Source organism: Streptomyces sp. CNZ287 (assembly GCF_007827615.1).
The window spans coordinates 115343-171974 of the sequence record NZ_VISV01000019.1 but is presented as its reverse complement, the minus strand read 5'-3'; the positions used below and the strand labels follow the sequence as shown (position 1 = coordinate 171974).

Annotated in this window: 41 protein-coding genes, 1 tRNA gene and 3 pseudogenes (1 of these 45 only partly in view); 17 read left to right on the top strand and 28 right to left on the bottom strand. The window is 74.1% G+C overall.

The genetic code is table 11. The features are described 5' to 3' along the window. The 5 genes and pseudogenes from FB457_RS35735 to FB457_RS28435 all read right to left on the bottom strand — a co-directional run. Positions 1–188, bottom strand: a pseudogene (locus tag FB457_RS35735) (methylmalonyl-CoA carboxyltransferase); the annotation flags it as partial. 11 nt (positions 189–199) lie between these two features. After that, on the bottom strand, positions 200–394 hold the full coding sequence (locus FB457_RS28450) for an acyl-CoA carboxylase subunit epsilon (protein WP_047019010.1): 195 nt from the start codon (positions 392–394) through the stop codon (positions 200–202). Positions 395–548: 154 nt separating this feature from the next. Continuing rightward, positions 549–1295 (bottom strand): ScbR family autoregulator-binding transcription factor, encoded by a 747-nt coding sequence (locus FB457_RS28445; RefSeq protein WP_078898532.1) that lies wholly within the window; start codon positions 1293–1295, stop codon positions 549–551. Between the two features lie 513 nt (positions 1296–1808). After that, positions 1809–2572 (bottom strand): annotated as a pseudogene (locus tag FB457_RS28440) (PQQ-binding-like beta-propeller repeat protein); the annotation flags it as partial. 83 nt (positions 2573–2655) lie between these two features. After that, positions 2656–3228 carry a GNAT family N-acetyltransferase gene (locus FB457_RS28435; RefSeq protein ID WP_047019009.1) on the bottom strand — a complete coding sequence of 191 codons (573 nt, stop codon included), beginning with the start codon at positions 3226–3228 and terminating at the stop codon, positions 2656–2658. 267 nt (positions 3229–3495) lie between these two features. Here FB457_RS28435 and FB457_RS28430 point away from each other — a divergent pair, with 267 nt between their 5' ends. Continuing rightward, positions 3496–4317: a peptidoglycan recognition protein family protein gene (locus FB457_RS28430; RefSeq protein ID WP_486589158.1), complete on the top strand. Its 822-nt coding sequence runs from the start codon at positions 3496–3498 to the stop codon at positions 4315–4317. 30 nt (positions 4318–4347) lie between these two features. On the opposite strand, the gene FB457_RS28425 is transcribed toward FB457_RS28430, so the two are convergent. Further along, positions 4348–5220, bottom strand: coding sequence for a universal stress protein (locus tag FB457_RS28425; RefSeq protein ID WP_047019007.1), 873 nt, complete (start codon positions 5218–5220; stop codon positions 4348–4350). A gap of 331 nt (positions 5221–5551) precedes the next feature. Between FB457_RS28425 and FB457_RS28420 the strand changes: the two genes are divergently transcribed. Both FB457_RS28420 and FB457_RS28415 read left to right on the top strand, forming a co-directional pair. After that, a complete protein-coding gene (locus tag FB457_RS28420; protein ID WP_145783706.1) occupies positions 5552–6307 on the top strand; it encodes a CBS domain-containing protein in 756 nt (251 codons plus the stop codon). Continuing rightward, positions 6304–7011 (top strand): response regulator, encoded by a 708-nt coding sequence (locus tag FB457_RS28415; protein WP_145783704.1) that lies wholly within the window; start codon positions 6304–6306, stop codon positions 7009–7011. Before FB457_RS28420 ends, FB457_RS28415 begins: the two co-directional genes overlap by 4 nt. Before the next feature lie 65 nt (positions 7012–7076). Here the strand turns inward: FB457_RS28415 and FB457_RS28410 are convergent, their stop codons facing one another. Then, positions 7077–8264, bottom strand: coding sequence for a GAF domain-containing sensor histidine kinase (locus FB457_RS28410; protein WP_253911500.1), 1188 nt, complete (start codon positions 8262–8264; stop codon positions 7077–7079). 291 nt (positions 8265–8555) lie between these two features. On the opposite strand from FB457_RS28410, the gene FB457_RS28405 reads away from it, so the two are divergent. After that, positions 8556–9428 carry a universal stress protein gene (locus tag FB457_RS28405; RefSeq protein WP_047019003.1) on the top strand — a complete coding sequence of 291 codons (873 nt, stop codon included), beginning with the start codon at positions 8556–8558 and terminating at the stop codon, positions 9426–9428. 23 nt (positions 9429–9451) lie between these two features. Then, a complete protein-coding gene (locus tag FB457_RS28400; protein ID WP_047019002.1) occupies positions 9452–10126 on the top strand; it encodes a CBS domain-containing protein in 675 nt (224 codons plus the stop codon). A gap of 57 nt (positions 10127–10183) precedes the next feature. Here the strand turns inward: FB457_RS28400 and FB457_RS28395 are convergent, their stop codons facing one another. From FB457_RS28395 to FB457_RS28330, 15 genes are all read right to left on the bottom strand, one after another. Beyond that, positions 10184–12589: a glycoside hydrolase family 65 protein gene (locus FB457_RS28395; RefSeq protein WP_047019001.1), complete on the bottom strand. Its 2406-nt coding sequence runs from the start codon at positions 12587–12589 to the stop codon at positions 10184–10186. Further along, on the bottom strand, positions 12586–13380 hold the full coding sequence (locus FB457_RS28390) for an HAD family hydrolase (RefSeq protein WP_047019000.1): 795 nt from the start codon (positions 13378–13380) through the stop codon (positions 12586–12588). Before FB457_RS28390 ends, FB457_RS28395 begins: the two co-directional genes overlap by 4 nt. A 190-nt stretch (positions 13381–13570) precedes the next feature. Beyond that, the gene (locus FB457_RS28385) at positions 13571–16249 is read right to left on the bottom strand and encodes an HAD-IC family P-type ATPase (protein WP_145783703.1); all 2679 of its coding nucleotides are present in this window, start codon (positions 16247–16249) and stop codon (positions 13571–13573) included. A 267-nt stretch (positions 16250–16516) separates the two neighbouring features. Beyond that, on the bottom strand, positions 16517–17446 hold the full coding sequence (locus FB457_RS28380; RefSeq protein ID WP_186462057.1) for a DUF1918 domain-containing protein: 930 nt from the start codon (positions 17444–17446) through the stop codon (positions 16517–16519). Between the two features lie 41 nt (positions 17447–17487). Next, entirely contained in the window at positions 17488–17946 is a 459-nt protein-coding gene (locus tag FB457_RS28375; RefSeq protein ID WP_047018999.1) for an Hsp20/alpha crystallin family protein, read from the bottom strand. Between the two features lie 12 nt (positions 17947–17958). Continuing rightward, complete coding sequence (locus FB457_RS28370) at positions 17959–18255, bottom strand: DUF1876 domain-containing protein (RefSeq protein WP_047018998.1); 297 nt, start codon at positions 18253–18255, stop codon at positions 17959–17961. A gap of 362 nt (positions 18256–18617) precedes the next feature. Beyond that, the gene (locus FB457_RS28365; protein WP_145783700.1) at positions 18618–20675 is read right to left on the bottom strand and encodes a protein kinase domain-containing protein; all 2058 of its coding nucleotides are present in this window, start codon (positions 20673–20675) and stop codon (positions 18618–18620) included. Continuing rightward, a complete protein-coding gene (locus tag FB457_RS28360; protein ID WP_145783698.1) occupies positions 20672–22918 on the bottom strand; it encodes a protein kinase domain-containing protein in 2247 nt (748 codons plus the stop codon). The genes FB457_RS28365 and FB457_RS28360 overlap by 4 nt, the downstream gene beginning before the upstream one ends. Before the next feature lie 24 nt (positions 22919–22942). Then, positions 22943–23341 (bottom strand): hypothetical protein, encoded by a 399-nt coding sequence (locus FB457_RS28355; RefSeq protein WP_145783696.1) that lies wholly within the window; start codon positions 23339–23341, stop codon positions 22943–22945. Positions 23342–23344: 3 nt separating this feature from the next. Beyond that, a complete protein-coding gene (locus FB457_RS28350; protein ID WP_186462056.1) occupies positions 23345–25894 on the bottom strand; it encodes an Hsp70 family protein in 2550 nt (849 codons plus the stop codon). Next, positions 25891–26472 carry a nucleotide exchange factor GrpE gene (locus FB457_RS35445; RefSeq protein WP_186462055.1) on the bottom strand — a complete coding sequence of 194 codons (582 nt, stop codon included), beginning with the start codon at positions 26470–26472 and terminating at the stop codon, positions 25891–25893. Before FB457_RS35445 ends, FB457_RS28350 begins: the two co-directional genes overlap by 4 nt. Beyond that, positions 26456–26764 carry a hypothetical protein gene (locus FB457_RS28345; protein ID WP_145783694.1) on the bottom strand — a complete coding sequence of 103 codons (309 nt, stop codon included), beginning with the start codon at positions 26762–26764 and terminating at the stop codon, positions 26456–26458. Before FB457_RS28345 ends, FB457_RS35445 begins: the two co-directional genes overlap by 17 nt. Continuing rightward, complete coding sequence (locus tag FB457_RS28340; RefSeq protein WP_047018994.1) at positions 26757–28019, bottom strand: hypothetical protein; 1263 nt, start codon at positions 28017–28019, stop codon at positions 26757–26759. The genes FB457_RS28345 and FB457_RS28340 overlap by 8 nt, the downstream gene beginning before the upstream one ends. Continuing rightward, positions 28016–29233 (bottom strand): serine/threonine-protein kinase, encoded by a 1218-nt coding sequence (locus tag FB457_RS28335; protein ID WP_047018993.1) that lies wholly within the window; start codon positions 29231–29233, stop codon positions 28016–28018. The genes FB457_RS28340 and FB457_RS28335 overlap by 4 nt, the downstream gene beginning before the upstream one ends. After that, a complete protein-coding gene (locus tag FB457_RS28330) occupies positions 29226–31190 on the bottom strand; it encodes an AAA family ATPase (RefSeq protein ID WP_145783692.1) in 1965 nt (654 codons plus the stop codon). Before FB457_RS28330 ends, FB457_RS28335 begins: the two co-directional genes overlap by 8 nt. 152 nt (positions 31191–31342) lie before the next feature. On the opposite strand from FB457_RS28330, the gene FB457_RS28325 reads away from it, so the two are divergent. The 6 genes from FB457_RS28325 to FB457_RS28300 all read left to right on the top strand — a co-directional run bounded on the left by FB457_RS28325 (position 31343) and on the right by FB457_RS28300 (position 39942). Next, complete coding sequence (locus FB457_RS28325; protein ID WP_145783691.1) at positions 31343–32806, top strand: Hsp70 family protein; 1464 nt, start codon at positions 31343–31345, stop codon at positions 32804–32806. Positions 32807–32858: 52 nt separating this feature from the next. Then, positions 32859–33407 (top strand): hypothetical protein, encoded by a 549-nt coding sequence (locus FB457_RS28320; RefSeq protein ID WP_253911499.1) that lies wholly within the window; start codon positions 32859–32861, stop codon positions 33405–33407. A gap of 41 nt (positions 33408–33448) precedes the next feature. After that, a complete protein-coding gene (locus FB457_RS28315) occupies positions 33449–35941 on the top strand; it encodes an Hsp70 family protein (RefSeq protein ID WP_145783690.1) in 2493 nt (830 codons plus the stop codon). After that, the gene (locus tag FB457_RS28310; RefSeq protein WP_145783689.1) at positions 35938–36927 is read left to right on the top strand and encodes a tetratricopeptide repeat protein; all 990 of its coding nucleotides are present in this window, start codon (positions 35938–35940) and stop codon (positions 36925–36927) included. The genes FB457_RS28315 and FB457_RS28310 overlap by 4 nt, the downstream gene beginning before the upstream one ends. 43 nt (positions 36928–36970) lie before the next feature. Next, a complete protein-coding gene (locus FB457_RS28305) occupies positions 36971–38779 on the top strand; it encodes a hypothetical protein (protein ID WP_145783687.1) in 1809 nt (602 codons plus the stop codon). A gap of 113 nt (positions 38780–38892) precedes the next feature. Then, the gene (locus FB457_RS28300; RefSeq protein ID WP_486589157.1) at positions 38893–39942 is read left to right on the top strand and encodes a hypothetical protein; all 1050 of its coding nucleotides are present in this window, start codon (positions 38893–38895) and stop codon (positions 39940–39942) included. Between the two features lie 170 nt (positions 39943–40112). On the opposite strand, the pseudogene FB457_RS28295 reads toward FB457_RS28300, so the two are convergent. Next, positions 40113–40790: pseudogene (locus tag FB457_RS28295) on the bottom strand (response regulator); the annotation flags it as partial. Continuing rightward, entirely contained in the window at positions 40787–45085 is a 4299-nt protein-coding gene (locus tag FB457_RS28290; RefSeq protein WP_145783686.1) for a HAMP domain-containing protein, read from the bottom strand. The gene FB457_RS28290 and the pseudogene FB457_RS28295, both read right to left, overlap by 4 nt. A gap of 134 nt (positions 45086–45219) precedes the next feature. Between FB457_RS28290 and FB457_RS28285 the strand changes: the two genes are divergently transcribed. After that, positions 45220–47031, top strand: a complete 1812-nt coding sequence (locus FB457_RS28285; protein WP_145783685.1) for a SpoIIE family protein phosphatase — start codon at positions 45220–45222, stop codon at positions 47029–47031. 40 nt (positions 47032–47071) lie between these two features. On the opposite strand, the gene FB457_RS28280 is transcribed toward FB457_RS28285, so the two are convergent. Next, positions 47072–48469 carry an FAD-binding protein gene (locus tag FB457_RS28280; protein WP_145783684.1) on the bottom strand — a complete coding sequence of 466 codons (1398 nt, stop codon included), beginning with the start codon at positions 48467–48469 and terminating at the stop codon, positions 47072–47074. Positions 48470–48515: 46 nt separating this feature from the next. Here FB457_RS28280 and pdxR point away from each other — a divergent pair, with 46 nt between their 5' ends. Further along, positions 48516–49976 carry a MocR-like pyridoxine biosynthesis transcription factor PdxR gene (pdxR, locus tag FB457_RS28275; protein WP_047018986.1) on the top strand — a complete coding sequence of 487 codons (1461 nt, stop codon included), beginning with the start codon at positions 48516–48518 and terminating at the stop codon, positions 49974–49976. Between the two features lie 377 nt (positions 49977–50353). Then, positions 50354–50983, top strand: a complete 630-nt coding sequence (locus FB457_RS28270; RefSeq protein ID WP_486589156.1) for an MFS transporter — start codon at positions 50354–50356, stop codon at positions 50981–50983. Here the strand turns inward: FB457_RS28270 and selB are convergent. From selB to FB457_RS28255, 3 genes are all read right to left on the bottom strand, one after another. After that, positions 50980–52779 (bottom strand): selenocysteine-specific translation elongation factor, encoded by a 1800-nt coding sequence (selB, locus tag FB457_RS28265; RefSeq protein ID WP_486589155.1) that lies wholly within the window; start codon positions 52777–52779, stop codon positions 50980–50982. The genes FB457_RS28270 and selB overlap by 4 nt on opposite strands. Beyond that, the gene (gene selA / locus FB457_RS28260) at positions 52776–54086 is read right to left on the bottom strand and encodes an L-seryl-tRNA(Sec) selenium transferase (RefSeq protein ID WP_047018984.1); all 1311 of its coding nucleotides are present in this window, start codon (positions 54084–54086) and stop codon (positions 52776–52778) included. The genes selB and selA overlap by 4 nt, the downstream gene beginning before the upstream one ends. Before the next feature lie 42 nt (positions 54087–54128). Continuing rightward, a tRNA-Sec gene (locus tag FB457_RS28255) sits at positions 54129–54224 on the bottom strand. Positions 54225–54301: 77 nt separating this feature from the next. On the opposite strand from FB457_RS28255, the gene selD reads away from it, so the two are divergent. The 3 genes from selD to FB457_RS28240 form a co-directional block, all read left to right on the top strand. After that, positions 54302–55306, top strand: a complete 1005-nt coding sequence (selD, locus tag FB457_RS28250; RefSeq protein WP_047018983.1) for a selenide, water dikinase SelD — start codon at positions 54302–54304, stop codon at positions 55304–55306. A 155-nt stretch (positions 55307–55461) separates the two neighbouring features. Next, a complete protein-coding gene (locus FB457_RS28245) occupies positions 55462–56166 on the top strand; it encodes a hypothetical protein (protein WP_047018982.1) in 705 nt (234 codons plus the stop codon). Further along, positions 56163–56632, top strand: the 5' portion of a protein-coding gene (locus FB457_RS28240; RefSeq protein ID WP_145783683.1) for a MauE/DoxX family redox-associated membrane protein. The gene runs 115 nt beyond the window's last position; the window shows 470 of its 585 coding nt (coding positions 1–470); its start codon is at positions 56163–56165; the stop codon falls past the right edge of the window. Before FB457_RS28245 ends, FB457_RS28240 begins: the two co-directional genes overlap by 4 nt.

Genomic DNA, 56632 nt, shown 5'->3' with positions numbered 1-56632 from the left:
TCGTCCAGCAACAGATCGATCCGCTCCCGCGCAGTCAGCTTCCCCTTGGCCCTCTGCGCAGCGGTCGCCCGCTCACTCGGCCCCGCATGAGCCTGGGCACGGATCCGGCGGTACTGCTGCATCCGTTCGCAGGCGACTCCGGTCTCGGTGCGGAGTCGCGCCGGCACCGGTTCCTGGACGGTCGTCATCAGATGTCCCCTCACTGCCAACTGTGCGGAGCGCGATAGGCGGCGGCGCGCTCCCACCGGCGCCGGCCGGCCGCGGAGTGCGGCACGTACTCGCCGGAGATCCCGGCCCCGGTGCGCAGTCTCGACAGCAGGGCGACCGTGAGCGCGGCGAGTTCCGCCGCGTCCGCCGAGCCCCGCTCGACCTTCACCGCGTCCCGGTCACGCACGGGCCACCTCCTCGAGGTCCTCCCGCCACGTTCGGTGCCCCCGGTGCAGCACGGGTGGGCTCCGGCTCGACGCCGCCTCGTACGCCCCGGGCCTCCAACAGGACGCGAGCGCCGGTCCAGCGGACCGCCCCAACGCCGCCGCGCCGCCGTGCGCTCACGCGCCGGCGGCGAGGCTGTCGCCCGGCTCCCCGGCGTTTCCGCGTCCCCGGAGCCGCTGCACGGCCCCGATGTCGCCCGCCGCCTCCCGCGCGGCCAGCTCCGCGTAGCGGCGGTCCATCTCGGCGACGACCTCCCCCGCCCGCTCGGCGCGGTAGTCGAGCTTCCCGAGGACGTCCGGGACGGCGATGAACGGCAGCAGATGGGCGAAGAGCAGCGACACCTTCTCCTCCAGGTCGTCGCCGTTCGACAGCGTGGCCGAATAGACCTGCACTCCGGTCCAGCAGGCGGAGACGACCCAGGCGGTTTCGGCAGGCGTGATGTGGGGAAGCAATTCGCCTTCCTCCTTGGCCTGTTCCAGGAGGCGGCGCGTCTCCGCCAGCCACGCGGGGATCACGCCGCCGCCGAACAGCCGCTGCATCTCCTGACCGAGGGAGAGCCAGGCCCGCGCGCTGATGACCGGATCCCGGCGTACGCGATAGGCGAGCGCCAGGCCCGTATCGATGACTTCCTGGGTGCGGTACTCCCTGGCCGGTGTGTCTATGTCGTTCAACTGCTCGGCCAGCACGCCCTCGGCGAGCGCACGCTTGGACGGAAAGTGAAAGTACAGGGCGCCTTTCGTGACGCCGGCCCTGGCCAATATCTCGCTGACGGTCGCCGCTTCGTACCCACGCTCTCCGAAGACGGACGCAGCCGCAGTGAGGATCTGAGCCCGGGTGCGGATCGCTCGCTCCTGGCGCGCCACGAGGACCTCCTGGGGGGGGTCGTTGCCCCGGACAGGTCCGGGACCGGGGACGACGCCGCCGGAACCGGGGATTCGCGCCCACGCCCCCAGAACGCACATCCACGATTGCCGCGAGCCCGCCGCCCGTTGCGGGAAGAGTTCCGATCATCCCACACGGACCGGTCACAAACGTGGCCGCTCGCCGTCAACTGACCGGGACCGGCCCGTGCACCGGTCGCGCGGGCGGCACCGCGCGCCGCACTCCCCCGGTCGGGACGGAGCAAAGTGCGGGCAAATTCCTGCCCAAACTCAGGGCCGTAATCGCTTGCGCATGTCACGTACCGCACCCATCCACTCGGGCGGCGCCATTGCGGGCGTATTCAAGCCACGGGCGCCGCCCTCCGGCCGGGCCCGGCCCGCCGCGCACCAATTCGCCCGGGCCGATTCGGCAAGTCGCCGCCGGCGCACGGCTCATGGCGGGCCGGACCCGAATGCTTTCCGGGCCGGGCCCGCCTCAGGCGGCGCCCGCCCGCGTCACAGCAGCCGGCGGGTCTCGCCCCGGACCCGGTAGAAACCGCCGGCCGCCGCGTGCAGGGCGTCCACGGCGTAGCGCGCGCCGGGCTCTCGTATCGCGCGCGGGAACTGGACGTTCCAGGACGGGTGGTAGCCCTCGGACACCACGTGCACCCGCACGCGGCCGCCGGCCCGCACGCACTCCACGACGACGGCACCGGCGGGGGCGTGGGCGACGGTGTCCACCGCGGCCACCGCGGTGGCCGGTGTGGACGTCGGCAGCGCCGTGTCGAGCTTGACGTCCCGGGCCGTCGGCACCGTGCCCTGCTCCGCCGCGGAGACGGCCGCCTCGCTCGCGTCCACGCACACCAGCGAGCCGTCCGTGGTCACCGGGTACAGCCGTTCGTCGCGGTACTGCATCGACAGCGCGGAGCCGCCGCCGGTGCCGAGCTTCCAGAGCCGGGCGCCGTCCCGGTCGAAGCAGTAGACGGAGGACTGCGAGTCCCCCGCGAAGACGAACCGCCCGCCGGGCGGGGTGGCGCACGAGTACACCGCGCTGTCGCACCGGTACGTGGCCTCGATCGTGCAGCGGCGGTCTTCGACAGCCGCTGCACGACGTGGTGCGCGGTGCCCGCGTACACGGCGTCGTCCTCCTGCCGGCCGAAGAGGACGCCGCCCCGGGTGGGCGTGTGCCACAACTCGCCGCTGCCGTCGGGCGCGTAGGCGGTGACGCCCTGGTGGTGGCCGTGGTAGACCGCCCGCTCGTCGGCGCGGACCAGCCAGGCGCCGCCGCGAACCAGCGGCCCACAGAGTCCAGGGGGGCCGTTCCGCGTTGCCCGGCCACGGGGGCGAGTTCCCAGACGCCCTCTCAGCCGGCCGGGACCTGCGTGGCCGACGGGTGCCAGTCTCGTCTGATCAGGCCGTACACCCACGAGTCGGAGACCTCGCCGTTCACGACGCAGTCCTCCCGCAGCGTCCCCTCGCGGACGAATCCGGCCTTCTCCAGTACACGGGCCGATGCCGCGTTGCGCGTATCGGCCTCGGCCTGGACGCGGTTCAGGTCCAGGGTGTCGAACGCCCACCGCAGCACCGCGTGTGCCGCTTCCGTCGCGTAGCCGTGGCCCCACATCGCCGGGTCGAGGATGTAGCCCAGCGACGCGCTGCGGTGGTCCGGGTCGAATGCCGTCAGACCGCACCAGCCGACGAAGGCACCGTCGGACGCGCGGTCGATGGCCACCCGCGCCCCGGTGCCTTCCTCCGCCATCGTCCGGCACCTCGCGAGGAAGACCCCGGCACGGGCGCGTTCGGTCCACGGCGGGGAGTCCCAGTACCGCATCGCGTGGGTGCTGCTGTGCAGTGTGAAGAGGGGGTCCGCGTCGGCGCCGGTGAAGGGGCGCAGGCGCAGCCGGGCGGTGTGCAGCGTGGGAGTGGCCAGGGTCATGCGAACCATCTTGCGTCCTCAGGGGGCGGCCACGGCAGCGAATATCCGCGGGCGACCGGCGCGCCGGGGTCGCGGCCGTCGACTCCGTGTGGCCATGGCGGCTGCCAGCCGCATGGCGCGGGAGCCTCCGTACAGAGCAGTCCAGCGGGCGCGCCGGGCGGGGAGCCGCCAGGCTGGGAAGATATGAGAGGCGTGTGCGGTTCCCACAGGCCCCGGCGCCCCCTGCGCTGGGCGGTCACCGGCGCCGGGGCCGTGATCGCGGCCGTCGTGACCGTGCTGGCACTCTCCGGGACCCCGCCCTTCGCCGCCTCCCCGGATCCCGGCGAGCGGTCGCCGAAGGCCGCGGCCGATCCGTACGCCCCCGCCAAGGCGCTGCGGCCCGCCATCGTCGGCCGCAAGCAGTGGGGCGCCGATCGGCGGCTCCTCGACCAGAAGCCGCGCTACGCGGACTCCGTGCACGCCGTCGTCATCCACCACACCGGCCACCTCAACGACTACGACTGCGCGGAGAGCCCTCACTACGTACGCGACATGTACGAGGCACACGCCGTCGGCAAGGGCTGGGGAGACCTCGGCTACAACTTCCTCGTCGACCGATGCGGCACGGTCTTCGAGGGCCGCCTGGGCGGCGTGGGCCGCGCGGTGGTCGGGGCGCACACCCTCGGCCTCAACAGGGGCACCACCGGAATCGCCGTGATCGGCACGTTCCCGGAGGGCGTGCCCGTACCGAAACCGCTGCGGGAGTCCCTCGCGGTGCTCATCGCCTGGAAGCTCGGTCTCACCGGGATCGCCCCCACCGCCCGCACCCAGGTCGTCTCCACCAACAGCAGCACCCGGTTCACCGAGGAAGGCTCCGTCTCGGTGCCGGCCGTCCTCGGCCACATCGACGCGTACGAGACGAACTGCCCGGGGGAGGCGCTCGTACGGCTGCTGCCCACCCTCAGAAAGGAGGCCGCCCAGGTGCAGAGCAAGGCGAAAGTGCTGGTCAAGAAGGACGCAGGACGGGCCGGAACCAAGAAGGCGAAGGACCGGGCCCGGCGGGCTCCCGGCAGCGACGCCCGCCCCGCGGGCACCGTCCCAGACGCCTGACCAGCCGCCGTTCTCCTGGCCGCCGTGTCGTCAGTGCCTCTCGGGGACCACGGCGACAGGGCACGTGGAGCTGTGCAGGAGCGCGTGCGTCACACGCCCCAACTGGAGCCCCGCGTGCCCACGCCGGCGCGGGGCGCCGAGTACGACCAGCCCCGCTTCCGCGGAGGCGCCCATGAGCACGTGGTGAGCCGGGCCCTCGGCAAGCCGGCGCTGTACCCCGACATCCGGGTGAGTGCGTCGCGGCTCGTCCAGGACATCGGAGACGACTGCCGAGGCCTTCTCTTCGTAGAGCGCCACCGAGCCGTGTCCGAGATGGCCTCCCGGCTCGAACACGGGGCACCGCCAGGCCCGTACCGCCAGCAGCGGGCTGTGCCGTGCGGCCGCCTCGCGGAAGGCGAACTCGGTGGCGGCCTGCCCTTCGGCCAGCTCGCTCACGCCCAGGACGACGGGACGGGAGCGGTCGTCCCACGTCTCCTCGTCGCCGCGCACCACGATGACGGGACAGGTGGCACGGGCGGCCACCGCGAGGCTCACCGAGCCGAGCAGCAGCGATGCGGCGCCGCCCCGGCCGCGGGAGCCCGTCACGACGGCGAACGCCTGGTGGCTCTCCTCCGTGAGCGCGGTGTCCGGCTCGTCGGACAGCACCCGGCTGGTCACCTTCAGGTCCGGCTGACGCCTCCTCGCCCGCTCCTCACCGGACCCCGCGATGTCATCGGCGAGGATCTCGAAGGGCGGGCGCTCGCCCCCTCTGATATCGGGGACCATCGATTCGTACCTCTCCCAGAGTGAGGCGAACACGACGCGCAGCGGGACGCCGTGCCGCGCCGCCTCGTCGGCCGCCAGGTCGATGGCGCGCAGGCTGTGGAGTGAGCCGTCGGTGCCGACGACCACGGGATGTTCCATCACCCTCACGTCCTCTCTTCGAGGTCGCCTGCCGGTGCCGGCCGGCGCCGCGGTGTTCCTCCCCAGCGTCCGCCGCGGCGGGGTGGCCGGTGGAGGGGCCACTCGTCCCGACTGCGAACCGAGGGTCCCGGCCGCCGGGCCTCCGGACCGGTGCCGCGGGCCACGGCGCCCTGGGGGATCGACGGCGCAGATGCCGCCCGAACGGGCCCGGCCTGCTCGCCGTCCGGGTGAGAGTCCGGCGTGCACGAGCAGGTTCCCCGGCCGGAGTGGTAGCTCGAACTTACTCACCGGCGCGTGGCCCGTACCCCGTTCCGGCCCCGGAAGGATCGCCATGAACCATTCGCCGTACCTCGTCAGTGACGTCATGACGCATACCGTCGTCGCGGTCGGGCCTGAGGCTTCGTTCAAGGAGATCGCCGAGGCGATGCGGAAGTGGCGGGTCAGCGCGCTGCCCGTGCTGGAGGGCGACGGCCGGGTCACCGGAGTGGTGTCGGAGGCCGATCTGCTGCCCAAGGAGGAGTACCGGGACAGCGCGCTGTCCGTGGCCGACCGGGACCGGCGGCCGGACGGCATCGTGAAGGCCGGTGCGGTGGTCGCGCGTGACCTCATGACGACGCCCGCCGTCTCCGTACGGGCCGACGCCACCCTCGCGGAAGCCGCGCGGGCCATGGCGCGGCGGCGCTTGAAGCGGCTTCCGGTCGTGGACGGTGAGGGGCACCTGACCGGCATCGTCAGCCGCGGCGACCTGCTGAAGGTCTTCCTCCGGCCCGATGAGGACATCGCGGAGGACGTGCAAAGGCAGGTCCTCGACCCGCTGTTCCCTCTCGGCGGGGCCACCGTGCACGCACGGGTCGACAAGGGTGTCGTGACACTCTCCGGCTGGTTCCGCAACACCTCGCTCGTGCCGCTTGCGGCGCGGATGGCGCGGGCGGTCGAAGGGGTCGTGGACGTCGGGTTCCGGCTGGAGCGACCCGGCGGCGCGCCCTCCGGGGACGGGCAGCAGGGCCGGCGGGGGGCGGTCTCCCCGGGGCACGAGGGAGACGGCCCCGGAGACGCGACCGCGCCACCGCCCGCGGAGCCGAGGTGACCGGATCGGACGGGTTCGCCGCCTCGGCCGCGGCGCCGATCCGGGTCTTCCTGCTGGACGATCACGACGTGGTGCGGCGCGGGCTACGGGATCTGCTGGAGGACGAACCCGACATCCGGGTGGCGGGAGAAGCGTCGACGGCCGAGGAGGCCGTGGCCCGCGGCCCCGCGCTCCGGCCCGACGTGGCGGTCCTCGACGTCAGGCTCCCGGACGGCGACGGCATCACGGTCTGCCGGGAACTGCGCTCCCGGATGCCGGACCTCCCCTGCCTGATGCTCACCTCCTTCGACGACGACGAGGCGCTGCTGGACGCGATTCTCGCGGGGGCCGCGGGCTACGTACTCAAGCAGATCAAGGACTCCGACCTGGTCGCGGCCGTGCGCACGGTCGCCTCGGGGCAGTCGATGCTGGATCCGGCCACGACGAGCCGGCTGCTGGACAACCTCCGGGGCGGGCCCGAGGAGTCCGGGGAGGAGGGCCCGCTTTCCGGCCTCTCGCCCCGGGAGCGGGAGATCCTCGGCCTGATCGGCGAAGGACTCACCAACCGCGAGATCGGCGAGCGGCTCTATCTCTCGGAGAAGACGGTCAAGAACAACATCTCCCGGCTGCTGGGCAAGCTCGGCGTGGAGCGCCGCATCCAGGCCGCCGTGATCGCCTCGGAGGAGGGCGTACGGCCGGGCGGCGACGGCGCCCGGGACCGCTGACCGGGGCCCGGGGTCCGGGGTCCGGGGTCCGGGGTCCGGGGTCCGGGGTCCGGGGTGCCGGCCGGTCATCGGCGGGTGAGGGGCACCGACCACGTCACGCACGTGCCGCCCTCGCGCGGAGCGGTGACCGAGAACCGTCCGCCGAGCTTCTCCGCGCGATCGGCGAGGTTCGCGAGTCCGCTGCGCCGGCCGCCGCGCGGCATGCCCACCCCGTCATCCTGTACGGACAGCGTGGTCGTGCCGTCGGTCACGGTGAGGACCACCTCGGCGGCGCTCGCGCGGGCGTGCCGGCCGACGTTGGTGAGCGCCTCCCCCAGCACCGCCCGTACGGCGTCGGCGACGTCCGCGGGGACGTCCGTGTCGATGAGGCCCTCCAGGCGGAGGGAGGGGGTGAACCCGAGCACCGGCACGGCGTCCTCCACGGCCCGGACGACCTGGGCCCGCAGGCCGCCTCCCGCCGCCCCCCGCCCGGTGCGGAGGCCGAAGATCGTCGAGCGGATGATCCGCGTGGTCTCGTCCAGTTCGTCCACGGCGCGCAGCAGGCGGGCCCGGGCCTCCTCGTGCTCGACGAAGCGCAGCGCGCTCTGCACCGAGATCCCGGTCGCGAACAACCGCTGGATCGCGAGGTCGTGCAGGTCCCGCGCGATGCGGTCACGGTCCTTCAGCAGGGCGACTTGTTCGGCGTCGCGCCGACGATCGGCGAGTTCCATGGCGATCGCGGCCTGCCCCGCGAAGGCGAGCAGCGGACCGGTCTCCACGTCGGTGAACACGTCGAGCGGATCGCTGCGTGCGAGCAGGAGCACGCCCCTGACACCCTCCTCGGCGACCATCGGGACGGCCACCGCCGGTCCCGGTCTCCGTGCACCGGGCGACCCCGCGGTGATCCGGGGATCACGGGAGAGGTCGGCGCTCGTGAGGGGTTTACCGGCCTCGGCGGCAGCTCCGGCGAACGAACCGCGGCAGGGCAGGAGCACCCCCTGGTACGTCTCCGCTTCCTTGCCGGAGGCCAGCGCCACCCGCAGCCGTCCTGAGCCGCCCTCGGCCAGGGCGAGGACTCCGAGGTCCGTCTCCAGAATGCGGCGGGCCCGCTCGACGATCATCTCCAGGACGGCGGGTTCCTCCAGCCCGGAGAGCAGTCCCGCGGTGATGTCCGCGGTGGCCTCAAGCCACCGTTCGGTGAACCGCGACGGTTCCCGTCGGCGTACCAGCTCGCCCGGCCGATGCCTGTACGGGCTCACGCTCTGTTCACTCAAGGGCCCTCCGTGACACGTCACTCGTGCCCTTTTCTCAGATTAGCGCCAACTTTCGCCGCCTGCTTCCGGAGCACGAATGTCACTACGGGTAATATTCACCGATTCGGCCACCCTCGCCGGGAAGAGCCGGTGTGCCCGATGGTCCCGGTGATGAACCCGTACGGCTCTCGTGGGCCACACCGCCGCCGCGGCAGGCTGAAGGGGCGGCGTGACCAATGCCGCGGAGTTCTTCCGTGACCGGGCTGCACTCGTGACCATGCCGTCCGGTCGGTTCCCCCCGGGGAGGCAGCAATGACAACGCGGCACGTGGTGGTCGGCGTGGACGGCTCGGATCCGAGCATGGCGGCGGTCCGGTGGGCGGCTGCGGAAGCAGCCGCGCGCCGGATCTCTCTGCGTATCGTCCACGCCGAGGCGGCGTCGACGAGTAGCCCGCAGGCCGCCCCGGGCGGCTCACTGCACGAGGAGTGGGTCCGGGACCGGATCGCCACCGCCTGCCGGGAGACGGCCGAACGATATCCGGAGGTGGAGATCAACGGTGGCGCGACGTCGGAGACGGCGGTGAAGGCACTTCTGGACGAGGCGCAGGACGGAGAACTTCTCGTCCTGGGGTCGCGAGGCATCGGTGCGGCCTCGGGCTTCTTCACCGGAAGTGTGGCGTTGCCGGTGGTTGCGCACGCCACCGGGCCCACCGTCCTCGTACGGCAGGACTGGCACCCGGACACCGCGGACGGCGGGCTTCCCGTGGTGGCGGGAGTGGATCTCGACCACGGGTTCGACCCCGTGCTGGAGTTCGCTTTCGCCGCCGCCCACCGGACGGGCAGCCTGCTCCGCGTCGTCCACATGTGGCGGCGCTCGGCCATCTACGCCTACCCGTCGGCACTGCCGGACCCGAAGGTCGGCTCCGATCTCAAGGCCGTGGCGCGGGAGAACCTCGACTCCGCCCTCGCCGGCTGGCGGGCACGCTATCCGGAGGTGGAGGCGGAGCGCGTCCTGCTGGACGGCGAGGTGGCGCCGCGTCTGCTGGAACAGGCTGCCGGCGCTCAACTGCTCGTCGGGGGACGCCGTACGCACAGGCACCGGATGTTCCCGACGCTGATCGGCCCGGTGACGCACGCCCTGATGCACCACGCCACCGCGCCCGTCGCGGTCGTCCCGCACGAGTGACCACCCCGAACGCGGGAGGGAAGATGCAGCACCGCAAAGTCAGCGATCTGATGACGCGGGATGTCGTCAGCGCCCGTGACGACACCCCGTTCCAGGAAGTCGCCCGCCTGCTGACGGAGAACGAGATCGCCGCGCTCCCCGTGGTCGACAACGGCGGCCGGCCCGTCGGCGTGGTGTCGGAAGCCGATCTGCTGCGCAAGGCCAGTGACCGGCCCGGTACCGACGGACGGGTACCCCTGCCCCCTCTCGAAGCGTGGGAGCGCGCCAAGGCGGAAGGTGCCCGTGCCGAGGAGCTGATGTCCGCCCCCGCCGTCTGCGCGCACCCCGACTGGAACGTCGTCGAGGCCGCCCAGCTCATGGAGGTGCAGCACATCAAGCGACTGCCGGTGGTGGACGACGTGGACCGGCTGCTCGGCATCATCAGCCGCCGGGACCTCCTGCAGATCTTCCTCCGCAAGGACGACGCCGTCCGGGAGGAGATCGAGCACGACGTCCTGCAGGACACCCTCGGCCTGGCACCCGCCCAGGTGTCGGTGGACGTGGAAGGCGGCCGGGTGACGTTGCAGGGACAGGTGGAGAGCAGGAGCCTGATCCCGATCATCGTGCGGCTCTGCACCTCCGTGGACGGCGTGGTCGGCGTCACGGACCGCCTGTCCTTCCGGGTGGACGACGTCGGCCGCACACCGCTCCGGGCCTGAGCCCGCGAAGGAGCCGCCTCCGGCGGCGCTTCGGGGCTTCGGTGCCGTGCGATTCGGTCAGGCGTCGGGAAGCCGGAGCCGGCGGGACTCGCCCGGCTCGACGGTGACGGTACGGTCCGGCAGCACGAGGGTCAGCGGTGGCTCTGCCGACTGCGGGACGTCGACATGGAGCCGCCCGGCGCGCAGGCGCAGCTCGATGCCGCGGTGACCCCGGTAGCGCAGGCGCAGCACGTACTCGGACATCTGCGGCATCGGCACCGGGTCGAGCCACAGCGCGTCCTCGCGGACCGCCAGTCCGGTGAGACCGCGCTGGACCATGTCCAGTGTGCCGGCCATGGCCCCGAGGTGGATGCCCTCGCCGGTGGTACCGCCCTGGATGTCGGCCACGTCGCTGGCGAGCGCCTCCTGGCAGTAGGTCCAGGCCGAACTGCGACGGGCCCGGGCCAGGACCCAGCCGTGCACGAGGCTGGAGAGGGTCGAGCCGTGACTGGTGCGGGCCAGGTAGTAGTCGACGGTGCGGCGCCACAGCTCGTCGTCCATACGGTGGCCCAGCCTGCCGAAGACGTCCCCGAGTTCGGCCGGGGAGAAGAGGTAGCCGAGCATGAGGACGTCGGCCTGCTTCGAGGCCTGGTAGCGGTTGACCGAGTCGCCTTCGGCCTCCAGGATCCGGTCGAGGCGGCGGATGTCGCCGTAGCGGCTGCGGTAGCCGTCCCAGTCGAAATCGGCGAGCTCGCCGTAGCCCTCGAACTGGCTGATCACGTCGCGGTGGAAGGGCACGTGGAGAGTGCGGGAGACCTCCTCCCAGCGCGTCGTCTCCTCCTCGCCCAGCCCCATCCGCCCGGCCAGCTCGCGCCGGCGCGCCCCGGGCAGCCCGGCGAGGAGTTCGCGTGCGCGCGCCAGCACCCAGGCGGCCATGACGTTGGTGTACGCGTTGTCGTCGAGACCCGGCCTGCGGGCATCCGGGTAAGCATCGTGGTATTCGTCGGGGCCGAGCACCCCGCGGATGCGGTGGCGGCCGTACGCGGGGTCCCAGGCGGCGAGGTCCGCGAAGAAGCGCGCCACCTCCAGCACCGTCTCGGCGCCTCTGCCGTACAGGTACGCGGTGTCGCCGGTGGCCTGCCCGTACTGCCAGACGTTGTAGGCGACGGCCAGGCCCACGTGGTGCTGCAGCCGGCTGTGATCCGGCAGCCAGTGGCCCGAGCGCGGGTTGAGATGCATCTCCTGGGTCTCCTCGCGGCCGTCGCTGCCGCTCTGCCAGGGATACATGGCGCCGCGGTACCCGGCCGCAGCGGCCGCCCGGCGGGCCGCGGGCAGGCGCCGGTGGCGGTAGTCGAGCAGGGCTCGGGAGACCTCCGGCAGGTGGAGGTTCAGATAGGGCAGCACGAACAGTTCGTCCCAGAAGACGTGCCCGCGGTACGCCTCGCCGTGCAGCCCGCGCGCGGGCACCCCGGCGTCGAGGCGGGCGGTGTGCGGGGAGAGGGTCTGCAACAGGTGGAACAGGTGCAGCCGCAGAATGCCCCCGGCCTTCCCGGGTACGCAGAGACCGGTGCGCTGCCAGAGATGATCCCAGGCGGCGGTGTGGGAGGCCAGGAGAGCGGTGAAGTCCGGGCTCCGGGAGACGTGTTCGCGGGCGGCCCGGAGCGGGTCGACGTGCGCCGGGTCCCGCGAGGTGGACAGCGCCACGGTCTTCTCGACGGTGACCGGCTCGCCCGTCACGGCTCGTACGGACAGGAGCCGGGCGACGCCGGAGTCACCGTGGCATACGGGCCGTGAGCCGGTGACGTCGCCCGCGGCGACCCGGGTGCGGGCCGCCAGCGCGACGCGTACGCCGGAGGCGCGCGTACGGCAGCACAGCCACACGGTGTCGGGATCGTCGGCGCCGGTCTCGACGCGGGTGAGGTGGCGGCCAGCGTACGCACGGTACCGCGCGACGCCGGAGTTGGTCACGGAGCCGTCGAGCGCCGCTTCGACCTCCAGCTCCCCCGACCAGCCGAGCGGGGTCAGCGTGGTGCGCAGGGCCGCCAGGTGCGGCACGCCCATGTGGACCAGGCGGGTCTCGGCCAGCTCGATCCTGCGCCCTTCGGCGTCGGTGAAGACCGCGCTACGCTCCAGCACCCCGGTACGCAGCCGCAGGCGCCGCCGGTACGCGACGGGGTCGGCGTCGGCGGTGGCCAGCCACCGGCCGGGGGCCGCGGCAGGCGGGCGGGCGCGGAAGCGCAGCGGCAGCCAGTTCGGCAGGTTGACCATGTCCTCGTTCTCGACCTGGCGTCCGGAGACGGTGGAGGTGAGACGGTCGTAGACGCCGGCAGCGTACGTGCCCGGGTAGTGGGTCTCGTCGGCACCGGACTCGGGAGCGGCCCCGCGCGTGGCGAAGTTGCCGTTGCCCAGCGTGCACAGCGCCTCGCGCAGCCGTTCCTGCGACGGGTCGTAGCCCTCGTACGTCCAGGTCCAGTCGTCGCTCACGGGTCCAGCAGCTCCGTCAGATCGCGGATCACCAGATGCGCGCCCCGGCGCTTCAGGTCCGCGGCGCTCGGCCCGGTGCCGGTGCGGTCCACCCCGACCACCAGGGCGAAGTCACCTGCCCGGCCGGCCTCGACACCGGCGAGGGCGTCCTCGACGACGGCGGCGTCGCGCGGCTCCGTCCCCAGCCGCCGGGCGGCTTCGAGGAAGAGGTCGGGCGCGGGCTTGCCCTTCAGGCCCAGCCGGGCGCTGTCGGCCCCGTCCACCAGGCAGGTGAAGTAGTCCCCAACGCCGGCGCGGAGTAGCAGGTCCCGGGCGTGCCGGGAGGCGGAGACGGCCGCGCACGGCAGCCCGGCCCGGCGCAGCCGGTCCAGCAGATGCACGCTGCCCGGGAACGCCGCCACGCCGTGCTCCGCGAGGCAGGCGGTGAAGGCCCTCTCCTTGGCCGCGGCCACCCCCCACACGCTGCCGGTGCCGGGGGGATCCGCGGGCCCGCCGAGGGGCAGAGCCAACCCGCGTGCCGCGAGGAAGTCCTTCGCACCGTCGATGCGGGACTTGCCGTCTACATGCCGCCGGTAGTCCTCGACCGGGTCGAACGGCCCGCGCAGCGCCGGGTCGGCGGGCGGGCGGGCGCGCAGGGCGGCGTCGAAGGCGAGCTGCCAGGCCGCGGCGTGGATCCGGGCCGAATCGATGATGACGCCGTCGGTGTCGAACACGACGGCGTGCAGACCGTCCAGCCGCGACCCGAGCCGTGCGGGGTGGGTGAAGGCCGGTTCACCGGATGCGGCGGGCATCGGCACCGCCTCCTCTCCCGGGTAACGTACGGCCGTCCCCGCGCGACGGCGGGGACCTGCCCGGGAGCGGCTGCCTGCCCGCGTCAGACAGCACCCGGATGCCGTCGGCGCCGTCGGCCGGGCGCCGGTACGTCCCGCTCCGCGTTCGGGATCACGGCGGTGCGCGCGGGGAGCACGCGGGATACCGGCGTCAGCGCCGTTCCGGACGCGGCGGGCCGCCGCCCGGTGGCCGTTCCGGCCGGAGCCTGGCCTGGAGGCGCATGACGACGTGGCCGAGGCCCGAAACCGCGCAGACGATCACCAGGTCGGTGAGCGGAAGCGGCTCCGTGCCCAGCAGCTCCCGCAGGGGCGGCAGGTATACGCCGGCGACCTGGAGGCCCAGGGCGGCACCAACGGCGACCAGGAGAAGAGGATTGGCCGTACTGCCAGGACGGGCCCGGGAACCGAGCGCCACGCCGAGCTGCGTGGCACCGAGGATCAGGAACATCATGGACTGCCAGGGCCGGCCGGTCTCCCGGGCCCAGACGCCGACCACCAGGGTCACGACGGCGATGAAGGCACCCATGAGGAGGATGCGGGGCCACAGACCGGCTCCCAGCACACTCTCCTCGGGAGGGCGCGGGCGGTGGCGCATCGCACCCGGCGCGACGGGTTCGGCGCCCAGTGCGACGCCGGGCAGGCCGTGCGTGAGCAGGTTGACCCACAGGATCTGCGCGGGCAGCAGCGGCAGCGGCATCCCCAGGAACGGGCCCAGGAGCATGACGAGGATCTCCGCGGTGCCGCCGGCGAGGCCGTAGAGCAGGAAGCGGCGCACGTTCGCGTAGATGCGGCGCCCCTCCTCGACGGCGGCCACGATGGTGGCGGGGTCGTCGTCGGCGAGCACGAGATCGGCAGCCTGCCGGGCCACCTCGGTGCCGCGGCCGCCCATGGCGACGCCGATGTCGGCGTGGCGCAGGGCGGGGCCGTCGTTCACGCCGTCCCCCGTCATGGCCACCACGTGCCCGGCACCGCGCCACGCCTGGACGATGTCCAGTTTCTGCTCGGGACCGGTCCGGGCGAAAACGCGTACTCCCGCCAGGTCGCCCGCCGTGCCCTGCCGGATCCGATCGCCCGTGGTGACGTCCTCGTCCCGGGAGCCGATGCCGAGCCGTTCGGCCACGGCACGCGCGGTCAGCGGGTGGTCGCCGGTGATCAGTACCGGGATGATGCCGGCCCGCTTGCAGTCCGCGATCATCGGCGCCGCCCCGCTGCCGGGTGGATCCATGATGCCCACGAGACCGCGCAGCGACAGGCCCGACTCCCGGACCAGGGGCCGCCGCGCCGCCTCGTCGAGGTCGGCGGAGGCGACGGCGAGCACGCGGTACCCACGGCGGGCCAGCACCTCCGCCTGCGCGACCGCCCGGGCCACGGCCTCGGGGCCGTCGCGGAGGATCCCGGGCCGGAGCACGGATTCGGGCGCTCCTTTGCACGCGACCCGCACGCCGCCGCCGGGCCGGCGGTGCACGGTGGTCATGCGCTTGCGGTCGCTGTCGAACGGGATCTCCGCCACGCGCGGGAGTTCGCGAGTCCGGGCCGTACGGTCCAGCCCGAGGCGCGCTCCGGCCACGAGCAGAGCCGCCTCCATGGGATCGCCGAGCGCACTCCACTCCGGGGAGCCGTCGGAGGGAGGCTCCAGCGCCGCGTCGTTGCACAGCATCGCGGCACCGAGCAGTTCCGCCAGATCGGGCGCGGCCTGCGGGGTCGCCGTCGTCCCGGCACGCACCACCCGGCCCACGGGGTCGTAGCCGGTGCCCTCGACCGTGGCCTCGCCGCGCGGTGTCCACAGACGCTCGGCCGCCATCCGGCCCTCGGTCAGCGTGCCGGTCTTGTCGGTGGCGATCGCGGTGACGGAGCCCAGGGTCTCCACCGCGGGCAGCCGGCGGACGATGGCATGCCGTTCCGCCATCCGCCGTGCGCCCAGAGCGAGGGAGAGTGTCACGACGGCGGGCAGGGACTCCGGCACGGCGGCGACGGCGAGGCTGATCGCCGCCACGATCATCAGCTCCACGGGCTGCCCCCGCACCAGCCCGAGCGTGAGGACCGCCGCACACAACGTCACGATGACGGCCGCGAGGGTCCGGCCGAACCTCGCCAGCCGGCGTTGCAGCGGGGTCAGGCCGGGCGCCGTGCCCATCAGGGAGGCGATCCGGCCGAGCGCACTGTCGGCCCCGGTCGCGGTGACCACGGCCCGGCCGTGACCGCGGACGACGACCGTACCTGCCGACACTCCGCCGCCGGCCGGGTCCCCGTCGGATGCCTTCTCCACGGGAACGGACTCGCCCGTCAGGGAGGACTCGTCCACCAGCAGCCGTACCGCGGCAACGAGGTCCGCATCCGCCGGAACGATGTCTCCCCCGGCCAGCAGGACCAGGTCGCCCGGCACCACCTCGGCCGCCGGCACGGAGCGTTCGGTACCGTCCCGCACCACCCGGGCGGCGGGGGCACTCATGGCGGACAGGGCCATGACCGCCTGTTCCGCCCGCACCTCCTGTGCGACACCGACCACGGTGTTCACGGTGATCACGAAGAGGATCACGGTCGCGTCCGAGAAATCTCCGGTGGCCAGTGTCAGGGCGGCGGCCACGAGCAGCACGAGGATCAGCGGGTCGCGCAACTGCTGCAGCACCCGCCGGACCACCGGGGTCCGCGGCTCCGCGGGGATCTCGTTGGGCCCGTGGCGGGCAAGCCGCCGCGCCGCCTCATCCGGGGAGAGCCCCGCGGCCGTGCGGCCCGGGACCGGCTCGGCGCCGGCGGACGTCCGCCGGCCGGGCTCGTCGGGATGCGCACCCGCGCCGTTGTCGTGCCCGGACGGCTCTGCGTCGGGTGCCATCCGCCTCTCCTGTCCAGGTGCCCGGCCGCCCCGCCCGGCGGCTTCTCCCCGCCTGCTCAGCGTGCACCGCCGCTCCTCGCCGCGCAGCGCTGCGCCCCCGGCCGGCAGTCATGATCGCTCCTCCGGCCGCCGCCCGTACGCCGCAATCCGCGGTTGTCCGGGCAGGAGGAACACGGGCACGGTGCGCGGGACATCCGCTGCCGGAGCCGCGCGCGGGCTCCCGCAGAGCCGGTCGGCGCCGGCTCGTCACCAGCCCGGGGCTCCCGGCTACTGCCCGTGCTCCGTGATGCGGCGTCCGGTGATGCGCGTGGGCCGGATCGAGACCCACATCTCCCGTTCGCCCCCGGCCCACGGTGCGGCGTGGGCGCCCTCGGCCAGTCTCCTCACGGCGCCGGGGTCGGTCACCACTCGCGCAGGTCCGACGACCAGCACGCTCCAGCCCTGGCCCATGGCCTCGTCCAGGTGATCGACCTCGAAGGCGACCTCCGATCCCACGGCCGCCGCCGGAACCGAGTCCGGCGCGGTCCGGTAGGCGATCGCCTCGTCGACGACCTCGTAGTTGACCGGAACCACCGCGGGGCCCTGCGGTGTCGAGACCGCCACCCGCCCCACACCGGAGGCGGACAGCAGACGGCGGCACTCGTCGGGACCGAGATCCCGTATCCGGGGGTGCCGCAGCGCCTGCCCCTGACCGGGCGGCCGGTCGATGCCGCCGCCGCGCAGCGCGACGGGGGTCGTGCCGAGCACACCGGCCAGGCGGGCGAGGCAGGCCGCCGTCGGGTCGGCCGCCTGTTCTTCGAGGTACGCCAGGTATTCCGGTGCCATTCCGGCGCGGTGGGCCGTCTCCTCCCGGGTCAGTCCCCGGCGTCTGCGCTCCGCGGACACGCGGCGGCCGATGTCGCCGGGATGGGCCGGCCTGGCGGGTGGGGTCGCGCGCGGCTCGGCGCTTGTCCGCTCTCCCCCGCGGTCCGTACGTGACCGGCCCGCCTCGGCCTCACCCTCCGGCGGGCCTCCGGGGCCGCGGACGTGTGCGTCGGGCCCGGGATAGACGAGGGTCACCTCGTCCGTGTCCGACCAGCGCACCTCGTAGGGAGGAGTGCCGTCCGCATGGCGGACCCCGATGATCTCGCCATCGCGTCTGGCGGCTCCGGTGGCAGGACTCTCCACCACGAGTCGATCGCCCGGTTCAGCTCGCATGATCGCCACCGCCTCCTCGCCATGCTGCCGGGGGCCGGCGGTCAGCCCTCGATCTCGATACGCCGCGCCCCGGTCTTCTCGGCCTTCGGAACGCGGATGGTGAGGACGCCGTTGGTCAGTTCCGCGCTGACGTCACCGGTGTCCGAGTTCGACGGCAGACTGGCGTGGTAGTCGAACTCCCCGACGTGGCGGCCTCGCCGCCGGACCACGCCGGTGCGTTCCTTCTCCCGGATCTCGCCGTGGACGCCGATCTCGGAGTCGGTGATCTCCACGGTGAGGTCGTCCTTGCCTACTCCGGGAAGCTCCAGCTCCACCAGGTAGGCGTCCTCGGTGTCCTCGATGTCGGCCAGAGGAACCCAGGCCCCGGGAGCACCGGGTCCGGGTACGGCCGGAACGGCGGACTGCACGAGGCGGTCCAAACGGCTGTGCAGGTCTTCCATCTCGCGGAAGGGGTCCCACGTCCCGAGGACCCCACCGCTACGGCGGACTGGCTTCGTCATCGTTCGGCCTCCTCACATCCGGTCCGGGGACGGCCAGCCGTCGCCCGAACCCGCGCTCGGCCCCGTGGCCTCGATCGCCTCGACGTCACGCCGGGCGACGTCCACCAGTTGCCGGCCGAGGTCGTCGAGCGCCCGGCCGGCGGCCAGCTCGTCACCGATCTCGGGCACGTCCGGGTCCGCCGGGTTCCTGCGCGCGTCCCCGTGCCCGGTGAACCGCCCGGCCGCGGTGTCCAGCACCACGCGCGCCGTCGTCGTCCCCGCCTCCTCGAAGAGCTGGAGGCTGACGTTCCATTTCACGGTGTGCGTCATCGTCTTCCCTCCGCGTCTCGGTGCGGAGCACGGAGTCGCAACGCGCCCCGCCGTGCTTTCACCCCGGGTGGGAAAGCACCTCTGCCTCCACCGTGTGCCGGTGGCCGCACCCGATCACAGGGCCGATGGTCCCTGCCGCCCGGCCACTCGGCCCCGTGATCACGCCGGAGCCGTCAGCCGGGCGGCTGCCGCCGGTAAGCCTCCGCCAGCCGTCCGGCGTCGAGCAGGGCCCGCCACCGCTCCGCGTCGGACAGCAGGACCGGATGCGGCAGGGACACCGGGCCCACCGGCGGGCTGTGCGGCGCCTGTGACAACCACCGCGGGCCCGTGATGATCAGCCGGGGCGGGGGTGGGGCGCGCGCTCAGTCCCGGGCCTCCAGGAGCGCGCGGCGGAACTCCGCCGCGCTGCCGAAGCCGATCTCCGGGTCCTCGGTGAGGGCGTGGTCGATCACCTTCGCCAGCCGCTCGGGCACCTCGGTGCTCCGGTGGCGGATCGGGACGGCGGGGCTGTCCAGGACCACCCGCCACCGGTCGGCGCCCGCCGGGAAGTCGCGCGGGGTGGAGCCGGTGAGCATGTAGTACAGGCACGCGGCCGCGGACCAGACGTCGACCTCGGGGCGGGCGCGCTTGAACTGGAGCACCTGCTGCCGGGAGACGAACGACGGGCTGCCCGCGCTGGTGCCCGTGTGCGTCAGCCCGCTCAGCCCGGCGGCGTCGAACGCCTTCGCCAGCCCGAAGTCGCCGACCTTCGCGACACCGCCGTCCAGGAAGATGTTGCGCAGGCTCAGGTCCCGGTGGACGAGCCCGCGGACCGCGAGCGGGCGGCCCTGCCGGTCGTACGCGCGGACGTCCGCCTGGTGCGCGTACGCCAGGCCGTCCAGCACCTGGAGGGTGATCCCGACCGCCTGGTAGTCCGGCAGCCGGCCGCCCCGCCGGTGGACGAGCCCGGCGACGTCGCCGCCGTCGCAGTAGTCCATGACGAAGAAGTAGATCCCGTTCCAGCAGCCGTGGTCCTGCAGCCGTACGAGATGGGGGTGGCGCAGCATCTCGACCGTCGACATCTCGCGCAGGAACCGCGCCCTGGCCGTCTCGCTGCCCGCGGCCCGCGGCAGCATCACCTTGAGCGCGCACAGTTCGTCGGTCTGGTGGTCCCGGGCGAGGTACACCGCGCCCATGCCGCCCCGGCCCAGTTGCCGCTGGACGGTGTAGCCGCCGAACAGGTGCAGCCTCCTGGTGCCGTCGTCGGCGACCTGGAGGAGCTGCTCCATGACCCGCTCCGGGTCGCCCTGGCACGCGCCGCACAGTTCGTCCACGGCGGGCCGGGCGGTGCGCTCGGCCGCGAGCCGGCTGCCGCAGGCGGCGCAGTTCCCGTCCGCGCCCGGCTGCCGCCCCGGTTGCGGTTCCGGCGCCGGCCGCGACGCCGGCCCGGGGTCCGGCCCCGGCGTGGTTTCGCGCACCGAAGTCGGCCGCGTCGTACGGCACATCACGCAGCGGTCGCCGTCCTGCTCCCCGCCGATCGCCTTGCCGCAGGTGGCGCAGCGGGCGGGGACGCGGATGCCGACGCGCAGCCGGATGCCGCCGAGCCCGATCTCGTCCTCGTCCCGCAGCGCCCGCTCGGACGAGAGCAGCCGGTCCGCACCGGGCGGCGGGCGGCCGGCGTCCCGCTGGCCGATCTTCTCGCCGTTCACGTAGGTGCCGTTGGCGCTGCCGAGGTCCCGCACCCGCACGTCGGGCGGGTTGATGTCCAGCAGGCAGTGGTGCCGGGAGATCCCCGAGTACTGCTCGTCCTCGGGAAGCTGGAGCGTGCAGCCGTCCGCCCGGCCGACGATGCAGGTCGTACGCTCGTGGAACTCGTACGTCTTGCCGCGCAGCGGTCCCTGGAGCACCGTGAACGCCACCCGGGCGGAGGCGCCGCCCCGGTCCTCACCGCCCGGTGTCCGGTCCGGGAGCAGCGCGCCGGGCAGGTCCGCGACCCCCATCTCGGCGGCCAGCGCCGCCCACGGCGGGGACGGGGTCTCCAGGACGGCCGCCAGGAGGTGGGGCAGCCCCACCGCGTCGTCGCGCCGCTCCTGGGCCAGCTCCTCCGCCCGGTGGAACAGTTCACGTGCGGCGGCACCGCTCTCCGGCATGCCGTCGGCCCGGGGGCTCCGGTCCGGCCGCGCCACCAGGGCGCGGAGCCGGCGCCGGAAGGCCGCGGTGTCCAGCCCGGCCCGCTCGAAGGCGGCCCTGAGTCCCGCCAGTTCGGCGGCCAGGTCCGCGGCGGGCTCCGGCTCGGCGTCGGCCACCGGCATCTCGCACGCCTTGCAGATCCCCAGCAGGAAGTGCACCGGCTCCGCCTCGTCCGCTCCGCCCATGGCGGCTTCGCCCAGGGCGAGCATCACGGCCAGGCCGACGCCGCCGCTGTAGGGGGCAGTGGTCACCGGGCGCTCCCGTCGTCGTGCGCCAGCGCCCGGAGTCCGCCGGCCACGCCCAGCTCGGCGGCCAGCTCGCCCCAGGGCGGGGCGGGCAACTCCAGCAGCGCCCGCAGGAGTTCGATCAAGCCCACGGCCGCGCCCGTGCCCGGGGCCCGCTCCCCCAGCTCCTCGGCCCTGCGGAAGACCTCGCGGGCGGCCGGGGTCCGGTGCATGACGCCGTCGCCCGAGCGGGTGCGGCGCGCCGCGGGGCGGGCGAGGCTCGTACGCAGCCGGCGGCGGAAGCGGGTGACCTCCAGCCCGGCCCGGCGGAACCGGCCGCGCAGCTCGTCGAGTTCGTCGAGCAGCGGCGGCAGGGTACGGATCAGGGCGGCGGCGGGACCCGGCAGCTCACCGTCACCCAGCTTGCAGACCCCGAGCAGCAGGTGCGCCGGCTCGATCGCGGGCGCGTGGCCCAGCGCGGCCTCGGCGGCGGCGAGCTGCCAGGCGAGCATGACTCCGGGCGAATGCAGGGGGGCGGGTCCTCCCGCCGCCGTGCGGGGACCGCCGGCGGGGCCGCCGGGGCGCAAGTGGTCCTCCCGGCGCAGGCGCACGCCGTCCCCCGGGCCAGGGCGCGCGTCAGTCCTCCGGCCCGGACGTACGTCGGTCCCCCGGGCCGGGCGCGCGCCGTCCTTCCGGCGCTCCACGGGGCCGCCCATCGCGCCCGCGAGCCCGCCCAGCGCGTCCGCGAGATAGCCGGGACCCGGAAGGGGGCCCTTCTGGATCTGGGCCGCGCACTCCAGCGCCTCCTGGTACCGGCCCAGGGTGGTGAGCACCCTCGCCTTGGCGGTGAGCGCCTGGTGGTAGCCCGGGTAGCGGTCGAGGGCCTCGTCCAGGCAGGCCAGCGCCTCCTCCCGGCGGCCGAGCGAGGTCAGGGTCAACGCCTTGTTGAGGAGCGCCCAGCCGTCGCCCGGGGCCACGGTCAGCGCCTTGTCGAACCACGTCAGCGCCTCCTCATGCCGGTCGAGTTCGTCCAGCACCACGCCTCTGCGGATGTACAGGTCCCGGTCGCCGGGCAGGGGCTTCGCCGGCTCCGGCGCCACCCGGCGCGTGACGATCTCGTACACGGCCTGCAGTTCGCCCCGCACGCTGCGGAAGCTGCGCGGCCGCCGCTGCGGTTCCGGTTCCACGCAGGCGAGCACCAGCTCCCGCAGCCCCGCGGGGAGGTCGTCCGTGTCCGACCGCGCCCTGATGTGCTCGGCCGCGACGCTGCCGCTGACGGGCAGGTCGCCGGTGACCATCTGGTAGAGGAGCACGCCGAACCCGTAGACGTCGGTGCGCACGTCCACCCGCGCGCCGTACCTGGACTGCTCGGGCGCCCGGTAGTTGCGGGTGCCGCCCGGCACCATGTAGATGGCCCGCACCGCCGGCTTCAGCTCCGGCAGCCGGCCGCCCATCGCCTGTGCGGGGCCGAACACCTGGGCCAGCCCGAAGTCCGTGACCTTGAGCGTGTCGTCCGCGGTGACGAGGCAGTTGGCGGCCTTCACGTCCCCGTGCACGATGCCGAGGGTGCGGCCCGCGTACTCCATGGCGTCGCAGAACTGCAGGCCGAAGCGGAGCGCCCGCGCCAGGTCGAGCGGTCCCGCGGCGAGAGCGGCGCCCAGGTCGCCGCCGGAGACGTACTCCAGCAGCAGGCAGTGGTGGCGCTCGACCCGTTCGACCCAGAGTGCGGTGACGATGTGCGGGTGCCGGTCCAGCATCATCCAGGTCTTCGCCTCGTTGGCGAAGCGCTCCCGGTCGTCCCCGCTCCACGGTCGCGGGATGTTGAAGGTCTTGAGGACGTAACGCCGGTACCCGACGCGGTCGAAGAAGCTGCTGCGCCCGGCCGGCTCCACGATCGACACCGCACCGTGCGCGCCCATCCTGCGCTCCAGCACGCGGTAGGTGTTGTCCGCGCTCCGCACCACCTGCCCCAGCTCGAAGGCGTGCCGCGACGCCGGCCTGGCGGGCAGGCCGGCGAGCGCGGCCGCGGCCAGCGGCGAGGTCGGGTCGAGCCGGGCGGCGTACTCGTAGATGCGGCGGGCGACCTCGGGCCTGCCGGTCTGCTGGAAGCACTCGCCCAGCGCGAGGTGCGCGGCCACCAGTTCGGGGCGCAGGCACACGGCCTCACCGAGGGCCTCGATCGCCTCCTGGACGTTCCCCGCCGCCAGGGCACGGGTGCCTCTGTCGTGGAGACGCTCGTAGCCGTCCCCGGAAGAAGGCGCGTCGCGCACGCGCGTTCACCTGCCTCACACGGTTCATCGGCGGCGCCGCTGCCGCGCCTGGCGGGGCTGCCGCCGCGTTCTGGCGGACTGCTCGAGTGCCAAGCGGACATCCTCGCGGTCCGGGGCCAGTTCGAGCGCACGCCGCAGCAGCCCCGTGGCCTCGGCGCGTTGCCCGCCCCGCTGACGGTAGCGGATCTTCGCGAGGAGGACGATGGCGTCCACGTCGTTCGGGCGGAGCGCGCGCGTGACCGCCAGGTGCTCGGCGGCGCTCTGCCACCGCTGCGCGCGGGCCAGCGCGACCGCCTGGTTGAAGTACTCGTCGGCGAGGGCGGCGACCTGCGCCAGCGGGCGCAGGTCTCCCCGGCACACCGGGCACTCGGCCACCAGTGCGGCCAGCGCCCGGCCGCACAGCGGGCAGTCGATCACGGCCACCGGCTACCTCCCGCCGGCCTGCGGCAGCCGGGGCCAGATCACTCCGGGCTCGCCGGCCTTGATCTCTTCCATCCAGCGCTCGATCCGTGCGGCCAGCGGCTGCAGCCGGCTGCGGTAGATCCCGGCGAAACGGCCCGCGGCCTGCGGGTCCTCCGTCACGATGCTGCCCACCGCCTGGACGACCGCGGCCACCTCGGCGCGGAACTCCTCGGTCCGGCCCCGGTAGCGCCCCTCGGTGAGCTGGTCGATGTCCTGGAGCGCGCGGTCCAGTTCCTCCAGCTCCCGGTAGAGCATGAGCTGGATGTTCGCCGGACTCGGGGGCGGCTGGTCGGCCTGGAACCGCGCGCGTACCGCCGCGCACCGGTCCTCGACCGCCTGGTTGATGCTGTGCCAGTCCATGCTGTTGCCCGACTGGTACGCCGCCATCCCGGCGGCGCGCAGGCCGGGGATGCTCTCCCGGTGCTGCTGCGCCTCCCTGGCGTCGACGCGCGCGAGGTCGTCGCAGAGCGCGGCCAGCTCGACCAGCTTGTTCTCGAACTCCGGCATCGGCGGGTGCATCGGGTCCGCGCCCGGCAGCCGGATGTTGCCGAGCAGGGTCTCGGCCTCGCGCAGCTTGTGGTGGCTCTTGGCCCGGTCCTGGCGCTGGTTGAGCAGCGCCGTGCACTCTTGGAGGAGCGCGTCCAGCCGCGGTCCGTAGCGCATGGCGTCCTCCGGCCTGGCGACCGCCCGCCGCTCCTGCCAGCCGGACCTGACCTCCAGGTAATGCTGCTGCAGTTCGTCCCAGGAGGGCACGTGTTCCCGCGGTACGGAGATCACCGCCCGGCCCTGCGCGCCGACCGCGGGGATCCGTACCTCCGCCTCGATCGACCAGTCGGGCCGGAACTCCAGCTCCAGTTCGAGCGGGGTGCCGGCGGGCAGCGTGCTGGGCAGGCCGTCGACGTCCACCTGGCCGATGGGGATGAGCCCTTCGTGCAGCCGGACCCGCAGCAGCACCCCCTGGCCCGCGGTCTCCAGCAGGAAGTCGGTGTGGTGGGGCAGCTTGGTGCCCGCCTCGGCGATCCGGTACGGGCCCTCCGCCAGCTCCACGAAGAAGTCGTGCGCCAGCACGTCGCCCTCGTCGGTGGGCGGCGGCTCGTGGCCCGGCGCGACGGTGATCCGCCGGCTCTCGATCTCCTTTCCGCCCGCGACGACCGTGATCGTCAACTCGTTCTCCCCGTCGTGCAGCGCGACGTCGTCGAAGACGAACCTGCCCTCGGCGTCGGTCTCCTGCCGGTGGCTCTGGACGCCGTCTCCGGAGCGCAGCAGGACGTGCAGGTCGCCCGGCGCGGTGCCGTGCCCGCCCGGGTGAACCCTGCCGGTGATGTCGGTCGCGGGCAGGGTGGCCGTCACCTGGTCGACTTCGAGGACGCCCTGCCGGACGCCGGCGGCGCCCGCCTTGATGCCGGCGCCGACCGCGACGCACAGGTCGGGGTCGATCAGCCGCGGCTCGCGGCCGAACCTCTCCCGCAGCAGCCGGCTGATCATCGGCACCCGCGACGAGCCGCCGACCAGGACGATCTCGTCGAGGTCCGCGGGGCCGAGGCCCGCCCGCTGCAGCGCGGCGTCGCAGTGGTCGAAGGTGCGCTGCACGTCCTGCCGGATCAGGTCCTCGAACTCGGCGCGGGAGAAGGGCAGCTTGACGGTCATGGGGATGCCGGCGCGGTCCGCCTCCCCCTCCACGTAGATCTCGGTCTGCGTCTCCCGGGAGAGGAAGTGCTTCTCGGACTCCACCCGGACCAGCAGCCGGGCGAGCAGCCGGGCCTCCTCCGGTTCCTCCGGGTCGAGCCTGAGGTCGTACGCGGGCCGCTGCTCGGCCATCCAGCGCACGACGGCCTTGTCGAACTCGTACCCGCCCAGGTAGCGGTCGCCCTCGAAGGCGAGGTGCTCGAAACCGGCCTCCGGGCTCCAGGTCACGACGGACACGTCGAACGTCCCGCCGCCCAGGTCGTACACGAGGAACGTCCGCGGCCCTTCCGGCTGCTGCTCGTGGGTGGACATGAGGGCGGCGGCGAACGGCTCGATGAGGGTCTCCACCTTCGCCAGGCCGGCGTCGAGGCCGGCCTGCACCGTCTCGTTCTTCGCCCGCATCTCGAAGTACGCGGGCACGGTGACGACCGCCTGGTCCACGGGGACCTGAAGGACCTCCTCTGCGAGGTCCTTGAGCCGGCGCAGCACGTGCGTGGACGCCTGCTGCGGTGTCAGGGAGGCGTGTCCCGCGGTCACCCGCTGGTCGGTGCCCATCGTGCGCTTGAAGAACATCGCGGGCGGCGGCTGCCCGTCGTACTTGACCTTGCTCTTGGCCAGGCTGCCCACGACGGGCGTGCCGTCCTCCTCCAGCCACACCACCGACGGGGTGAGGGGCGCCTGGTACGCGTCGGTGATGATCAGGGCGCCGCCGACCGGCTTCAACCGCCCGGTCCTGATCAGCTCCTGCTTGCCCGGGATGTCCGCGTCGGCGGGCACGGCGACGAGGCTGTTCGTGGTGCCGAGGTCGATCCCGATGGTGAGGCTCACTCCTGCTCCCCCTCCCTCTCCTGCTCTGCCTGCTCTGCCTGCTCTGCCTGCTCTGCCTGTCCTGTCCGCTCGCTCTGCCCGTCCTGCCGTTCGGGGACGGCCGGGGGGACGGCCAGGTACACGCGTGCCCGCTGGGCCAGCTTCCCGTCGGCCATCAGCAGTCCCGGCTGCAGCGTCTCGGCCACCACCGCCCGCTCCAGCCCCGCCCGCTGCTCCGAGCCCACCACGTCGGCCCACATCTCGACCTCCTCGTACGGCTCACCCGCCGGGTCGAGGAAGCGCGCGCCCGAGCCCTCCAGGGCCTTCGCCAGCTTCGCCGTGAGGGACGGCAGCGCGTCGGCCGCGGTGGCCGCGGTGACGCCGTGCAGCCCGTGCAGCGCGTTGGCGACGTCCCGCGCGAAGTGCTCGAACGCGCTCTTGTGCTCGCCTGCCTGCCGGTGGGTCTCCGCCACCGCCGCGTCGGCGGCCTGCGCCCGCTCCCGCAGCAGCCGCCACACGACGCCCTGCGGGGGCTCGGGCCGGGCGGCGAGAAGGCGCTCCTGCTCGTCGATGCGCAGGGGGTCAGCAGGCTGCGTCATCGGCCCGCTCCCGCTCCGCCGGCTGCTCTGGCCGGTGGGTGCACAGCTCGGCGAGGAGGCGCGCCGCCGGGTCCTTGATGCGGTCCTCCGCGGCGTTCACCTCGGCGACCCGCAGGGTGCGGCCGAAGAGCGGGTAGCGGTCGGCGCGGCGCTCGATGCGCTGCCGCCGCTTCCTGACGTGGTTGCGGATCTCCGCCCGCCCGCTCACCTCCGGGCTGAGCGCGAGCACCTGGAAGGGGGTGGTGCGATAGGGGTTGTGCCCGTCGCGCCATGCCCACGGATTGTCAGTCATGCCTCATCTCCCCTGGTCGGCCGGGGCCCCGGATCGAGAGCAGGTTCTCGAGCGAGCGGACGAAACTCTCCAGCGACGGATCGGCCGCCGTGTACTCCCCCGCCTCGTCGAGGAGCTGACGGGCCCTGGCCAGCTCGCGGTCGCCGATACCGAAGGCGGTGAGCAGGAACTGCGCCGACAGCGCGCTCAGCCACGCCCGGTACCGCGGCAGCACGGTGCTCCGCAGCTCCGTGACCTCCGCGTAGCGGGGGTCGTCGCCCATCTCCGGGTACAGCTCCAGCGCCGTCTCCACCTGCCGGCTCGCCCGCCCGGCGGCGCGCCTGGCCTCTTCCACCTCGGCCCGCGAGCCCAGCGAGTCCGGCGACGGCGGGGCCGTGCCGAACGCTCCGAACGACCGCAGCGCGAGGAGGAATTCGTGCCGCGCCAGCTCCTTCGCCAGCTCTCCCGAGGGCGGCCCGGCGAGGGCGAGTCCGGGCCGGACGAGCCGGTCGACGCGGTCGAGCAGCTCGTCCATCCGCCGGGTCGCGTACGGCTCGTCCCGCAGCCGCTCCATCCAGCTCCTGCCGGTGAAGAGCACGGCGCGCAGGAGGCCGTGACCTTCCGGGTCCAGGTGCAGCCAGGTCTCCAGGGTGTCCAGCGTCTCCCCGAACCTGCCCTCGGCGACGGCCTGGGGGACGCCGTCGAGCACGTCGCGCACCAGGTCCGCGCGGGCCTCCGCCACGATCGCGGCGGGGAACCCGGAGTCGGTCACGAGCCGCACGTGCCTGCGTGCACGGCGCGGGTCGGTGATCCTGAACCGGGCGGCGAGGGTCAGATGGGGCTCCAGCAGGTTGCGCGGCAGCCGGGCACGCGCCTCCTCGACGACTTCGCCGGGCACCGGGACCCCCATGGCACCGGTGAGCCGCTCGTACGCCCGCCGCCAGAAGTCCCGGTCCCCGTGGAGCGAGGCCCAGTGCCGCAGGGCCTCCTCGAAGTGGCCGAAAGCGGCATCGTCGCCTGCCGCCTCCAGGTCGTACGCGCGGGCGTGGTGCGCGATGGCGAGGTGATGGACGACCTCGCTGTCCGCGCCGTCCGCAAGCTGCTCCTCCCAGAGCCGGACGGCCGTGCTCGTCCAGGGGTGCAGCTCCCCGTCCTGCCGCAGCGCCTCGTACGCGGACGCGGGCGCCGGCGCCTCTCCTGTGACCAGCCCGGACAACTCCTCCTGCAACCGCTCCAGTTCACCGGCCAGCCGCTCCAGCTCGGGCCCCGCCGTCATCGGCCGGCCCCCTCCCCGCTCCGGCGGGCGAAGCCGCGTCCCAGCTCGGTGCCGGCGAAGGCCGCCGCCATCGCCCGGAAAGTCTCCGGGCACCGGCGCCTGCCCAGCCCCTCCATCGCCAGCGCCCGGGCCTCGCCGCCTTCGTCGCGCCGCAGCGCCGCCTCGGTCGCGAGGGCGTAGACCTCGGGGACCATCGCGGTGTCGGGCAGCGCCCGGTTGAGGTCGAGCGCTTCCCGGCGCAGTTCGTCCGCGAGGTCGAGGTCGCCGCGCCGCAGCGCCCCGCGGAGGTGTTCCGTCAGTGTCTCCAGCCGCTGCCTCGGCGTCAGGGCACGGGGCGGGGGTGCCCCGGCCGGGTCGTCCAGTGCGCGCAGGAGGGCGCCGGCGTCCGGGTACCGGTCGGTGGCCAGCGGGCTGACCGCCCGCATGACGACCGCTTCGAAGGGGTGGCCCCGCACCTCCGGGTTGCGGATGCCGGGCGGCTCCGCGTCGCGCAGCTTCAGCCGTACGAGCGTGTCGGTGTCGGGGGCGGTGACCTCGTCCGGCGCGGCGGCGCGGAGCTGGTCCTGGTGCGGGAGGCGGCCGGTGAGCATCTGGTAGCAGATGAGGCCGAGCGCGTAGACGTCGGCCTCGGGGCCGGCCTCCTGCAACTGCAGCACCTCGGCCGGTACGTACCACACCGTCCCGCCGGCGGCGGGGGCGCGGCGCAGCACCGCGCTGACGCGGCGGGCGAGCCCGAAGTCGCCGATCTTCAGCGATCCCGACGCCGAGACCAGGATGTTGCCGGGCTTCAGATCCAGGTGGACGACGCCCTGCCCGTGCAGGAAGGCGAGGCCCTGGCAGAGCTGGCGGGCGTAGTCGCGCACGGTCGCGACGGGGAGCTGGCCGCCGCGCAGCCGCCAGGCGAGGTCGCCCCTGGCCAGCTCCGTCACCATGTACGGACGGCCGGCGGCGCCGTCCTCGACACCGGCGTCGAGGCAGGTGAGGAAGCGGTCGCGGACCACCGGATCCGGGCACTTCTCCACCACCTCGATCGACTGCAGCGCCTCGCCGAGCAGTTCGGGCACCGGTACCGCGCGCTCGGCGTGGAAGAGCTTGACGCCCACCTGCCGGAGCGTGTGGCCGAGGACGCGGAGTTCGGCCCGGTGGACCGTGCCGAACATGCCCCGGCCGAGCTTCTCGTGCAGCAGGTAGCGACCGTCGAGCAGATCAGCCACCGCCGTTCACCACCGACAGCCGCTCGCCGTCCACGACGATCCGCGCCCGCGCCACGGACTCGCCGCGGGCGTCGGCCTCGTCCAGCAGCCGCAGCAGCGGCGGGAAGACGCCGTCGATGTAGCGGTTGACGCCGCGGGCGGCCTCCTGGCCGCGCCGCGTGACCGCCAGTTCCGCGATCCGCGCGGGCACGTCCTGCTGCCAGTACAGTTCCACGCCGAGCTGGGTCCCCACCCGGGCGGCCTGGCGGCGCAGCCCGCCGAGCGCGATGGCTTCGAGCTGGTCCTGCCGGAACGCCTCGAAGAGGATCACCTCGTCGATCCGGTTGAGGAACTCGGGCCGGAAGAACCCCTCCATGATCCGCCGCATGTGGGCGGCGCCGTCAGGGGCTTCGCCCGCGCCGTACCCGTACGGATCCGGGCCGTCGGCCGGGCCCGTGGTGCCGAGGTTCGAGGTGAGCACGATCACCGAGTCCCGGGCGTCGCGCACGGGTCCCGCCGGATCGCTGATCTGCCCCTCGTCCAGCAGCCGCAGGAGGGCGTCGAGCACCCTGCCGTCCGCCTTCTCGACCTCGTCGAAGAGCAGCACGCGGCGGGGGTTGTCGCGGAGCCCGTTGGTGAGCTTGCCCTCGCCGAAGCCGACGTAGCCGGGCGCGGCGCCGATGAAGTTGTTCATCGACTCCTTGGTGTTGAACTGGCCCATCTCGAAGAAGAGCACGTCGTCCTCCGACCCGTACACGACCTTGGCGAGCACGCGGGCGGCCAGGGTCTTGCCGGTACCGCTCCGGCCGCAGAACAGGAACCGGGCCAGGGGCCGGTCCTGGAGCCGCACTCCGCGCCGGAGCGACCGGGTGATCATTTCGAGGGAGGGGGTGAGGCGCTCGATGACCGACTCCCGCCCGACGAGGCGCTCGTGCATCCAGGCGAGCGATTCGTGCAGGGGCGGCATCTCCGCCAGGGCATCCCCTTCCGGCTCCTGCGGCACGTGCTCCTGGTAGAGGGTGTCGGCGAAGCGGCGCAGCCGGGTGATGTCGATACGGGTGCCGCGCAGGAAGCCGGCGGCCAGGCCGACGGGGGTGTCGAGCAGCGCGGCGAGCAGGTCGCGTTCGGCGACCAGCTCGCCGCGGCGCTGCGCGGTGACCGCGGCGGCCTTCTCCAGCGTGCGCGCGAGCGGTTCGTGGACGCCGTCGCGGGTGAGCGTCACCGGGGCTCCCGTGGCCGGGCCGGGTGCGCCGGAGGGGCCGGCGCCGTTGCCGGTGAGGGACGCGAGCTGCGTGCGCAGGGTACGTACGTCGTGGCCCAGGAAGCCGCACCCCTGCTCGACCAGTCCGTTGGGCACGGCGGCCATGGCCTGGAGCAGGAGCGTGGTGGGCAGCGGGGCGGCCTCGGCACCGCCGCCCTGCGCGGCCAGGCCGGTCAGCCCGGCCAGCACCCGCCGTGCCCCGGGGCTGAAGCGGTCGGGCAGCAGCCGGCCGTCGTCGCCGAACACCTCGCGCGGCGCGGCCGGTTCCGCGCGCAGCTCGCCGATCGCACGGTCGAGGTCCACCCGGCCGTACCTGACCAGCAGTTCGGCGGCGGCGGGCTCCAGGCGGGCGAGGGCGGCGGCCAGCAGGTGCCGCTCACCGGCCCCGGCCGGCAGCGCGCCGAGCAGCTCCCGGGTCGCCCGGGCGGCCGTCCCCGCGGTCAGCTCCGTCGGCGGCAGGCCGGTGCGCGGCGGGCTCTTCGCGCGCAGCGCCTCGACGAACGCCTCCACGGGGATCCCGCTCCGGTCGAAGAGCCGCGCCGCCTCGCTTCCCGGCAGCCGGGCGAGCGTGATCACCAGGTGGGACGGCTCGACCCGGGCGGCACCGGTCTCGACGGCCGCGGCGACGGCACCGACGAGGCCGTCGGCCGCCGCCAGCAGCGCCGGATCCAGCCGGTCGATCCCCAGGTTCTCCAACGCCACGCCTTCCCAGAGCACTTACCCGAGTGAAGCGCCTCGTAAGTACGGCCCGGTCGGGCCTTCGACGGTGTTATATCTAGTGACACCTAGTTATACCTGCGCCGTCTCGGGACCCTTCCCGAAGCGGGCCCGGTAGTCCTGCCGGAGCGCCGAACGAGTCAGGCGGAGGGATGCGCGAAACCATCGACATCGGGATCGAGTTGGGCAACACCGGCAGCGCCGTCGCGCTGGCGGAGGACGGCGGGGCCCGCGCCCTGAGGAACAACGAGTACCGGGACCGCACGCCGTCCGCGGTGTTCATGCCGCGGCCGGGAAGAACCCTCGTCGGCCGCGCGGCGCGCGAGCGGCTGAAGGCGTCTCCGGAGGACGCGTACGCCGGGTTCGTGCTCAGGCTGGGCACGGCGGGCGAGCCGTACCGCTTCCACCGGGCGGGCGTCACCCGCACCGCCGAGCAACTGGCCGCAGAAGTGCTCAAGTCCCTGTGCCGGGACGCCGCCCACGAACGGGGGGAGCCGCCGGCCGCGGCCGTGATCGCCGTCCCCGCGTCGTTCACGCCGGAGCAGCACGACGCCGCCCGCAGGGCGGCGGTGCTGGCCGGGCTCGGCGAGGACTGTCCCCTGCTCCCCGAGCCGGTCGCGGTCGCGCTCGCCTACCGCGCGGACGGCACCGCCCGCCGCGGCCCCCGGATGGTGTTCAGCCTGGGCAGTAGCGGCTTCACCGCCTCGCTCGTCGGCGAGCGGGACGGGGAACTCCGGCTGCTGGGGCACGCCGTCGCACCGCACCTGGGCGGCGGGCGCATCGACCGGGCCATCGTCGACGACCTGCTCGCGCCCGCCGTCGTACGCGACTTCGGGCTGCGGGACTTCACCCGGGGCAGCGAGCGGTGGCGGACGAACTTCGCCAAGCTCCAAGGGGCCGCGGAGGCGGCCAAGATCGAGCTGTCGCGGGCCGCGGAGGCGGAGTTGTACGTCGACCTCACGCTCGACGGCGACGAGGAGACGTTCTCGTACACGCTCACCCGCGGCGCTCTGGACGACCTCGCCCGGCCGTCGTACGCGGAAGCCGTGGCGCTGTGCCGGCACCTGCTGGCCGAGAACTCGCTGCTTCCCGGGGACGTCGACGGGCTGCTGCTCGCCGGTGGCGCCACCCTCGCCCCGGGGCTGCGCGAGCTGCTGGCCGATCCGCGCGCGGGCCTCGGCATCCGGGCCGACCAGAGCCAGGACCCCACCACCGTGGTCGCCCGCGGCGCCGCCCTCCACGCGGGCACCATGCCCCTCCCCGCGGCTGCGCCGGCCCTCGCCCGGGACGAGATCGCCGGTCTGCTGCGCGAGACCCGGGACGCGCTCGGGCGCTGCACCGGCCTGCTCGACCAGGCCGGGACCGGGGCGCCCGGCCGGCTCCGCGCCGCGGTGGCCCTGTTGCAGGAGACGGTCGGCCGGCTCGACGACGACCTCCGCCGCGGCGGCGCGGCCGGATGGCACGCCGCCGCTCCCTCGCGCACCCGCGCCCTCGCCCTGCTGCGCCGGCTGCGGGACCGGCTGGCCGAACTCCACGGCGCGCTGACCGGGGACGCCGGCGGTGAGAGCCGGAGACCGGCCCCCCTTGGGACCGGTCCCGGACCGGGCCTGCCATAGTTCATGCCCCGACCGACCGACGGGCCCCTTCAGCCGACACGAGGTGAGGATCGTGCAGCAGCGCTACCCGCGGGACCGCGTGGCCGACTGGTGGCGGCAGTGGAAGCACCCGCGGGAGTTCCGCGTCGCCCCGGAACGGCTGGACGCCGGCCAGCGCGAGCAGGTCGCCTCCCACCTGACGTCGCTCGACGCCGCGCTCGCGGACCTCGCCGCCGCCAGAACCGCCGCCCGCGAGGCCGCCGCCGCGCCGAGCCCCGCGGCGGAGTTCGACACCGGCCGGCTCGCGGAGGCGGCCACCGGGGTGTGGAAGGCGCAGCGCAAGCTGGACCAGCAGGACGGCGCGCCGCAGAAGACCTCCAGGCAGATCAGCAAGAGCGTGCGGACGGCGCGCGAGGCGCTGCAGGAGGGCATCGAGCTCAAGATCAAGGACCACGACGGGGAGGACTACGACCCCGGCCTTCCGCTGAAGGTCCTCTCCTTCGAGGACGACCCGTCCCTCACCCGCGAGGTCGTCCTCGAAACCTTCAAGCCCACCATCCACTTCCGCGGCGACCGCATCCAGATGGGCGAGGTCGTCGTGGGCAGGCCGCCTCGTCACTGACTCGCATGCGCCGCCGGCCGCCGGACCGGCAGGGAGACCAGATGCGTGAGACCATCGACTTCGGAATCGACCTCGGGACCACGAACAGCGAGATCGCGGTCTTCGCGAACGGCAGACCCCGGATCATCAAGAACAACGAGAACTGGGACTACACCCCGTCCGCGGTGTGGATGCCCAAGCCGGGGATGATCCACGTCGGCCGCCGGGCCCGCGAGCGGGTGGAAGCCGATCCGCACGACGCGTGCGCCGAGTTCAAGCTCCAGATGGGCCTTGAGGACGCCGCGTTCGCCTTCCGCCGGGCGGGCGTCTCCCTGACGCCCGAGCAGCTCTCCGCCGAGGTCCTGAAGTCGCTGCGCCGGGACGCCGCCCACGACCTGGGGGAGCCGCCGGCCGCGGCCGTGATCACCGTTCCCGCGTCGTTCGCGCTGAACCAGTCCAACGCCACCAGCAAGGCGGCGGAGCTGGCCGGGCTCGGCAAGAAGTGCCCGCTCATCCACGAACCGAACGCCGCCGCGCTCGCCTACGGCGTGGACAACGCCGCGGAGTCCGCGTACTGGATGGTCTTCGACCTGGGCGGCGGCACCTTCGACGCGGCGGTGATGAGCAAGCGGGACGGGGAGCTGCAACTGCTCCAGCACGCCGGCGACCCGCACCTGGGCGGCAAGAACATCGACTGGGCCATCGTCGACGACCTGCTCGCGCCCGCCGTCGTACGCGACTTCGGGCTGCGGGACTTCACCCGCGGCAACGGGCAGTGGCGGACGAACTTCGCCAAACTCAAGGCGGCCGCGGAGGCGGCCAAGATCGAGCTGTCGCGGGCCGCGGAGGCGGAGCTGTTCGTCGACCTCAAGATCGACGGCGACGAGGAGACGTTCTCGTACACCCTGACCCGCGGCGCCCTGGACGACCTCGCCCTCCCCGTCTACACCCAGGCCGTCAAGCTCTGCCGGGAGGCGCTGGCCCAGGGCTCGCTCCGTCCCGACCACATCGACCAGCTGCTGCTCGTCGGCGGCGCCACCCTCGCCCCCGGGCTGCGCGAGCTGCTGGCCGACCCGCGCGAGGGCCTCGGCATCAGCATCGACCACAGCCAGGACCCCACCACCGTGGTCGCCCGCGGCGCCGCGATCTTCGCGGGCAGCGTACGCCTCCCGGCACCGCCGCAGCGCCCCACCGCCGGCACGTTCACCGCCGAGCTGATCTACGAACCGCAGTCGCTGGACACCACCGGGATCCCCGTCGCCGGAAAGCTGCGCAGCGCCGACCCGGTGGACTGGACCCGGTACAGCGTCTTCCTGCACAGCCCGGGAGGGGACTACCAGAGCCCGCAGGTCGCCCTCGACGCGAACGGCGGCTTCTACACCACCGTCGCCATCGAGGCGGAGGCCACGACCCGCTTCACCGTGGAGCTGACCGACGCCGCCGGAGTCCGCCAGAAGCTCACCCCGGACACGCTGTCCCTCACCCACACCCGCACCCTGCCGGCGGGTCCCGTCCTCACGCACTCGCTCGGCATCGGCAAGTACGACGGCACCTACGGTCCGATCGTGCGGAAGGGGGCGACCCTGCCGGTCCACGGCAGCAACAAGTACCGCACGACCATCGCCCTGACCCGTACGGACCCCGACGCGGTCATCCGCATCCCCCTCCTGGAGGGCGAGGAGCCCGACGCCAAGAACAACAAGGAGGTCGGCGAGGTGTCGTTCCGCCGCGGCGACCTGCGCTACGACCTCCCGGAGGGCAGCGAGGTCGAAGTGACCTACGAGGTCGGCACCATCGGGCAGGCGAAGGCCATCGTGGAGACGATGGACACGGAGTTCGAGGCCGACGTGCGGCTCCAGGGCGCCCAGCCGGAGCACGGGGAGCTGGTGGCCGGTCTGCACCGGCTGGAGCAGCGGCTGCCCGAACTCGGGGTACGGGCACGGGAGTCCGGGTCCCCGGGCGCCGACGCCGTCCTCCGGGAGGTCTCCGAGGACATGGGGCGGCTGCGCAAGCAGGTCGACAACGCGGTCGCCGACCCGGGCGCCGCGCTGGAGTGCGACCAGCGCCTGCGGAAGCTGCACGCGCAACTCGACGACGTCGAGCGGGATTCCATCGAGGTCCCGCGGCTGATGCTGGAGCTGGGAGACGCGCTCAAGGAGTGCGAGGGGCTGCTCCGGCGCGGCGGAGGCGCGGCCGAGCGGCAGGAGCTGGAGCGGCTGCGCGGCCTGGTCAACCGGGCCATGCAGGGCGGCGGCCAGCGCGTCGCCGAGCTGGAGCGGCTGCTGACGCAGACCCGGGAGCTGTACGTGGAGATCCTGAACAGTACCGGCCAGTTGGAGTACAAGATCTTCGAGGAGCTGGCGGGCAGCCGCGGCCTGATGGAGCCGCGCGCCAAGGCGGAGGCCGCGCTCGCCGAGGGCGAGCGCGCCTATGCCGCGCGGGACCGGTTTGCCCTGGGAGACGTGAACCGGCGGCTCTACGCGATGCTGCCTGCGCACGCCAGAGAGGCGCACGCCGACAAGGCGGCGGCCCGGGGCAACGGAGGACTCCGGTGACCTCGACGGAACCCGCCCGGCAGCCGCTTCCCGGGTCCCGGCCGGAACCGGCCGGTGACACGGCGCTGCGGGTCGAGCTGACCGTGGCCCGGGCCGCCGCCGCGGCCCGGGCCGGCGATCTGGACGCGGCGCTGCGGGAGCTGGCCCGGAGCGACGACCCGGCGGTCACCGGCCACCGGGAGGTGGCGGACCTGCGGGCCCGTATCCACGCCCAGCGCGGCGACTGGGACGAAGCCGAGCGCTGCTGGCGGCAGTTGCTCGACGACCATCCGGACGACCGGTCCGCCACGGCCGGGCTGGACCGGATCCGGCGGTTCCGGCGGACGGGCCCGATGGCCGCGTTCGACCGCAGGCGCCACCGGCTCCTGCCCGCAGCGGCCGTCGTCCTCTGCGCCGGAGCGGTCACGGCGGCGGCCTGGGTGCTCCCCGGGGGCCCGGCCGACGGCTCCGGGGACCGGCCGTCCGACGTCTCGGCGCCGGTGGCCGGGGCGGAGCAGCAAGCCGAGAAGGACGTACGGCAGGACCTGACCGCGGAGCGGGAGCGCGCCGCGGCCGCCGCCGAGACCCGCCGGGAGAAAGCGCTCGACGCCCTCGCGGACGAGGTCCGTACGCCGGGGATCCGGACGGTGCGGCACGAGGACTCGGTGGAAGTGGTCTTCGAGCAGGGCCTGTTCTCCCGGGCGGCGGAGCTGACGGACGCCGGCGCCGCGGATCTGGCCCGGCTCGGCAAGGCCCTCGGCCGGCCCGGGGACATGCGCATCGAGGTGCTCGGGCACATCGCCGAGGTCCGCGAGGCGCCCCCGAGCGGCGGTTCCGACACCTCCGTGTGGCGGGCCATGGTCGCCGCCCGCGCGCTCAGCGACGCCAGCGGCCGGCCGCTCACGGCCTTCTCCATCGCCAGCGCCGAGCAGCGTGACGCCCCGTACGAGACCGACGCGCAGAACCGCACGGTCACGGTCGTCCTCACCCCGCGCACCGCCTCGTGACCCGGCGCACGCGCCATCGACCCAGCAGCCCAGGGAGGTTGCCTTGCAGAGCGGGACCGCACCGGTGGCCGTGGAGCGCCTACGCGAGCTCACCGGCCCGGAGCTCTACCGGCGCAACGCGTTCAGGCTGACCGGCCTCCCGACCACCGCGACGCGCCAGGCGATCCGCCGGTGCAGGCAGCAGATCAACACGGCCGTACGCGCCGGGGTGGACATCCCCGCCGCGGGCGAGCTTCCGGTGCCCGGCCGGCGGAGTGCGGAGCAGTACGGGGCGGTGTTCGACGTCATCGACCATCCGCAGCGCCGGATAGTAGACGAGCTCTTCTGGATCTGGGACGCCCCGGACGGCACCTGCGGCTGCGACCCCGCGCTGCACGAGGCGCACGACTCCGCGGTACGGGCCCACGCCCGGGTGCTGGACGAGGAGTTGGGCGGCCGTGCGGCGCCCTCCACGGGCGAGCCGAGCTGGGGAGCCGCGGCCGCCGGCTGGCGGCGCGCGCTCGAACACCCCGGCTTCTGGGGCCACGTGAAGCACCGCATCACCGCGCTCGACGACGTCCGGATCGGCCTCGCGGCCGTGCCCGTCCTCGAAGGCGAGGTGCGCCGCACGCTGGTCTCCCCCGTGGCCGAGCTCGCCACCGGGGGCAGCGCACCGCACCGGGTGAAGGCGCTCTTCGGCGCCTGGTCCTGGGCCGGGGAAAACCTCCTGGGCCAGGCGGTCGAGGGCCGCGTGGAGCCGGTGCTGGAGGCCGTGAGGTCCGCGCTGGACCGCGCCCGCGACCTGCACACCGAGGACCCCGCCGCCGCGGCCTCGATCGTCGAGAGAGAGGTGCTGCCGCGACTGGAGGGCCTGCGCGCCTTCGACGGCGAGGGCGTGCTGCGCTCCGTCGCCAAGGTGCGGGAACGCACGGCCCTGCTGCTCAACAACTGCGCCATCGCCACCGACGGCGGCACACCGCTGCCCGCGGCGCAAGCGGCCCGGCTGCTCGACCTGGCGCTCGGGCTGACCGAGACCGAGGAGACCCGCCGGCTCGTCGCGGACAACCGGGAGCATGTGGAGTACCTGGCGATCCTGCCGGCGCTCGACAGGGCGCACACGCTCCTGGAGGCGGACGAGCCCTGGAAGGCCGCGCAGGCGCTGCAGAAGGAGGTCCTGCCGCTGCTCGCCGATCTTCGGACGAGCGAGGACAAAGGGGCACGGGACACCGCGGCCAAGTTCACCGACGGGACCGCGATCCTGCTCAACAACTGCGCCCTGGCCCTCGCCGGCGACAGCTCGCCCGCCGCCGTGCGCACGCGCGCCGACTTCCTCGACCAGGCGCTGGAGCTGGCGGAGACCCGCAGGACCCGCAGGCTCGTCAGGAAGAACCGCCGCCAGGCCGCCCGGCACGCCCGCATCGCCCCGTACTCCGACGCGTTCAGGTTCGCCGTGTCCGGCCTGGAGCGCGCCCAGCGGCTGCTGCGCGACAACAGGCCGGACCGCGCCGCCGCGGAGATCGAGAGCCATGTGGTGCCGCACGTCGACAAGCTGGCCGAGTGCCGGGTCCGCAGGCTCCGGCGGCCCGCCGCCAACCTCGTCGACCAGACGGCGATCCTGCTCAACAACTGCGCCCTGGCCCTCGACCCGGTCAAGGTGTCCCCGAACGAGAGCAGGCGGCTCCTGTCCGTCGCGCACGGGGTGGCCAGGAAGCGGAAGACGCGCGCGCTCATCATGAGGAACCGCGACGCTTCCTACTCCACGTATGCGGACCACCGGCTCGACGGCCTCCCCCCGGCCGTGCAGCAGATCATCCGGCGGCTGCCGCCGGAGCAGCAGGCCCAGTACCTGTCGCAACTCCGCGACCGCTGGTGAAAGGAGCGCCGTCTCACCGCCCGCGGTCCGTGCCACGGGCAGGGGCTCCGGGGCGTTGTACAGCCGTGACCTGTCACGGACAACCCTGACCGTGTCCGCGCGGTCATATGGGCATGTCGCGTCTCCCCATGGTGCTTGCCTTTCCCCGCGTGCTGCGGCATCTGCGCTCCGTCGGCGCCTCGCTGCCCCCGGTGACCGGACTGAGCGTCGGCCGCCCCGATCCCGTCCTGCGGCCGGTGCTTTCCGCGGCGTGGGAGGGCGACCACGGCCCGGCGCGCGAGCTGCTCGCCGACACCCGCCGGCGCCGGGAGTGGGAGCGGCGGGACAGGTGCGTGGCCGCACTCGCCGACGTCGCCCTGGTGCGGCCCCGGTGGCTGGAGGTCTGGCTGGAGAAGGAGGGCGACGACCCGGACGCCGCCCTGGTCTCGGCGGACCTGCAGATCGACCGCGCCTGGGAGGCGCGGACCTCCGTGCGGGCCAAGCACGTCTCCCGCGAGCGGTTCGCCGAGTTCTTCCGGATCCTGGGCGAGGCCGCCCCGGTCATCGAGAGGGCGGCGGAACTCAACCCCGGCGACCCGGTGCCCTGGCGCGTCGCCCTTCAGCACGCCCGCGGCAGCCAGGCCCCCCGCCCGGTCTTCGACCGGCTGCTGCTGAACGTCATGGACAGCGACCCCGACCACTACCCCTGCCATGCCAGCGCGCTGCAGTTCCTCTGCGCCAAGTGGTACGGCTCGCACGAGGAGATGTTCGACTTCGCCGAGACGGCGGCGGCCCGGGCCCGGCCGGGACGGCTGCTGGCCGCGCTGCCGGTGGAAGCGGTGACCGAGTACCTCACCGAACACCCCCTCGGCCGCGGCCCGGTGCCCCGGCAGCGGGTGCACGCGGCCGTGGACCGCACGCTGGAGGTGTGCGCCGGGTACGAGCCGGGCGACCCGGCTGCCACCGGCATCCGCAACCACCTGGCGCTGGCGCTGACCCGCTGCGGGCGCTGGGAGGAGGCGCTGCGGCAGTTCGAGCTGATCGGCACGGACGTGCGGGAGCTCCCGTGGGCGTACGTGGACGGGGAGAACGAGGTGCGGGGCTTCGCGGACGCGCGGGAGAACACCCGGGTCCAGGTGGCCAAGGCGGTGCCGTTCTTCTCCCGCTACCGCCCGGCGGCCTGACGGCGGAGACGCCCCGCCGCCCGCCGCCGTACGGCGGCGGGGCCGGCGCCACGTGAGACCCGTCCCCGCGGCGACCGCCGTCACCGGTCCTGCCGGGCGGTCCCGTCGTCCCCGGCGGCACGGTCGGGGGCGCCTTCGGGGTCCGGTGGCGGCGCGGCACCCGAGGGCTGTCCGCCCGGGTCCTGCGCCGCGCCTTCGCGGGTGCCCGTGCCGCCGTGCCTGGTGAGGTTCCGTACCGACGCCTCCAGGCTCTTGACCTGGTCGGCGAGGGCGGGCCCGGTGGGCCCCGCCCTCTCCCGCAGCAGCGACTCGATCTGCACGAGCCGCCAGGTGACGTCGCCGAGCCGTTCCCCGAACCCCGCGCCGCCGCTCTGTTCTGCGAGCAGCAGGCGCTGCAACTGCTCCGCCTGCACGGCGAGTTGCCGGTTCTTGCGGTGCAGCTCCAGGAAGACGTTGACCTTGGTGCGCAGGATCCAGGGCTCGATGGGCTTGGCCAGGAAGTCGGCGGCGCCCACCGCGTAGCCGCGGTAGGCGTAGTCGGGGTCGATGCCCTGGCCGGTGAGCAGGATGATCGGGACGTCCTTGGTCTGGTCGATGCGCTTGATGTTCGCGGCGGTCTCGAAGCCGTCCATCCCCGGCATCAGGATGTCGAGCAGGACGACGGCGAACTGCTGGCGCAGCATCGCCTTCAGGGCCTCCTCGCCGGAGTGGGCGAACACCACGCGCTGGCCGAGCGGACCGAGGACCGCCGCGAGCGCGACCAGGTTCTCCTCCATGTCGTCGACGATGAGGATGCTCGCCGGGTCCGGGGCGGGCGGCGGCGTGGGCGGGGCGGCGGCGGTCGTCATGCGGCCCGTCCCGGTGCCGCCGGGTCGTCGCCGTCGCCCCGCGCGTCGCCTGGCGTCTCTCCGGCCGGGCCGCCGTCCGGGGCCCGGCCGCCGCCGCCCGCCCGCCGGTCGTGCGACTCGAGTTGCTCGTAGATCGCCGTGAGCAGCCGGTCGACGTTGACCGGCTTCGGGACGTAACCGTCCGCACCGGCCTCGATGGCCTTCTCCCGGTCGCCCGGCATGGCCTTGGCGGTGAGCGCGATGATCGGCAGACCGGCGAGGCGCGGCGTGGCGCGGATGGTCCTGATCACCTCGTAGCCGTCGACCTCCGGCATCATGATGTCCATCAGCACCAGCGAGATCTCCGGGGAGCGCTCCAGGACGTCGAAGCCCTCGCGGCCGTTCTCGGCGTACTTCACGGAGATCCCGACCCGGCCCAGCATGTGCGTCAGGGCGAACACGTTGCGGATGTCGTCGTCCACGATGAGCACGTGCCGTCCGGTCAGCACCCGGCCGGGACGGCCGCTGAGCCATTGCCGCAGCCGTGTCGTCTCGGGCCAGGTGTCCGCCCGTTCCCGGTCCGCGGGCGCCTCCGTGTGCGCCACTTCGGGAGCCACCGCCTCGGTGCCCGCCGCCTCCGGCCCCGGTGTCCGCGCCGCGGTACGGGCCGCCTCCCCCTCCGCGGCGGGGGCGCGGACAGCGGGCTTCGCCGGCTGCGCCTCGCCCCGGCCGTCCCGGGGTCCGCCGCGGTCCGCGCCTGCCCGCCTCTTCCCGGGACGGCGCGGCTCCGCCGGTTCGAGCGCCGGCGTCGCGCTCCCCGAGGCGGCCGCGAGCGCCTTGCCGGGCAGTCGCGCCGGTACGTAGAGGGTGAACTGCGAGCCCACGCCCTCCTCGCTCTCCGCGTCGATCCGCCCGCCGAGGAGGCCGGCGATCTCCCGGCTGATGGACAGGCCGAGACCGGTGCCGCCGTACTTGCGGTTGGTGGTGCCCTCGGACTGCTGGAACGCCTCGAAGATCACGTCCAGCTTCTCCGCCGGGATGCCGATGCCGGTGTCCTTCACGGAGAACGCGAGCACCGTCTCCGCGTCGCGCAGCGTGTCCTCCGTGAACTCCTCCGACGGGACCCGCTCCACCCGCAGTTCCACTCCTCCCCTGCTGGTGAACTTCACCGCGTTGGACAGGAGGTTGCGCAGCACCTGCTGGATGCGCTGCTGGTCGCTGTAGAGCTCGGCCGGCACGTCGTCGCCTACGGTCACCTCGAAGCCCAGCCCCCGGTCGACCGTGAGCGGCCGGAACGTGGCGCGTACGTAGTCGAGGAGTTTGGCCAGCGGGATGCGCTGCGGGTGTACGTCGATGCGGCCCGCCTCCACCTTGGAGAGGTCGAGGATGTCGTTGATGAGCTGGAGGAGGTCGGAGCCCGCCTGGTAGATGGTGCCCGCGAACTCCACCTCCTGTTCGGACAGCCGCCCGTCGGCGTTGTCGGCGAGCAACTGGGCGAGGATCAGCAGGGAGTTCAGCGGGGTGCGCAGCTCGTGCGACATGTTCGCCAGGAAGTCCGACTTGTACTGGGACGACGTGGCCAGGAGCGACGCCTTCTCCTCCAGCTCCGCGTTGGACCGCTGCAGTTCCTCGGAGCGGGTGCGCAGCTCGGAGGTGAGGCGCTGCGACTGCGACAGCAGCGCCTCGGTGCGGGCGTTGGAGAGGATGGTGTTGAACGAGACGCCGATGGTGTGCGCGAACTGGTCGACGAACGTGAGCTGGATCTCGTTGAACTTGCTGAAGGACGCCAGCTCGATCACGCCCAGCAGCCGGTCCTCGAAGAGGATCGGCAGGATGAGGATGCTGGAGGCCGGGGCCGAGCCCAGGGCGGACTCGACGGTCACGTAGTGCTGCGGGGCGTCCTCGATGAGGATCCGCTCCTTCTGCCGTACGGCCTGGGCGATCAGCCCGCGGATCGGGGACTCCGACTGGAGGTCCTCCCGGCCGCGGCCGCCGACCCCGTAGTCCGCGATGAGCTCCAGGCCCTCGCCGTCCGGGGCCGAGGTGTCGACCCGGAAGAAGAGCTCGGAGTGCGCGTTCACCAGCGGTGCCAGCTCGCGCAGGATCAGGTCGGCGACCTCCACCATGTCGCGGTGGCCCTGCATCAGTCCGGCGATGCGGGTCAGGTTGGACTCCAGCCAGTCCTTGGTGCGGGTGGTCTCACGCAGGTTGGACACCATGCGGTTGACGTTGTCCTTCAGGTCGGCGACCTCGCCCTGCGCCTCCACGGTGATGGAGCGCGACATGTCGCCCTTGGCGACCGAGCTGGCCACCTCGCCGATGGCGCGCACCTGCGTAGTGAGGTTCAGGGCCAGTTCGTTGACGCTCCTCGTCAGCCGCTTCCAGTTGCCGGAGACGCCCTCGACGCGCGCCTGACCGCCCAGGCGGCCCTCGCTGCCGACCTCGCGGGCCACGCGGGTCACCTCGGAGGAGAAGGCCGACAGCGTGTCCACCATGGTGTTGAGGGTCGTCTTGAGTTCGAGGATCTCGCCGCGCGCGTCCACGTCGATCTTCTTCGACAGGTCACCGTTCGCCACCGCGGTGGCCACCTGGGCGATGTTCCGCACCTGCGACGTCAGATTCGACGCCATGAAGTTGACGTTGTCCGTCAGGTCCTTCCACACCCCGGAGACCCCGTGCACCTGGGCCCGGCCGCCGAGCTTTCCCTCCGTGCCGACCTCGCGGGCCACCCGGGTGACCTCGTCCGCGAAGTCGCGCAACTGCTGCACCATGCTGTTCACGGTGGTCTTGAGTTCGAGGATCTCGCCGCGCGCGTCCACGTCGATCTTCTTCGACAGGTCACCGTTCGCCACCGCGGTGGTCACCAGGGCGATGTTCCGCACCTGCGACGTCAGATTCGACGCCATGAAGTTGACGTTGTCCGTCAGGTCCTTCCACACCCCCGACACGTCCCTGACCTGCGCCTGACCGCCGAGGTTCCCGTCGGTGCCGACCTCGCGGGCCACGCGGGTCACCTCGGAGGAGAAGGCCGACAACTGATCCACCATGGTGTTGAGGGTCGTCTTGAGTTCGAGGATCTCGCCGCGCGCGTCCACGTCGATCTTCTTCGACAGGTCACCGTTCGCCACCGCGGTGGCCACCTGGGCGATGTTCCGCACCTGCGACGTCAGATTCGACGCCATGAAGTTGACGTTGTCCGTCAGGTCCTTCCACACCCCCGACACGTCCTTCACCTGCGCCTGACCGCCGAGCATGCCGTCGGTGCCCACCTCACGGGCGACGCGGGTCACCTCGTCGGCGAACGCGGACAACTGGTCCACCATCGCGTTCACCGTGCTCATGAGCTGGCGGATCTCGCCGCGGGCGTCCGCCGTGATCTTCTGGCTGAGGTCGCCGCGCACCACCGCCGTGGTCACCTGGGCGATGTTGCGGACCTGGGAGGTGAGGTTGGAGGCCATCAGGTTGACGTTGTTCGTCAAGTCCTTCCACACCCCCGACACGTCCCTGACGTGGGCCTGACCGCCGAGCATGCCGTCGGTGCCCACCTCACGCGCCACGCGGGTCACCTCGTCGGCGAACGCGGACAACTGGTCCACCATGGTGTTCACCGTGAGCTTCAGCTCCAGCAGCTCCCCCGCTGTCTCCACCGTCACCTTGCGGGTCAGGTCGCCGCTGGCCACCGCCGTGGTCACGGCGGCGATGTCGCGCACCTGCTGGGTCAGCCGGGAGGCCATGGTGTTGACCGCCTCGGTCACCGCGCGCCACGAGCCGGACAGCCCCCGCACGCTGGCGCGGCCGCCGAGCCGGCCCTCGGTGCCCACCTCGTGCGCCACCCGCATCACCTCGCCGGTGAAGGTGGACAGGTGGTCCACCACGCGGTTGAGCCCCACCCCGAGACTGCGCAGGTCGCCGTGGAGGTGGCGGGTACCGACGCGTAGCTCCATGTGCTGGTTCAGGTCCCCCTCGGCCACCGCCTCCAGCACCCGGGTGGCGTCCGTCATCGGCACGGCCAGGGCGTCGAGCAGGTCGTTCGCGTCGTGGACCACCTGGGCCCAGTCGCCCTGCCCGGTGCTCGCGGAGATCCGCTCGTCCAGGACGCCCTTCCGGGCCACCACCCCCCGCACCCGGCGCACCTCGGACGCCAGGTGCTCGTTGCGGGCGGCCACCCGGTTGAACGCCTCGGCAACCTCGCCCAGCACACCCTCGCCGTTCTCCGGCACCCGCGCCGAGAAGTCGCCGTCGCGCAGCGACCTGAGCGCGCTCAGCAGCGGGTGTAGGTCGGCAGTGGGCACCGACTGCTTCTCACGATCCTCCATCACGCCCATCCCTGCGCGCTCCCTGCTGCATGGCCGGCGGCCGGGCGGACGCTCCGGATCCGCTCCTCACCTCAAGAGGCTTTTGTCTACTATATTAGATTTTGTCACGATGAGGTCTCAGGCAGGAGCCATTTGTGCAGGCCGTCTCTTCGGGCAGGCCCGGCGCGCACGACGGGTCCGGCGCAGGTACGGAACTCCCGGCCGACCGGCGGTCGCCGGCCCGGGCCCGCGCGTTCGTGCGCGCCGTGATCACCGAGCGGGCGCTGGCGACCTCCTCGCTCGGCCCGCGCGCCGAGGAGCTGGCGGACGACGCCGCGCTGCTCGTCGGCGAGCTGGTCACCAACGCGCTGATCCACGCCGGCACCCCGATGGAACTGCGCTGCCGGGTGGAGACGGACCCGGAGGCGGACGACGCGCTGAGCGGCGCCCGGATCGACGTGTACGACCGGCAGCCGACAGCCACGGTGCCGGGTGCCACCGACGGCACGGGCACCGGCCGCGGCCTGGGACTCCAGATCGTGTCAACCCTCGCCGACGCCTGGGGGATCACCTACCGGCACACCGAGAAGGCGGTGTGGTGCCGGCTCGCCCTCCCCGCCCCGGGCGGGACGGAGGTGCCGGTCGGCCCGCTCAGCCCGGTGCTCTACCAGCAGCTCCAGGCCACGGAGCTGGCCCACCCCCTCGCCCGTACCGAATACCGCGGCCAGGCCGGGGGCAGCCGCGGCGGGACGCTGCTCGCGGAGGCCAGCGAACTGCTGGCCGGTCAGCTCGACGAGAACATGGTCGCTGCCCTGGCCACCCAGCTCATGGTGCCCCGGCTCGCCGACTGGTGCGCCGTCTGGCTGCTCGGGGAGGACGGCGCGATGCGGCTCACCAGCGTCTGGCACGCCGACGAGCAGCGCATCGCCCCGCTCCGCGGCGATCTGGAGCCGGAGGCGCCGCCGCCGAAGCTGTGGACCACGGGCACCCCCTGGCCCTGGCCGCAGAGCGCCGGCACGGAGGAAGGCGGCTCTGCGCTGGCGTTCTCCCTGGTCTCCGGCGGGACGTACCGCGGCACCCTGCTGATCGGGCAGGGGGGACCGCCCGAGATCACCGACTCCGTTGCCCACATCGTGGAGGACGTCTCCCGCCAGGTCGCCCAGGCCCTGGCCACCGCCCGCCAGTACACCCGCCAGACGAGCATCAGCCGTGCCCTTCAGCGCCGCCAGCTCCCGTCCACACTGGGCAGGCTGCCCGGCATGGAATCGGCGATCGTCTACGAGCCCCACGCCAGCGGGCAGACCGTCGGGGGCGACTTCTACGACCTCTTCCCCACGGGCGACGGCCGCTGGTGCTTCCTCCTCGGCGATGTGCAGGGCAAGGACGTCGAGGCGATGTCGGTGACCGGCCTGACGCGCCACCTGGTGAGGCTGCTGGCCCGCGAGGGCCACGGCGTGGAGTCCGTGCTGCGCTGGCTGAACGCGGTGATGGCGGAGGACGCCGCGGAGGCGGTGAGCGCCAGGGGGGAGGCGGCCCGGCCGCGCTTCCTCAGCATGGTCTACGGGGAGCTGACCCCCGACCCGAGCGCGGGCGGCGCCCAGTGCCGCCTCGCCAGTGCCGGCCATCCGCTGCCGCTGCGGATGACCGCCGAGGGGGACGTGGGCTCCGTGGTCCGCTCCCAACTGCTGCTCGGCATCGACGAGGACGCCGAGTTCAGCGCCGACACCTTCCGGCTCGCCCCCGGCGAGACCCTGCTGTGCGTCACCGACGGGGTCACCGAGCGGCGCGACGGCCAGCGCCTCCTCGACGACGACAACGGCCTCGCCGCGATCCTGCGGGACTGCGCGGGCATGGGCGCGATGGCGGTGGCCGAACGGGTCCGCCAGGCCACCCACGACTTCAGCCCCGAGCCGGTGGAGGACGACCTCGCCGTGGTGGTGCTGCACGCGGAGGCCCCGGCGCGGTGAGCCGCGGCCGGGCCGTCCTGCGACGCGCCCGCACGCGGGCTCACGGGGCGGCCGGGGGGATGTTCTGGTTGAGGTGGAAGACGTTGTGCGGGTCCCAGACGCCCTTGAGCGCCGTCAGCCGGGCCAGCTTGGCGGCCGGGAAGGCGCGGCGGATGCCGCGGTGCCCGTCGTCGGCGGTGAGGGAGTTGACGTAGACGCCGTTCGCGTACGGGGCGAGCGCCGAGCCCGCGGCGCGGGCGGCGGCCATCCGGGCACCGTCCTCGGCCTCGTCCGTCCAGCGCGATCCGGCGCCGAACTCGAACATCGTGCCGCGATGGCTGAACGCCGCGTCGGCGTCGGGGACGTCGGCGATGGCGCCGCCGTGCGCCTGCAGCCCGACCCCGGGCAGGCCGGCACCGGAGCCGGCGCCCCGCAGGTCCTCCGCCCCGCGCAGCAGGAACCGCTCGATGGCCGCGGCCGGGAAGTCGCGCAGGTAGTGGGCGGCGGAGTAGCGGCGGTAGGCGTGGCCGCCGCTGGAGTCCAGGCTGGACTGCAGCTCCAGGTACGACGGCGTGGTGATCCGCGTCGCGGCCGGCCGGCCGAGCGCGCGCAGCGCCGGCAGCAGCCGGCGCCCGCGCTCCGGGTCGCCGACCCACACGAACCCGACGGTGGCCACCGGGCCGCCGCCCGCCGGGCCGTCGGCGACGGAGGCGGAGAAACTCGCCTCGCGCGGCGCGACGGCGTTCAGATCGCGCCAGCCCTCCAGCACCGGCACGGCGTCCTCGGCGGGGAAGTCGAACTCGGCGACCAGCGTCCGCGTGCCCGTCCGGTGCAGCCGGAACTCGAACTCGGTGACGACGCCGAAGTTGCCGCCGCCCCCGCGCAGCCCCCAGAAAAGCTCCGGGTGCGCGGTCCTGCTCGCCGTCACGATCCCGCCGTCCGCGGTGACCACCGTGTATGACTCGACGTTGTCGCACGCGAGCCCGTACTGCCTGGCCAGCCACCCCATGCCGCCGCCGAGGGTGAGCCCGCCGACACCCGTGTGCGAGACGTTCCCCGCGGTGGTGGCGAGGCCGTACGGCTGCGTGGCCCGGTCCAGCGCGCCGAGCAGCGCGCCGCCCTGGACGCGGGCCCGCCGCCGCACCGGGTCGACGCGCACGCCGCCCATGGGAGTCAGGTCGATCATCAGGCCGTCGTCGGGAACGGCGAAACCCGCCACGTTGTGCCCGCCGCAGCGGACGCCGATCTCCAGATCGTGCTCGCGGGCGAAGCGCACCGCGGCCTGCACGTCGGCGGCGCTCGCGGCCTGGACGATCATCCGCGGCCGGCGGTCGACCATGGCGTTCCAGACGGTACGGGCGGAGTCGTACCCGGCATCGCCGGGGGCGAGGAGCCTGCCGTCGAGGCGGGCGGCGAGGGAGTGTCCGGTACGGGTACGGGTGTGTGTCGCTGTCGTCATGCCCAGAGCCTGACGCGGATCGGTACCCACGGTAAGGTCCGATTCCATGCCCCGCATACGGACCAATTCCAGCACCGCCGAGGATCTGCTCATCGAGCTGGACCGGGACCGCACCCGCGCCGAGCCGCTGCACCGGCAGGTCGCGGCGTCGATCCGGGAGAGCGTACGGGCCGGCCGGCTGCGGCACGGCGCGTCGCTGCCGCCCACCCGCACGCTCGCCGCCGGCCTCGGGGTGTCGCGCGGGGTGGTGGTCGAGGCGTACCAGCAGCTCGTCGCCGAGGGCTACCTGACCAGCCGCGCCGGCGGCTACACCCAGGTCGCGCTGGAGCAGGGCGGGACGGCGGACAGCGCCCGCGCCGCGGCGCCCTCCGCCCCCGCGGGGACGCAGGGCGCGGCGCCTGCCGTCGACTTCGGGTACGGGCACACCGACGTCTCCACGTTCCCCCGCGCCGCGTGGCTGCGCTCGGTGCGTACCGTCTTCGCCGCCACGCCCAACGAGCGGTTCGCCTACCTCGACGGCCGCGGCGTCCCCGAGCTGCACCAGGCCCTGGCCGACTACCTCAACCGCGTCCGCGGCACCTCGGCCAGCCCCCGGCACACCGTGATCTGCAGCGGGTTCGGCCAGGGCGTCTCCCTGCTCGTCCAGGTCCTCGCCGCCCGGGGCGCCCGCCGGCTGGCCGTCGAGGACCCGTCGCCGGACGACGACGCCCGCCCGCTGGCCGCCGCGGCCGGGCTGGACGTCGTGGGCGTCCCGGTCGGTCCCGACGGCATCCGCGTCGAGGAGCTGGAGAAGGCCGACGCCGACGCCGTGGTGCTGACGCCTTCGCACCAGTGGCCGACCGGCGGGGTGCTGTCCGCGGCGGCCCGCGCGCGGGTGATCCGCTGGGCGCAGCGGCGCGGTGCGCTGGTGATCGAGGACGACTACGACGCCGAGTACCGCTACGACCGCGCCCCCGTCGGCGCCATCCAGGGCCTCGCGCCCGACCACGTCGTCTACTGCGGTACGGCCAGCAAGACCCTCGTACCCGGGCTGCGCCTCGGCTGGATGCTGGTGCCGCCGCACCTCGTGGACGACGTGGCCCGGGCCAAGCTGCTCGCCGACCGCGGCTCGTCGGTCATCGACCAGTTGACGTTCGCCGACTTCCTCGCCCGCGGCGAGTTCGACCGCCATCTGCGCCGGATGCGGCCCGTCTACCGCCGCCGCCGCGACGCCCTGCTGGCGGCGCTCGACGCCCGACTGCCGGAGCTGGTCCCGACCGGGGTCGCGGCAGGGCAGCACGTGGTGGCGTGGCTGCCGCCGGACCTCGACGAGGCGGCGGTCGTCGCCGCGGCCGCCCGCCGCGGCGTCGCGCTGCGCGGCGTCGCCCGCTACCGCCTCGACCCGGCCGGGCCCGGCGGCCTGATCTTCGGCTACGCGACGCTCTCCGAGCGCGCCATCGCGGCGGGCATCGCCGGCCTGGCCCGCGCGGTCACGGACGTCCGCGGCCCGCGGGGCGCCGCCACGTAGGCGGCGGACGCGGTTTTCCCCGGCTTCCGGGTCGGGAACGAGCACATCGTCGGCTCGGGTGGCCGGGCCGTCGTGCTGCGCCTGCCGCGCCAACTTCCTGAGCAATTCGGTCAGGGCCGAGATGCTGTGCTCGCGGTGGCCGGCCGCGGCCGCCCTCGCCACCACGTCGTGCAGCGAGGTGTTCCACCTCTCCATGATCGTCAACGGGACCGTGGCGTCCCACATGGACCGGCGGAACTCGGTGTGTCCACCGTGCGGAGACCGTCGCGGAAGCGGTCACCGCGAGCCAGCTCACGATCATCTGTCTCAAGGACTACGCGACCCTGTACGAGGTCTTCGACCCCGCCGGGGACGCCCTGAAGGGCCGCCGCGTACTGGTGAACCTCAACCCGGGCACCCCGCGGGAGGCGGGCGCGGCCGTCGCCTGGGCGGCGGGGCGCGGCGCCGCGTATCTGGACGGCGCGATCATGATGCCGCCACCGATGGCCGGGCAACCGGTCGCCCGGCCGTTCGGCGGCCTCCTCTTCGGCCACTACGGGGACCGGATCGGCCGGAAGAAAGTCCTGGTGATCAGGCTCTGCCTGACGGCGGTGGCCTCCACCCTCATGGGCGTGATCCCCGGTTACGAGAGCATCGGCGTCGCCGCCTTCGCGCTGCTGGTGTTCCTCCGCATCCTCCAGGGACTCGGCGCCGGAGCGGAGTACGCCGGCGGGGCGCTGATGGCGGCCGAGCACGCACCGCCCGGCAAGCGCGGCCTGTACACGGCCGTTCCGCCCACGGGCACCGCGGTGACAAGGGAGTCCGCGGCCGCGATCGCGGGAGGCACCCTGCCGTTCGTCGCAGCCGCCCTCACCGCGGCCACCGGCGGCACGTGGGCGCTCTCCACTCTGATGATCTTCATGTGCGTGCTCTCACCCACCGGGGTCTCCGGCCTACGGGACGGCCGGGAGCTCTCCTTCGTCGAGCAAGACCCCCGTCTGGACAAGGAGACCGCCCCCGCGACCTAGCCCGGGTCGTCCTTGAGGACCCGGCGGCCGTCGGGGCGGCGGTGGGTGTGGCCGGTCTCGTCGAGGGTTTCCAGGAGGGGGATCGCGACGCGGCGGCTGACGGCGAGCGCGCGGGCGGCCTCGCCGACCGTGAACGGCTGGGGCAGCCCGGCGAGTTCGCGGGCCGCACGGCCCACGGACCCGGCGGGGAGGTGGACGGTGCCCACCCGCTCCAGCGCGCCGCGGCGCACCAGGAGGGCCAGCGCCTCGGCGTCGAGGCCCAGTTCGTCCAGACGCCGGCGGGTCGGGGCCTGGAACGGGGCGGACCGCACCTCGTCCAGCAGCCGCTCCAAACCGGCGGCGACCGCGGCGGGCAGCCGGTCCGCCTCCTCCGCGCGGTACAGCCTGCCGTCGCGCACGATCAGTCCGGCGCCGGCCACGGCGGCCAGCCCGGCCAGGGCGGTGTCCGGCGGCAGCGCGAGGAGCCGACGGGCGCGGGCGACCGGCAGCCCCGGGTCGGCGGGGTGGGCCCCGGCGTGTTCCTTCACCGCCGCGGCCAGGGCGGCGGCCAGCCGTTCCGCGTGCGCCCGGTCGAACAGCCAGCGTTCGCCGTCCGCGTCCACGGCGTAGCCCTGCGCGGTGAGCCGGCCGCGGTCGCCCAGGCCGGCGGCGGCCAGCCGAACGGCGGGGTCGGTCGGCTCGCTGATGCCGGCCAGCAGCCGCGCACGGGTGGCGGCGGCTCCCCTGCCGGTCAGCGGGGGCGGCTCCGGGTCCAGCACGGTCGCGCCGGCCAGCAGCCGGGAACCCGGGTCGCGCAGCAGCAGCCGGTCGCCGACGTGGAGCGGCAGCGGCGTGCGCAGGGCGAGGCGGGCGGTATCGAGGCCGAGCGGCCGCAGCCGCGCGCTGGTCGCGGCGGTGCCGCAGTGGACCAGGGGTTCGGCCGGCAGCCGGGGAGGCGCACCGCCGTCGTCCGTTCCGCCCGTCGGTTCGCAGCGGATGTCCACGAGGTCCGTGGTCCACCAACGCCCGGGGGTGAGCAGCGCGTTGCCCCTGCGAACCTGATCGGCGGCGATGCGGCGGAGGTTGACGGCGACGCGGGCGGGGCCGGTCACCCGGGGAACGGCGTGGCCGAGGCTGTGCAGGCCGCGCACCTGCACGGCGCGGCCGGCGGGGGCCAGGTGCAGGGTGTCGCCCTCGGCGAGGGTTCCGGCGGAGAGGGTGCCGGTGACGACCGTGCCGGCGCCCGCCACGGTGAACGCCCTGTCCAGCCACAGCCGTACGGGAGCCGCCGGATCGGGCGGCGGCAGGGCGGCGGCCAGCGCGTCGAGTTCGCGGAGAAGCCGGTCGAGCCCTTCGCCGGTACGGGCGCTGACGGCGACGGCGGGCGCACCGGCGAGGCCGGTGCCGGAGGTCCGTTCCGCCGCCTCGGCCAGGGTCGGCGCGGGATCGGCGAGGTCCGCGCGGGTGACCGCCAACAGCCCGGTGCGTACGCCGAACGCGTCGAGCGCGGCGAGGTGTTCCGCGGTCTGCGGGCGCCAGCCCTCCTCGGCGGAGACGACCAGCAGCACGGCGGGCGCCGTGGCGATGCCGGCGAAGGTGGTGGCCAGATAGCGGTGGTGGCCGGGCACGTCGACGAAGGCGAGGGTGCGCCCGCCGGGTGCGGTGGTCCAGGCGAAGCCGAGGTCGAGGGTGAGGCCGCGCCGCCGCTCCTCGGCGAGCCGGTCGGGGTCGGTGCCGGTGAGGGCGCGTACCAGCGTCGACTTGCCGTGGTCGACGTGGCCTGCCGTCGCGATCACCAGGCCGGGCGCCGCGGTCACGCCTCCTCCGGCGGCGGGGCCGCCGCGGCGAGAACGGCGGCGAGCATTGTCGCGTCGTCCTCCTCCGGAACGGTCCGCAGGTCGAGCAGGAGCCGGTCGCCGTGGACGCGGCCGACGACGGCCGGGTCGCCGGTGCGCAGCGGCACGGCGAGGGCGGCGGGCAGCGCGACGGCGGCGCTCGGCAGCGTGACGCCGGGCGCTCCCCCGCCGCCGACCCGGGCCTCGCTGGGCACCGCCTCGGCGGCGACGCCCCGTTCGGCGAGCCCGGCCGCCAACGTTCCCGCGCGGGCGGCGAGTTCGGCTTCGCGGGCGGCCAGGGCCCGTGCCACCGGGGGCTGCGGACCCAGCACGGTGGCCTCCAGCGCGGCGAGGGTCAGTTTGTCGACGCGCAGCGCGCGGGCCAGCGGGTGGGTGCGGAGCCGTTCGACGAGGTCGCGCCGGCCGAGCAGCAGACCCGCCTGGGGGCCGCCGAGCAGCTTGTCCGCGCTGGCGGTGACCAGCCCCGCGCCCTGGTCGAGGGAGGTCGCGGCGTCGGGTTCGTCCGGCAGCGCGGGGTGGGGCCGCAACAGGCCGGAACCGATGTCGTGGACCAGCGGTACGCCCAGGGTGGCGAGCCGGGCGACCGGGACGGAGGAGACGAAGCCGGTGGTGAGGAAGTTGGACGGGTGCACCTTGAGGACGAGGCCGGTGCCGGGGCCGACGGCGCGCGCGTAGTCCTCGAAGTGGGTGCGGTTCGTGGTGCCGACCTCGACCAGCCGGGCGCCGGTGCTCTCCAGCAGTTCGGGGAGACGGAAACCGTCGCCGATCTCGACCAGCTCGCCCCGGCTGATGACGATCTCGCGGCCCCCGGCGAGGGCGGTGGCGGCCAGTACCAGCGCGGCGGCGTTGTTGTTGACCAGATGGACGGCCTCGGCGTGGGGGACGGCCTCGGCGAGGGCGGCCAGCGCGCCCCTCCCCCGCCGGGCACGGCGCCCGTCGCCAAGGTCGAACTCGACGTCTGTGGGGCCGGAGGCGGTCCGCAGCGCCTCGGTGGCGGCCGCGGAGAGCGGCGCGCGGCCGAGGTTGGTGTGCACGACGACGCCGGTGGCGTTCACCACCGGGCGCAGCGAGGTGGCGCTCCGGGGCAGGGCGGCGACGGCCGCGTCGGCGGCCTCTTCGGGGGCCAGCCCGCCGTTCCGTACCCGGTGCTGCGCCTCGGCGACCGCGCGCCGGACCAGGGTGCGCCCGAGCCGCCGTGCGGCGTCGGCGAGCCGGGGGTCGGCGAGCAGCGCGTCGGTACGCGGAACGCGGCGTCTGGTGTCCGTCAACGCCGGCCTCCCCCGGTGGCGTCCCAACAGCGTCGGAGCTTCTGGCGGAGGCGTATGGGAATCGAACCCACCCGGCCGGGGTGCCCGGCCGCATCGGTGTTGAAGACCGTGAGGGCCACCAGGCACCCGCCCGCCTCCGGCAGGGAGTCTACGTCCCCGCCCGGCGCCCCCAGTCCCCTGTCCGCGCAGGGGCGTTCGGGCGTAACGTCCGGCGGATGACCGTGCGACTGACCCAGTACGCGGGCGGCGGTGGCTGCGCCTGCAAGATTCCCCCCGGCGAACTCGACACCCTCGTCTCCTCGCTAAGCCTGACGGGCAGCCGCCCGGAGGATCCGGCCGCCGAACTGCTGGTGGGCCTGGAGGGCGGCGGAGACGACGCCGCCGTGGTCCGCCTCGACGATGAGCGGGCCATCGTCACCACGGCCGACTTCTTCACGCCCGTGGTGGACGACGCCTACGACTGGGGCCGGATCGCGGCGGCCAACGCGCTCTCCGACGTCTACGCGATGGGCGGCACCCCGTGGGCGGCGGTCAACCTCCTCGCCTGGCCCGGGGACACGCTGCCGATGGAGCTGGCCGCCGAGGTGCTGCGGGGCGGCCGCGACGTGGCGCACGCGGCGGGCTGCCAGGTCTCGGGCGGCCACAGCGTGACCGATCCGGAGCCCAAGTACGGGATGTCGGTGGTGGGGATGGTCCACCCCGGGCGGATGCTGCGGCTGGACGCGGCCGAGCCGGGGCGGGCACTGACCCTCACCAAGCCGCTCGGCAGCGGGGTGCTCAACGCCCGGCACAAGGCGACCGGGGAGGTCTTTCCCGAGGCGGTGGCCGTGATGGCCGCGCTGAACCGGGACGCGGCGAGCGCGGCGGTGGCCGCGGGCATCCGGGCGGGCACGGACGTCACGGGGTTCGGGCTGCTGGGCCATGCCTACAAGCTGGCGCGTGCCTCCGGCGTGACGCTGGCGATCCACGCGGCGGCCGTCCCGCTGCTGGCGGAGGCCGGGCCGGCGGCGGCGGACGGCTTCGTCAGCGGCGGCACCCGGCGGAATCTGGCGTGGGTCGGGCCCTGGGTGGACTTCGGCGCACTCCCCGAGGTGGAACGGCTGTTGCTGGCCGACGCGCAGACCTCGGGAGGGCTGCTGCTGGCCGGCGAGGTGCCGGGGCACCCGGTGATCGGCGAGGTGCTGCCGGCCGGCGAGTCGCCCGTGGTGGTACGCGCCTGAAGGTGCGGCTCCGGCCCGGGCCGGCGCCCGGCGCGGCGGCTCACGGCCACCCCGGAAAGGTGATCGGCGTTGTATGTACACCGTCATTCTACCCGGGTAGAGTTGACCGCCGGTCAGCGCAGCAGGCTCCGCACACCGTTCTCCGGGAGGACCACGTGGCGTCATCCACTGCCGTCGAGCACCGCGCGCTGGACGGAAGCGCGTACCGCCTCGCCGCCGACCTCGACCTGACGCGGCCCGCGACCTCCGTCGTCGAGGTGATCGCCGACGGCCGTCTCCACGAACTCACCGCCGGGCCCGCCGACCTGGCAGAGGCGGTAGCCGCGTCGCTGGGGATCACCGAGTTCGACAGCGAACTCTCCTTCCAGGGCGGTACGTTGCGTACCGCCACGACCAGCGAGTACGACGCGCAGTCGCAGCAGGTGGAGAACCCGACGCTGGTGGTCTGGCAGGGCCGGCGGTTCAGCCTGATCACCCGGCTCTACCGGGCCGCGCTCACCGACGTGCTGCTGCTCCTGCGCACCCTCGGCATCGCCGAGCACTCCGACGGCATCACCCTCACCCCGGACGCCGCCGCCGGCACCCGCCTGGCGCGGCCCGCCACGGTGCTCAAGGAGGTCCCGACGCTCGGCCTGGTCGAGATGAGCCGGCCCACCCGCGAGCACACCGTGCAACTCCCGCCCTGGCAAGGCGCGTCGGTCGCCTCGGGCGAGCTGTTCCGCGACTCGCTCTCCGACGGGCGCCCGTTCTTCGTGCTCTCCGGCGAGAAGGTGTGGGCGACCATCGTGCCGCTGGCCGACACCACCGCCGACCGCGTTCCCGCGCTGGTCGACGCGCTCGACCTGCGGGCCGTGGGGTGACGTCGCTGATCGCCGCCACGGCGACGGGCGTGGTGCTGCTCGCGCTGCTCGCGGGCGCCGCCTCCCATCTGAGCCGGCCCGCCGCGCTGCCCGGCGCGCTCACCGCCCACCGGCTGCTGCCGCGCCGCGCCGTGGTACCGGCCGCGCGGGCGGCCACGGCGGCCGAGGGCCTGCTCGCCGTCGCCGGCACCGCCGCGCTGCTCGCCGGCCACCGCGCCGCGCTCGCCGCCGTGCTCGGCGCCGCCGCACTGGTCTTCGCCTGCTACGCCCTCTACACCGGGTACGCCCTGGCGGCCGGGCGCGGCGGCCCCTGCGGCTGCTCCCGCTCGGACGTGCCCCTGAGTTCCTGGGTCGCCGGCCGTGCCTGGGCTTTCGCCGGACTGGCGGCCGCCGGCGCCGCGCTGGCCGCGGGGACCGGCGACCCGCCCGGGGGCCCGGCCGAGTGGACCACGGCGGCGCTGGCCGC

Bases quoted from the DNA above. Each gene is read 5' to 3' on its own strand.
- FB457_RS28390 (WP_047019000.1), bottom strand. From the start codon at position 13,380: ATGCCCGCCGCATCCGGTGAACCGGCCTTCACCCACCCCGCACGGCTC.
- FB457_RS28435 (WP_047019009.1), bottom strand. From the start codon at position 3,228: ATGACCCTGGCCACTCCCACGCTGCACACCGCCCGGCTGCGCCTGCGC.
- selD (WP_047018983.1), top strand. From the start codon at position 54,302: ATGACCGTGCGACTGACCCAGTACGCGGGCGGCGGTGGCTGCGCCTGC.
- pdxR (WP_047018986.1), top strand. From the start codon at position 48,516: ATGCCCCGCATACGGACCAATTCCAGCACCGCCGAGGATCTGCTCATC.
- FB457_RS28315 (WP_145783690.1), top strand. From the start codon at position 33,449: ATGCGTGAGACCATCGACTTCGGAATCGACCTCGGGACCACGAACAGC.
- FB457_RS28400 (WP_047019002.1), top strand. From the start codon at position 9,452: ATGCAGCACCGCAAAGTCAGCGATCTGATGACGCGGGATGTCGTCAGC.
- FB457_RS28375 (WP_047018999.1), bottom strand. From the start codon at position 17,946: ATGACGAAGCCAGTCCGCCGTAGCGGTGGGGTCCTCGGGACGTGGGAC.
- FB457_RS28405 (WP_047019003.1), top strand. From the start codon at position 8,556: ATGACAACGCGGCACGTGGTGGTCGGCGTGGACGGCTCGGATCCGAGC.
- FB457_RS28300 (WP_486589157.1), top strand. From the start codon at position 38,893: ATGTCGCGTCTCCCCATGGTGCTTGCCTTTCCCCGCGTGCTGCGGCAT.
- FB457_RS28370 (WP_047018998.1), bottom strand. From the start codon at position 18,255: ATGACGCACACCGTGAAATGGAACGTCAGCCTCCAGCTCTTCGAGGAG.
- FB457_RS28280 (WP_145783684.1), bottom strand. From the start codon at position 48,469: ATGACGACAGCGACACACACCCGTACCCGTACCGGACACTCCCTCGCC.
- FB457_RS28345 (WP_145783694.1), bottom strand. From the start codon at position 26,764: ATGACTGACAATCCGTGGGCATGGCGCGACGGGCACAACCCCTATCGC.
- FB457_RS28340 (WP_047018994.1), bottom strand. From the start codon at position 28,019: ATGACGGCGGGGCCCGAGCTGGAGCGGCTGGCCGGTGAACTGGAGCGG.
- FB457_RS28420 (WP_145783706.1), top strand. From the start codon at position 5,552: ATGAACCATTCGCCGTACCTCGTCAGTGACGTCATGACGCATACCGTC.
- FB457_RS28380 (WP_186462057.1), bottom strand. From the start codon at position 17,446: ATGCGAGCTGAACCGGGCGATCGACTCGTGGTGGAGAGTCCTGCCACC.
- FB457_RS28425 (WP_047019007.1), bottom strand. From the start codon at position 5,220: ATGGAACATCCCGTGGTCGTCGGCACCGACGGCTCACTCCACAGCCTG.
- FB457_RS35445 (WP_186462055.1), bottom strand. From the start codon at position 26,472: ATGACGCAGCCTGCTGACCCCCTGCGCATCGACGAGCAGGAGCGCCTT.
- FB457_RS28325 (WP_145783691.1), top strand. From the start codon at position 31,343: ATGCGCGAAACCATCGACATCGGGATCGAGTTGGGCAACACCGGCAGC.
- FB457_RS28290 (WP_145783686.1), bottom strand. From the start codon at position 45,085: ATGGAGGATCGTGAGAAGCAGTCGGTGCCCACTGCCGACCTACACCCG.
- FB457_RS28385 (WP_145783703.1), bottom strand. From the start codon at position 16,249: ATGGCACCCGACGCAGAGCCGTCCGGGCACGACAACGGCGCGGGTGCG.